At 64.7% G+C, this 55720-nt stretch carries 54 protein-coding genes and 2 tRNA genes (2 of these 56 running past the window's edge); 24 read left to right on the top strand and 32 right to left on the bottom strand.

Features of this window, described 5'->3' with window-relative positions:
- The 4 genes from fusA to BFD71_RS08315 form a co-directional block, all read right to left on the bottom strand.
- Positions 1-897: the start of an elongation factor G gene (fusA, locus tag BFD71_RS08330; RefSeq protein ID WP_069262957.1), read on the bottom strand. 1212 nt of this gene lie to the left of the window's left edge; only the first 897 of its 2109 coding nucleotides appear in the window; its start codon is at positions 895-897; its stop codon lies off the left edge, out of view.
- 312 nt (positions 898-1209) lie between these two features.
- Entirely contained in the window at positions 1210-1728 is a 519-nt protein-coding gene (locus BFD71_RS08325; RefSeq protein WP_069262768.1) for a DUF192 domain-containing protein, read from the bottom strand.
- Between the two features lie 233 nt (positions 1729-1961).
- Entirely contained in the window at positions 1962-2162 is a 201-nt protein-coding gene (locus tag BFD71_RS08320; RefSeq protein ID WP_028213393.1) for a hypothetical protein, read from the bottom strand.
- 344 nt (positions 2163-2506) lie between these two features.
- Positions 2507-3088 (bottom strand): pseudouridine synthase, encoded by a 582-nt coding sequence (locus tag BFD71_RS08315; protein WP_069262767.1) that lies wholly within the window; start codon positions 3086-3088, stop codon positions 2507-2509.
- A 343-nt stretch (positions 3089-3431) separates the two neighbouring features.
- On the opposite strand from BFD71_RS08315, the gene icd reads away from it, so the two are divergent.
- Complete coding sequence (gene icd, locus BFD71_RS08310; protein WP_069262766.1) at positions 3432-4688, top strand: NADP-dependent isocitrate dehydrogenase; 1257 nt, start codon at positions 3432-3434, stop codon at positions 4686-4688.
- A 102-nt stretch (positions 4689-4790) separates the two neighbouring features.
- On the opposite strand, the gene BFD71_RS08305 is transcribed toward icd, so the two are convergent.
- The gene (locus tag BFD71_RS08305) at positions 4791-5081 is read right to left on the bottom strand and encodes a hypothetical protein (protein ID WP_141710599.1); all 291 of its coding nucleotides are present in this window, start codon (positions 5079-5081) and stop codon (positions 4791-4793) included.
- A 259-nt stretch (positions 5082-5340) separates the two neighbouring features.
- On the opposite strand from BFD71_RS08305, the gene BFD71_RS08295 reads away from it, so the two are divergent.
- A complete protein-coding gene (locus BFD71_RS08295; RefSeq protein WP_069262763.1) occupies positions 5341-6945 on the top strand; it encodes a multicopper oxidase family protein in 1605 nt (534 codons plus the stop codon).
- 79 nt (positions 6946-7024) lie between these two features.
- Here BFD71_RS08295 and cspD read toward each other — a convergent pair whose 3' ends face one another.
- Entirely contained in the window at positions 7025-7231 is a 207-nt protein-coding gene (cspD, locus tag BFD71_RS08290) for a cold shock domain-containing protein CspD (RefSeq protein ID WP_017776809.1), read from the bottom strand.
- Between the two features lie 585 nt (positions 7232-7816).
- On the opposite strand from cspD, the gene clpS reads away from it, so the two are divergent.
- The 3 genes from clpS (at position 7817) to BFD71_RS08275 (ending at position 12056) form a co-directional block, all read left to right on the top strand.
- Complete coding sequence (gene clpS, locus BFD71_RS08285) at positions 7817-8131, top strand: ATP-dependent Clp protease adapter ClpS (RefSeq protein WP_028213389.1); 315 nt, start codon at positions 7817-7819, stop codon at positions 8129-8131.
- Entirely contained in the window at positions 8128-10419 is a 2292-nt protein-coding gene (gene clpA / locus BFD71_RS08280) for an ATP-dependent Clp protease ATP-binding subunit ClpA (protein ID WP_069262762.1), read from the top strand. The genes clpS and clpA overlap by 4 nt, the downstream gene beginning before the upstream one ends.
- Before the next feature lie 221 nt (positions 10420-10640).
- The gene (locus BFD71_RS08275; protein ID WP_069262761.1) at positions 10641-12056 is read left to right on the top strand and encodes an amino acid permease; all 1416 of its coding nucleotides are present in this window, start codon (positions 10641-10643) and stop codon (positions 12054-12056) included.
- Between the two features lie 58 nt (positions 12057-12114).
- Here the strand turns inward: BFD71_RS08275 and dut are convergent, their stop codons facing one another.
- The 6 genes from dut to BFD71_RS08245 all read right to left on the bottom strand — a co-directional run bounded on the left by dut (position 12115) and on the right by BFD71_RS08245 (position 19456).
- Positions 12115-12561, bottom strand: a complete 447-nt coding sequence (dut, locus tag BFD71_RS08270; RefSeq protein ID WP_028205273.1) for a dUTP diphosphatase — start codon at positions 12559-12561, stop codon at positions 12115-12117.
- Between the two features lie 32 nt (positions 12562-12593).
- Entirely contained in the window at positions 12594-13598 is a 1005-nt protein-coding gene (locus BFD71_RS08265; RefSeq protein ID WP_069262760.1) for an LLM class flavin-dependent oxidoreductase, read from the bottom strand.
- A gap of 67 nt (positions 13599-13665) precedes the next feature.
- Positions 13666-14895, bottom strand: a complete 1230-nt coding sequence (gene coaBC, locus BFD71_RS08260) for a bifunctional phosphopantothenoylcysteine decarboxylase/phosphopantothenate--cysteine ligase CoaBC (protein WP_256094545.1) — start codon at positions 14893-14895, stop codon at positions 13666-13668.
- A 59-nt stretch (positions 14896-14954) separates the two neighbouring features.
- Positions 14955-15470, bottom strand: a complete 516-nt coding sequence (gene lspA, locus BFD71_RS08255) for a signal peptidase II (protein ID WP_069262759.1) — start codon at positions 15468-15470, stop codon at positions 14955-14957.
- Positions 15470-18319 (bottom strand): isoleucine--tRNA ligase, encoded by a 2850-nt coding sequence (gene ileS, locus BFD71_RS08250; protein ID WP_069262758.1) that lies wholly within the window; start codon positions 18317-18319, stop codon positions 15470-15472. The genes lspA and ileS overlap by 1 nt, the downstream gene beginning before the upstream one ends.
- 141 nt (positions 18320-18460) lie before the next feature.
- Positions 18461-19456, bottom strand: coding sequence for a bifunctional riboflavin kinase/FAD synthetase (locus BFD71_RS08245; protein ID WP_069262757.1), 996 nt, complete (start codon positions 19454-19456; stop codon positions 18461-18463).
- Between the two features lie 188 nt (positions 19457-19644).
- Between BFD71_RS08245 and purN the strand changes: the two genes are divergently transcribed.
- The 5 genes from purN to nadC all read left to right on the top strand — a co-directional run bounded on the left by purN (position 19645) and on the right by nadC (position 25484).
- Positions 19645-20304 (top strand): phosphoribosylglycinamide formyltransferase, encoded by a 660-nt coding sequence (gene purN, locus BFD71_RS08240; protein ID WP_069262756.1) that lies wholly within the window; start codon positions 19645-19647, stop codon positions 20302-20304.
- A complete protein-coding gene (locus BFD71_RS08235) occupies positions 20301-21692 on the top strand; it encodes an RsmB/NOP family class I SAM-dependent RNA methyltransferase (RefSeq protein WP_069262755.1) in 1392 nt (463 codons plus the stop codon). The genes purN and BFD71_RS08235 overlap by 4 nt, the downstream gene beginning before the upstream one ends.
- A 387-nt stretch (positions 21693-22079) precedes the next feature.
- The gene (locus BFD71_RS08230; RefSeq protein ID WP_069262754.1) at positions 22080-23276 is read left to right on the top strand and encodes a DesA family fatty acid desaturase; all 1197 of its coding nucleotides are present in this window, start codon (positions 22080-22082) and stop codon (positions 23274-23276) included.
- A 177-nt stretch (positions 23277-23453) separates the two neighbouring features.
- Complete coding sequence (nadA, locus tag BFD71_RS08225; protein ID WP_069262955.1) at positions 23454-24584, top strand: quinolinate synthase NadA; 1131 nt, start codon at positions 23454-23456, stop codon at positions 24582-24584.
- Positions 24585-25484, top strand: a complete 900-nt coding sequence (nadC, locus tag BFD71_RS08220; protein WP_069262753.1) for a carboxylating nicotinate-nucleotide diphosphorylase — start codon at positions 24585-24587, stop codon at positions 25482-25484.
- Between the two features lie 93 nt (positions 25485-25577).
- On the opposite strand, the gene nadB is transcribed toward nadC, so the two are convergent.
- The 4 genes from nadB to radC form a co-directional block, all read right to left on the bottom strand.
- Complete coding sequence (gene nadB, locus BFD71_RS08215; RefSeq protein ID WP_069262752.1) at positions 25578-27179, bottom strand: L-aspartate oxidase; 1602 nt, start codon at positions 27177-27179, stop codon at positions 25578-25580.
- 294 nt (positions 27180-27473) lie between these two features.
- Positions 27474-27641, bottom strand: a complete 168-nt coding sequence (gene rpmG, locus BFD71_RS08210) for a 50S ribosomal protein L33 (RefSeq protein WP_027794136.1) — start codon at positions 27639-27641, stop codon at positions 27474-27476.
- Positions 27642-27651: 10 nt separating this feature from the next.
- A complete protein-coding gene (gene rpmB / locus BFD71_RS08205) occupies positions 27652-27885 on the bottom strand; it encodes a 50S ribosomal protein L28 (protein WP_027794135.1) in 234 nt (77 codons plus the stop codon).
- Between the two features lie 254 nt (positions 27886-28139).
- Entirely contained in the window at positions 28140-28907 is a 768-nt protein-coding gene (radC, locus tag BFD71_RS08200) for a RadC family protein (RefSeq protein WP_069262751.1), read from the bottom strand.
- 189 nt (positions 28908-29096) lie between these two features.
- Between radC and BFD71_RS08195 the strand changes: the two genes are divergently transcribed.
- The gene (locus BFD71_RS08195; protein WP_028205261.1) at positions 29097-29552 is read left to right on the top strand and encodes an FKBP-type peptidyl-prolyl cis-trans isomerase; all 456 of its coding nucleotides are present in this window, start codon (positions 29097-29099) and stop codon (positions 29550-29552) included.
- A 5-nt stretch (positions 29553-29557) separates the two neighbouring features.
- Positions 29558-30529: a 4-hydroxy-3-methylbut-2-enyl diphosphate reductase gene (gene ispH, locus BFD71_RS08190; protein WP_042271909.1), complete on the top strand. Its 972-nt coding sequence runs from the start codon at positions 29558-29560 to the stop codon at positions 30527-30529.
- Positions 30530-30831: 302 nt separating this feature from the next.
- Here the strand turns inward: ispH and BFD71_RS40360 are convergent, their stop codons facing one another.
- Positions 30832-31230 carry a hypothetical protein gene (locus tag BFD71_RS40360; RefSeq protein ID WP_141710598.1) on the bottom strand — a complete coding sequence of 133 codons (399 nt, stop codon included), beginning with the start codon at positions 31228-31230 and terminating at the stop codon, positions 30832-30834.
- 367 nt (positions 31231-31597) lie between these two features.
- Here BFD71_RS40360 and BFD71_RS08180 point away from each other — a divergent pair, with 367 nt between their 5' ends.
- The 4 genes from BFD71_RS08180 to BFD71_RS08165 are packed head-to-tail and all read left to right on the top strand — an operon-like array spanning position 31598 to position 35242.
- Entirely contained in the window at positions 31598-32548 is a 951-nt protein-coding gene (locus tag BFD71_RS08180) for a branched-chain amino acid ABC transporter permease (RefSeq protein WP_069262749.1), read from the top strand.
- A 16-nt stretch (positions 32549-32564) separates the two neighbouring features.
- Positions 32565-33734, top strand: a complete 1170-nt coding sequence (locus BFD71_RS08175) for an ABC transporter permease subunit (protein WP_069262748.1) — start codon at positions 32565-32567, stop codon at positions 33732-33734.
- Positions 33735-33749: 15 nt separating this feature from the next.
- Positions 33750-34526: an ABC transporter ATP-binding protein gene (locus BFD71_RS08170; protein ID WP_069262747.1), complete on the top strand. Its 777-nt coding sequence runs from the start codon at positions 33750-33752 to the stop codon at positions 34524-34526.
- Complete coding sequence (locus BFD71_RS08165; protein WP_069262746.1) at positions 34526-35242, top strand: ABC transporter ATP-binding protein; 717 nt, start codon at positions 34526-34528, stop codon at positions 35240-35242. Before BFD71_RS08170 ends, BFD71_RS08165 begins: the two co-directional genes overlap by 1 nt.
- Positions 35243-35337: 95 nt before the next feature.
- On the opposite strand, the gene BFD71_RS08160 is transcribed toward BFD71_RS08165, so the two are convergent.
- From BFD71_RS08160 to BFD71_RS08150, 3 genes are all read right to left on the bottom strand, one after another.
- Entirely contained in the window at positions 35338-35808 is a 471-nt protein-coding gene (locus tag BFD71_RS08160; protein WP_069262745.1) for a GNAT family acetyltransferase, read from the bottom strand.
- Positions 35809-35827: 19 nt separating this feature from the next.
- A complete protein-coding gene (locus BFD71_RS08155) occupies positions 35828-37012 on the bottom strand; it encodes an acetylornithine transaminase (RefSeq protein WP_069262744.1) in 1185 nt (394 codons plus the stop codon).
- Between the two features lie 332 nt (positions 37013-37344).
- A complete protein-coding gene (locus tag BFD71_RS08150) occupies positions 37345-38376 on the bottom strand; it encodes a CDP-6-deoxy-delta-3,4-glucoseen reductase (RefSeq protein ID WP_069262743.1) in 1032 nt (343 codons plus the stop codon).
- A 121-nt stretch (positions 38377-38497) separates the two neighbouring features.
- On the opposite strand from BFD71_RS08150, the gene BFD71_RS08145 reads away from it, so the two are divergent.
- Complete coding sequence (locus tag BFD71_RS08145; protein WP_069262742.1) at positions 38498-39580, top strand: NAD-dependent epimerase/dehydratase family protein; 1083 nt, start codon at positions 38498-38500, stop codon at positions 39578-39580.
- Between the two features lie 34 nt (positions 39581-39614).
- Here BFD71_RS08145 and BFD71_RS08140 read toward each other — a convergent pair whose 3' ends face one another.
- Both BFD71_RS08140 and BFD71_RS08135 read right to left on the bottom strand, forming a co-directional pair.
- Entirely contained in the window at positions 39615-39803 is a 189-nt protein-coding gene (locus tag BFD71_RS08140) for a hypothetical protein (RefSeq protein ID WP_042260822.1), read from the bottom strand.
- Between the two features lie 155 nt (positions 39804-39958).
- The gene (locus tag BFD71_RS08135; RefSeq protein WP_069262741.1) at positions 39959-40666 is read right to left on the bottom strand and encodes a pseudouridine synthase; all 708 of its coding nucleotides are present in this window, start codon (positions 40664-40666) and stop codon (positions 39959-39961) included.
- A 256-nt stretch (positions 40667-40922) separates the two neighbouring features.
- Between BFD71_RS08135 and poxB the strand changes: the two genes are divergently transcribed.
- Positions 40923-42641 carry a ubiquinone-dependent pyruvate dehydrogenase gene (gene poxB / locus BFD71_RS08130; protein WP_069262740.1) on the top strand — a complete coding sequence of 573 codons (1719 nt, stop codon included), beginning with the start codon at positions 40923-40925 and terminating at the stop codon, positions 42639-42641.
- Between the two features lie 21 nt (positions 42642-42662).
- On the opposite strand, the gene BFD71_RS08125 is transcribed toward poxB, so the two are convergent.
- From BFD71_RS08125 to hemN, 3 genes are all read right to left on the bottom strand, one after another.
- Positions 42663-42884, bottom strand: coding sequence for a hypothetical protein (locus tag BFD71_RS08125; RefSeq protein WP_069262739.1), 222 nt, complete (start codon positions 42882-42884; stop codon positions 42663-42665).
- Between the two features lie 196 nt (positions 42885-43080).
- Positions 43081-43165 (bottom strand) — tRNA-Leu (locus BFD71_RS08120).
- A gap of 110 nt (positions 43166-43275) precedes the next feature.
- A complete protein-coding gene (gene hemN / locus BFD71_RS08115; RefSeq protein ID WP_069262738.1) occupies positions 43276-44661 on the bottom strand; it encodes an oxygen-independent coproporphyrinogen III oxidase in 1386 nt (461 codons plus the stop codon).
- 222 nt (positions 44662-44883) lie between these two features.
- Between hemN and BFD71_RS08110 the strand changes: the two genes are divergently transcribed.
- The 3 genes from BFD71_RS08110 (at position 44884) to BFD71_RS08100 (ending at position 46817) form a co-directional block, all read left to right on the top strand.
- Positions 44884-45201 carry a YkgJ family cysteine cluster protein gene (locus BFD71_RS08110; protein WP_069262954.1) on the top strand — a complete coding sequence of 106 codons (318 nt, stop codon included), beginning with the start codon at positions 44884-44886 and terminating at the stop codon, positions 45199-45201.
- 80 nt (positions 45202-45281) lie between these two features.
- Positions 45282-45869 carry a DUF1439 domain-containing protein gene (locus BFD71_RS08105; protein WP_069262737.1) on the top strand — a complete coding sequence of 196 codons (588 nt, stop codon included), beginning with the start codon at positions 45282-45284 and terminating at the stop codon, positions 45867-45869.
- 93 nt (positions 45870-45962) lie between these two features.
- The gene (locus BFD71_RS08100; RefSeq protein ID WP_069262736.1) at positions 45963-46817 is read left to right on the top strand and encodes an undecaprenyl-diphosphate phosphatase; all 855 of its coding nucleotides are present in this window, start codon (positions 45963-45965) and stop codon (positions 46815-46817) included.
- Between the two features lie 57 nt (positions 46818-46874).
- On the opposite strand, the gene trmB is transcribed toward BFD71_RS08100, so the two are convergent.
- The 4 genes from trmB to BFD71_RS08080 form a co-directional block, all read right to left on the bottom strand.
- On the bottom strand, positions 46875-47642 hold the full coding sequence (gene trmB / locus BFD71_RS08095) for a tRNA (guanosine(46)-N7)-methyltransferase TrmB (protein ID WP_069262735.1): 768 nt from the start codon (positions 47640-47642) through the stop codon (positions 46875-46877).
- A gap of 534 nt (positions 47643-48176) precedes the next feature.
- Positions 48177-48251: transfer RNA gene (locus tag BFD71_RS08090), tRNA-Gly, on the bottom strand.
- Positions 48252-48360: 109 nt separating this feature from the next.
- The gene (locus BFD71_RS08085; protein ID WP_069262734.1) at positions 48361-48924 is read right to left on the bottom strand and encodes a YggT family protein; all 564 of its coding nucleotides are present in this window, start codon (positions 48922-48924) and stop codon (positions 48361-48363) included.
- A 104-nt stretch (positions 48925-49028) separates the two neighbouring features.
- Positions 49029-49349, bottom strand: coding sequence for an EthD family reductase (locus BFD71_RS08080; RefSeq protein ID WP_069262733.1), 321 nt, complete (start codon positions 49347-49349; stop codon positions 49029-49031).
- Between the two features lie 599 nt (positions 49350-49948).
- Here BFD71_RS08080 and BFD71_RS41365 point away from each other — a divergent pair.
- Both BFD71_RS41365 and BFD71_RS08075 read left to right on the top strand, forming a co-directional pair.
- Positions 49949-50110: a hypothetical protein gene (locus BFD71_RS41365; RefSeq protein ID WP_165822777.1), complete on the top strand. Its 162-nt coding sequence runs from the start codon at positions 49949-49951 to the stop codon at positions 50108-50110.
- Between the two features lie 428 nt (positions 50111-50538).
- Positions 50539-50847: a hypothetical protein gene (locus BFD71_RS08075; RefSeq protein ID WP_069262732.1), complete on the top strand. Its 309-nt coding sequence runs from the start codon at positions 50539-50541 to the stop codon at positions 50845-50847.
- Between the two features lie 166 nt (positions 50848-51013).
- On the opposite strand, the gene BFD71_RS08070 is transcribed toward BFD71_RS08075, so the two are convergent.
- The 3 genes from BFD71_RS08070 to BFD71_RS08060 all read right to left on the bottom strand — a co-directional run bounded on the left by BFD71_RS08070 (position 51014) and on the right by BFD71_RS08060 (position 54964).
- Entirely contained in the window at positions 51014-51688 is a 675-nt protein-coding gene (locus BFD71_RS08070) for a LysE family translocator (protein ID WP_069262731.1), read from the bottom strand.
- 92 nt (positions 51689-51780) lie between these two features.
- Entirely contained in the window at positions 51781-53247 is a 1467-nt protein-coding gene (locus BFD71_RS08065; protein ID WP_370684261.1) for an NAD-dependent succinate-semialdehyde dehydrogenase, read from the bottom strand.
- 139 nt (positions 53248-53386) lie between these two features.
- Complete coding sequence (locus tag BFD71_RS08060) at positions 53387-54964, bottom strand: UbiD family decarboxylase (protein ID WP_069262729.1); 1578 nt, start codon at positions 54962-54964, stop codon at positions 53387-53389.
- 643 nt (positions 54965-55607) lie between these two features.
- Here BFD71_RS08060 and BFD71_RS08055 point away from each other — a divergent pair.
- Positions 55608-55720 carry the start of a lytic transglycosylase domain-containing protein gene (locus BFD71_RS08055; protein ID WP_069262728.1) on the top strand. It continues 1117 nt past the right edge of the window, so 113 of the gene's 1230 nt are visible here — the first part of the coding sequence; its start codon is at positions 55608-55610; its stop codon lies off the right edge, out of view.

Raw genomic sequence — 55720 nt, 5'->3', positions numbered from 1 at the left:
GTGGCCGAGAATCGCGGGCACGTCCACCGGCGAGGGCAGATAGTCGATCACAGCGTCGAGCATGGCCTGCACGCCCTTGTTCTTGAACGCGCTGCCACAGAGCATCGGCACGATCTCGTTGGCGATCGTGCGCTTGCGCAGGCCGCCCTTGATTTCCTCTTCGGTCAGGCTTTCGTGATCGTGAAGGTACTTTTCGAGCAGCGTTTCGTCGGCTTCGGCGGCGGCTTCGACCATCTTCTCGCGCCACTCGTGCGCGAGCTCGACGAGATTCGCGGGAATGTCCTCGTACTCGAACTTCACACCCTGGCTCTCGTCGTCCCAGACGATCGCCTTCATCTTCACGAGATCGACCACGCCCTGGAAGTGATCTTCCGCGCCCACCGGAATCTGGATAGGCACGGCCACGCCCTTCAGGCGCTCGCCGATCTGCCGCTGCACGCGGAAGAAGTCCGCGCCCACGCGGTCCATCTTGTTGACGAACGCGATGCGCGGTACCTTGTACTTGTTCGCCTGACGCCACACGGTTTCCGACTGCGGCTGCACGCCGCCCACGGAGTCGTACACCATGCACGCGCCGTCGAGCACGCGCATGGAGCGCTCGACCTCGATCGTGAAGTCCACGTGCCCCGGGGTGTCGATGATGTTGATGCGGTGTTCGGGGTAATTGCCGGCCATGCCCTTCCAGAACGCAGTGGTCGCGGCCGAGGTGATCGTGATGCCGCGTTCCTGTTCCTGCTCCATCCAGTCCATGGTCGCCGCGCCGTCGTGAACCTCGCCGAGCTTGTGATTCACGCCGGTGTAGAAAAGGATGCGCTCGGTCGTCGTGGTTTTGCCGGCGTCGATGTGAGCGCTGATCCCGATGTTGCGATAGCGCTCGATGGGGGTCTTGCGAGGCACGGTGATCTCCTTGGAATGACGCGCCATGGAAGCTGCCGGGCGGCACGCGGCGCGGCCAGCGCGCGGCCCGATGCGCCGCATGAGCGCGCCCTGGTGGCACGCGTCATGCGGGGGATTTATAGGATAGCGCTTGCGCGCCGGTTTTGCAGGGCGTATGCCGCGGCGCGGGAAGCGGCGACAGCGCTGTACAGCGGCGCCAGTCGGTGCGCCGGCGGGCAGGCGGGCGCAAAAAAAGCCGGCGCCGCGTACGTGCGGGGCCGGCTTGCGCTTTTCGCGCAGCGCGCGAATGGCGCGCGCTGGGACAACGCGCGCTTACTGCAGCGGCGGCAGTCCCTGAATCTTCATGCCGGGCTTGATGCCCTTCGCCGTGAACCAGCCCTTCGGCATTTCGAGCGCGAAGACGCCGTTGTTGCGCGGGCAGTGGTTGTTGGTCGTTTCGGCCTGCATCTCGTCGATGTCGGTGATCGTACCGTCGGCGCGAATGAACGCGATCGACAGCGGGATCAGCGTGTTCTTCATCCAGAAGCAGTGCACGGCGTTTTCGCCGAACACGAACAGCATGCCTTCATTGGGCCCGAGCTGCGAACGGTACATGAGGCCTTGTTCACGGTCCGCGTCGTTGGCGGCGACCGCTGCGTCGATCACGAACATGCCTGCCGTGAGCTTCACGCGCGGAAATTCGCCCGGCTGCCTGGCGCCCGGCGGCATCTGCTGCGCCTGCGCGATGCTCGACGTGGCTGTCGCGGTGAACATGAGCGCCGCGACAGCGGCCAATGGCAATGCGACGACAAGCGCGCAGCGCACGAAGAACGAGCGCAGGGAAAATCGCACGAGAGACTCCTTGCTGTAGGTTAATCCGCGCATGTTACGCGACCAGGTCAGAGCGGGTCAAAATGCGCGGCGCGGTTCACGTCATCGACGTGATACGGCGAGCGTGCGTGACGAAAAAATGGCTAAAAAAACAGGCAGCCAAACAAAAAGGCAGAACGCCTTGCAGCGCTCTGCCTTTCGTCGCGCTGAAGAACGGCAACGCGTGCCGCTTCTTCATGCGTCTTACAACAAGCTTACTCCGAAGCTGCCGAAGCGGCTTCAGCCTTCGCTGCCTTCTTGTGCGACGACTTCTTGTGGGCCTTCTTGTGCGACGACTTGTGAGCAGCCGAAGCAGCAGCAGCCGGAGCAGCCGAAGCAGCTTCCGGAGCCGAAGCTTGTGCGAATGCAGCCGATGCGAAGAGACCAGCGACCAGAGCAGCGATCAGTTTGTTCATGTTGTGAATCCTCAAGCTTGAGTTAATTAACCAAGTGACCCGGTTTTTGGAGTCAGGTCGGTAAACGTGCCATCCACCTTTCGGTTGACAGTCGCTTTCGACAAATTCGCGTGAATTTGATTTTTGCGTCTGCCAGCGGTCGGGACCGCACATTGCTGCGAGGACCCTGAAGGCTAAATGCCGGATAGCTTCTGGCGGCATCTGCGTCGAATAACGCATGGTCTCGCGAGACGGTTGACGCAATCTTTTCATTTGCTTCGTAACGAGACGCAACAGAAAGGCGCGGGACGTGCCGCGTAATTCGAAAAAAAATGATCAGCACGCGAAAAGTGCTTGCACAACAATCACTTGTGTTTGTGAGGGGTGTTTTGCCAGGGTGCATTGGTGGGCACGTCGATGCTTTCGCCGGGAGCGAGGCCAAGCGAAAAAATATCGAGCGCGCCGATCGCGACGCGTACTAGCCGCAACGTTGGATAGCCCACTGCCGCGGTCATGCGTCGCACCTGCCGGTTCTTGCCTTCGCTGATCGCAATCTCGACCCACGTGCTGGGTATCGACGCGCGATAGCGAATCGGCGGACTACGCGGCCAGAGATTGTCGGGCTCAACAATGATTCTTGTTCGACACGGCTGTGTCACGAAGTCACCGAGATCGACGCCGCGTTCGAGTGCGGCAAGCGCACCCGCATCGGGTTCGCCTTCCACTTGTGCCCAATAGCGCTTCACGAGCTTGCGTTTCGGTTCGGCAATGCGCGCTTGCAAGGCGCCGTCGTCGGTGAGCAGCAGGAGACCTTCGCTATCGGAGTCGAGCCGGCCCGCGGGATAGACGCCCGGTACCTTCACCCAGTCTGCGAGAGACTGACGTGTTTCGTGCGGCGAAAACTGACAGATGGTGCCGAACGGTTTATTGAGGGCGATTAAACGCATGACAGGGCGACGTGGACGAATAGATGACGGGCTGGCGCCGAGATCTTAATGCATATTACGTTAAGCGGTTTGCTATGTCTTATATAAGATATAAGACACGAGCGGAACCGATCACCCATCGGGGCGCAAGCGGCTTGCCTTGCGCCGGCGTTCGTGTGAAGGGCGCGCCACGCATGCGCGAGGCGTGGGCTAGAATAGCCGCCAGATCCTCACGCCGACGGGCTGTTCGCGCCACCAAGGCAAGCCGCCCGCTCTCGCCGGGCGAACAGGCTTCGCCGCCGCCGCGAGCCGCCGAGCGCGCGTCACACCCGCTACAACAGCCTTGCCCTTACTGGAGTCGATCATGCCGTATCAGCACATCGTGGTTCCGACCGGCGGTGAAAAGATCACCGTCAATCCGGACTTCTCGCTCAACGTCTCGGACCAGCCGATCATCCCGTACATCGAAGGCGATGGCACGGGCGTGGACATTACGCCGGTCATGCTGAAGGTGGTCGATGCGGCAGTCGAAAAGGCCTATGGCGGCAAGCGCAAGATTCACTGGATGGAAATCTACGCGGGCGAGAAGGCGACCCGCGTCTACGGTCCCGACGTGTGGCTGCCCGAAGAAACGCTCGACGTCGTGAAGGAATACGTGGTGTCGATCAAGGGGCCGCTCACGACGCCGGTGGGGGGTGGCATCCGCTCGCTCAACGTCGCGCTGCGCCAGCAGCTCGATCTGTACGTGTGCCTGCGTCCCGTGCAGTACTTCAAGGGCGTGCCCTCGCCGGTGCGCGCGCCGGAGAAGGTCAACATGGTCATCTTCCGCGAGAACTCGGAGGACATCTATGCGGGCATCGAATGGCCCGCGGAGTCCGAAGGCGCGAAGAAGCTCATCAAGTTCCTGCGCGAAGAGATGGGCGTGGCGAAGATCCGCTTCCCGGACAGTTCCGGCGTCGGCGTCAAGCCGGTGTCGCGCGAGGGCACGGAGCGTCTCGTGCGCAAGGCGATCCAGTATGCGATCGACAACGAGCGCCGCTCGGTCACGCTCGTGCACAAGGGCAACATCATGAAGTACACCGAAGGCGCGTTCCGCGACTACGGCTATGCGCTCGCGCAGAAGGAGTTCGCAGCGGAACTGATAGACGGCGGCCCGTGGATGAAGATCAAGAATCCGAAGACGGGCGGCGACATCGTGGTCAAGGACGTGATCGCCGATGCTTTCCTGCAGCAGATCCTGCTGCGCCCGGCCGAATACGACGTGATCGCCACGCTGAACCTGAACGGCGACTACATTTCCGACGCACTGGCGGCCCAGGTGGGCGGCATCGGTATCGCCCCGGGTGCGAATCTTTCGGACTCCGTGGCGATGTTCGAGGCGACGCACGGCACGGCCCCCAAGTATGCGGGCAAGGACTATGTGAATCCGGGTTCCGAAATTCTCTCGGCGGAAATGATGCTGCGTCATCTCGGCTGGTTCGAAGCGGCCAACCTCATCATTGCTTCGATGGAGAAGTCGATTCTGCAAAAGCGCGTGACCTATGACTTCGCGCGTTTGATGGAAGGGGCGACGCAGGTGTCGTGCTCGGGCTTCGGGCAGGTGATGATCGAGAATATGTAGGCGCAAGACGGTTCATCGCTGTCCCAGCAGAAAAAACCGGCAGACCGAAAGTTCTGCCGGTTTTTTATCCGGCTCGCCGCAAAATCGTCACGGATGGACGGGCTAGCCGACTTCGATCAGTCCGTGCGCTATCATGGCATTGGTCAATCGAGTCACTCCGCGGTTTCGTTCATCGTGCCAGTCGTCTATCGCTTCCTTCTCGTCTGCCTGCTCGCGCTGCTTTCCGTGCGCGGCGCGATGGCGTGCGAGCACACGCAGCACGATGCAATGGCGGCGCACGTCGCACTCACGCCGCACGTCGTCGCGGATCGTTGCGCCGGGACGAGCAACCGTCGTCACGGCTCGCATTCCAGTTGTGGCGCGAGTTGCTGTGTCGCGGGCTGCTGCGCGCATTGCAGCGTGCCTTCTGCCGTGACTGCATTCGACGCGCAAACCGGCGCCCGTTCCACGCTTGTCGTGCTTCCCGCGGCCTTGCGTGCCGGCATTACGCACGCGCCTCCTTTGCCTCCTCCCATCGCCTGAGCCGGGCCGCTCGCTCCGGGCGGCGTACTGCGCTCGCGCTTTTTCGCGAGCGAAACGACTCCCGCGCGCCAGGCGTGCGTGTTATCGCGCGTCGCGTGCCAGGCATGAACGAGGTATGAGGATTTCATCGATGAAACGAAGAGCATTTCTATCCGGCGCATTGAGCGCCGCCACCGCGACCCTGTTCGCGCGCCGCGCATTCGCACAAGATGCGGGCGATGCGATGCACGCCATGCACGGCATGACGGACATGCCGTCGATGTCGGGCGGCATGATGCACGCGCAAGTCCCGCTTGCGCCTGCCGATGCGTTGCCCGCCGGCGCGCCGCTTGCCGCGCTGCGCACGCTCGCCAATCAGAGCCGGGAGCCGGGCCTGTTTCGCGCGACGCTCGTTGCGCAGCCCGCGGCGCGTGCGCTCCTGCCCGGACAGCCGCAAACGGTCTTCTGGCAATACGACGCGCTCGCAGCGGCCGAAAACGACGGCCCGGTCATCGGCCCGATGATCGACGTACGCGAAGGCGACACTGTCGAAATCACGTTCGTGAACCGGCTGCCGCAGCCTTCGACGATTCATTGGCATGGCTTGCCCGTGCCGCCCGATCAGGACGGCAATCCCTCGAAACCGGTCGCGCCGGGTGAGCAGCACGTTTATCGCTTCACGCTGCCGCAGGGGAGCGCGGGCACCTACTGGTATCACCCGCATCCGCACATGCTGAGTTCGGAGCAGGTGTTCCGGGGACTGGCGGGCCCCTTCGTCGTGCGCGCCGCCGATGATCCACTCGCGTCGTGGCCGGAGCGGCATCTGTTCGTGTCCGACCTGAAGCTCGCGGCAGACGGCGCGATTGCCGCGAACGGCATGATGGACTGGATGAACGGCCGCGAAGGTCAGTACGTGCTCGTCAACGGCGCTCGTCAGCCGCATATCGAGGTCGTGCGCGACGAGCGCTGGCGCGTCTGGAATGGCTGCAACGCGCGCTATCTGCAACTCGCCTTCGACGACGGTCGCGCCTTCACGCAGGTGGGCACCGACGGCGGGCTGCTGGGCGCGCCGCGCGAGGGCGTCACCTCGCTGTTGCTCGCGCCGGGCGAGCGCGCGGAGCTGATCGTGCGCGCGGGGCAGGGCGCCTCGCGTGCGTCGCTGATTGCCGCGCAGTACGACCGCCACAAGATGGCGATGACGCACGGCAGCTTGCCCGCGGGGCCATCGCTGATCCTCGCGAGCGTTGGCTTCGCACCGGCGAGCGCGACGCAATCGGCACTGCCGTTGCGCCTGCGCGAGATCGCGCCGCTCGTTTCGTCAGGTCTTCTAACGGTCCCGAAAAAGAGCGTGGTGTTCAGCGAAGCGATGGACATGAAAGCGATGCACGCACCGGGTGCCTCAGCGCAGCCCATGCCGCGCGGCATGCGATTCATGGTGAACGGGGCGGTATTCGATCCGGCGCGCGTGACGCTGGCGAGCCGGCGCGGGGAAGTCGAGCACTGGACGATAGCAAACGGCACGGACATGGATCATCCGTTTCATCTGCACGGTACGCAATTTCAGGTGCTGGCGCGCGAGCGTGGCGGTGTACGCAATGAGGAGGAACTGCTGGCATGGCGCGACACCGTGAACGTGCGGCGCGGCGAAACGGTGCACATCGCGACCGTCCAGCATGAGGCGGGCGATCGCATGTTTCACTGCCACATCCTCGAGCACGAGGATCTCGGCATGATGGGTACGTTGCGGGTGAGCTAGCACGCGAACGTTAAAAAACCATGACACCAAAAAGAAACCCGGCCGAAGCCGGGTTTCCAAGGTACGGGTACCGAACAGATCAGGCTGCTGCCTGAATGTTCGATGCCTGTTTACCCTTCGGGCCTTGCACGACCTCGAAGCTCACTTTCTGCCCTTCTTTGAGGGTCTTGAAGCCATTCATTTGAATAGCCGAAAAGTGAGCGAACAGGTCCTCACCGCCTTCATCCGGCGTAATGAACCCGAAACCCTTCGCGTCGTTGAACCACTTGACCGTACCGGTTGCCATACCAACTTCCCCTGTAACTCATGTCACTACCACGAGCAGTTCGAAAAGCTAAACGATCGCGGTGCGATCGCCCCCTCCTCACAAGCTCACCAACGGCATTTTTTCGAATTTAAGGCGGTTGAAAAAAGTGCCAGCTTGATTGTTGAGGGTCTTTAATCTGCTGTCAAGAATATTTTGAGACGGTCCTTGACACGTTGTAAAGAGCGCATTTCCAGGGTTTTTCCTGCTTTTCGCCGACGCTGAGCACCGGTGCATAAAGCAGGTGCAGGACAGCGTCTTGAAAAATCGCGCAGGTGACGCATATGCGATGCACCGCACCATGTAATCTGACACTGAGCGTGCGGGCGCCTACAGTCGCTTCCCACGGCAACGGCAAGGTTGTGCGATACTCGATTCAACGGTGGCGTGAAAGCTGCTGAGAGCAGGATTGTGTACCGGCCCCGCAGCCGGTCCAAGGGATCGGAGCCGGGCCAGGGCGCATGAATTGCTTGCAGCGGGTCGCAGGTCGGGAGCGCCGGGTTCACCGGCCGGCCGGTCAGGTTACGGCAGGATTGCGGGCCTGTCCGAGTTGTTTAGAATGGGTGTATGGCGATTATCCCGGACAAGCAGGATTCAACCGTACTGGAGCGGCAGGAGCAAAAGGTCAAACCGCCCTCCATGTACAAGGTCGTGCTAATGAATGACGACTACACGCCGATGGAATTCGTCGTGATGGTCGTGCAGGAATATTTCAATAAGGACCGCGAGACCGCAACGCAGATCATGTTGAAGGTCCATCGCGAGGGCAGGGGTGTTTGTGGGGTCTATACGCGGGACATCGCGTCGACCAAGGTTGAGCAAGTCGTTACCCACGCACGGCAGGCCGGGCATCCGCTGCAGTGTGTGATGGAGGAAGCATGATTGCCCAGGAACTGGAAGTCAGCCTGCACATGGCGTTCATGGAAGCACGTCAGGCACGGCACGAGTTCATAACGGTCGAGCATTTGCTGCTGGCGCTGTTGGACAACCCAACAGCGGCGGAAGTGCTGCGCGCGTGTGCCGCCAATATCGAAGACCTGCGACAGAACCTGCGCAACTTCATTCACGACAACACCCCTACGGTTCCCGGCACGGATGACGTCGATACGCAGCCGACGCTCGGGTTCCAGCGCGTGATCCAGCGCGCGATCATGCACGTTCAGTCCACTTCCAACGGCAAGAAGGAAGTGACGGGCGCGAACGTGCTGGTCGCCATCTTCGGCGAGAAGGACTCGCACGCGGTGTATTACCTGCAGCAGCAGGGCGTCACGCGTCTGGATGTCGTGAATTTCATTTCGCACGGTATCGCGAAGACGGGCAGCGGCGAAGCCGCCAAGGCCAGCGACGCGAATGCCGAAGCCGAAGACGCCGCCGGCCAGAAGGAAACCCCGCTCGCCCAGTTCACGCAGAACCTGAACCAGATGGCGAAGGACGGCCGGATCGATCCGCTCATCGGTCGCGAACTGGAAGTGGAGCGCGTGGTGCAGGTGCTGTGCCGCCGCCGCAAGAACAATCCGCTGCTCGTGGGCGAGGCCGGTGTCGGCAAGACCGCGATCGCGGAAGGGCTCGCCTGGCGCATTACGCGCGGCGAAGTGCCGGACATTCTCGCGGATGCCCAGGTCTACTCGCTCGACATGGGCGCGCTGCTGGCGGGCACGAAATATCGCGGCGACTTCGAGCAACGCCTCAAAACGGTGCTGAAAGAACTGAAAGAGCGTCCGCACGCCATTCTGTTCATCGACGAAATTCATACGCTGATCGGCGCGGGCGCCGCGTCGGGCGGCACGCTGGATGCGTCGAACCTGCTCAAGCCGGCGCTCTCGTCGGGCACGCTCAAGTGCATCGGCGCGACGACGTTCACGGAATACCGCGGCATCTTCGAGAAGGACGCGGCGCTGTCGCGGCGCTTCCAGAAGGTCGACGTGGTCGAGCCGACCGTCGAGCAAACCGTGGCGATCCTGCGCGGACTGAAGTCGCGTTTCGAAGAGCATCACGGCGTGAAGTATTCGTCGGGCGCGCTGAACGCGGCGGCTGAACTGTCGGCGCGCTTCATCACCGACCGTCATTTGCCCGACAAGGCAATCGACGTGATCGACGAAGCGGGCGCGGCCCAGCGCATCCTGCCGAAGTCGAAGCAGAAGAAGACCATCGGCAAGAGCGAGATCGAGGAAATCATCTCGAAGATCGCGCGCGTGCCGGCGCAAAGCGTGTCGCAGGACGATCGCAGCAAGCTGCAAACGCTCGACCGCGATCTCAAGGCCGTGGTGTTCGGCCAGGACCCGGCCATCGACGCGCTCTCGGCTTCGATCAAGATGGCGCGCGCGGGTCTCGGCAAGACGGACAAGCCGATCGGCTCGTTCCTGTTCTCGGGCCCGACCGGCGTCGGCAAGACCGAAGTGGCGCGTCAGCTCGCGTTCACGCTCGGCATCGAGCTGATCCGCTTCGACATGTCGGAGTACATGGAGCGCCATGCGGTGAGCCGTCTGATCGGCGCGCCGCCGGGCTATGTCGGGTTCGACCAGGGCGGTCTGCTCACCGAAGCCGTCACGAAGAAGCCGCACTGCGTGCTGCTGCTCGACGAAATCGAGAAGGCGCACCCGGACATCTTCAACGTGCTGCTGCAGGTGATGGACCACGGCACGCTGACCGACAACAACGGCCGCAAGGCGGACTTCCGCAACGTCATCATCATCATGACGACGAACGCGGGCGCCGAGGCGATGAACAAGTCGACGATCGGCTTCACGACCCGGCGCGAGCAGGGCGACGAACTGGCCGATATCAAGCGCCTGTTCACGCCCGAGTTCCGCAACCGGCTCGATCAGACGATCAGCTTCCGTGCGCTCGATGAGGAAATCATCATGCGCGTGGTCGACAAGTTCCTCATGCAACTGGAAGACCAGCTGCACGAGAAGAAGGTCGACGCGGTCTTCACCGACGCGCTGCGCAAGCATCTGGCCAAGCACGGCTTCGACCCGCTCATGGGCGCGCGGCCGATGCAGCGCCTGATCCAGGACACGATCCGCCGTGCGCTCGCCGACGAACTGCTGTTCGGCAAGCTCATGAACGGCGGCCGCGTGACCGTGGACGTCGATGCGGAAGACAAGGTCCAGCTCACGTTCGACGAGCAGCCGGCGCCGCGCAATCCGGAAGCGGTGGAAGTGGAGTAAGCGGCAGCGCTACGGCGCAAACAGCCTTCAGGCAAGACGGCGCAGTCCGAAAGGACTGCGCCGTTTTTCTTTGGCGCCGGCGGGTAGAGGCGTTGCGCCGTGACGCACAGGCGCGCCCGCCGTTTGCCGGCAATCAGCCGGTAAAATGCACGTTTGTCCGCCGTCGGCGTTTTTTGATGCGCGGCGCTGAGTAGCGTCTCGCGCGTAGCAGGGGTGTAACAGTGGTACCACGTAAATCGGGCGCGTTCGAAGCCATCGTCGAGCGCGAACAGGGGCTGCGTCAGGGCTTGTCCGCCGGGCAGATGACAATGATCGCCATCGGCGGCGCAGTCGGCACCGGACTCTTTCTCGGCAGTGGCTTCGCGATCTCTTTTGCCGGTCCGGGCGTGCTGATTTCCTACGCGATCGGCGCGCTGATCGCCTTGCTATTGATGGGCGCGCTCGCCGAGATGACCGTCGCGCATCCCGTATCGGGCTCGTTCGGCGCGTATGCCGAGCACTACATCGGGCCGCTCGCCGGCTTCGTCGTGCGCTATGCGTACTGGTCGGCGTACGTGCTGGCGGTGGGCACCGAGGTCGCCGCAATCGCCGTCTACATGAAATTCTGGTTTCCCCACGTGCCGGGGCTCTACTGGATCGTCGGATTTTCAGCAGCGCTGATCGTTGTGAACGCAATGAGTGTGCGCGCGTACGGAACGATCGAATATCTGTTTTCGAGCCTCAAGATCGCGGCCATCGTTGCGTTCATCGTGCTGGGCGCATGGTTCGTATGGCGCGCGCCAGCCGGCTCCGGCGTGGGCTTCGCGAACTACACGTCGCACGGCGGCTTGCTGCCGCGAGGCTGGTGGGGCGTGTGGGTGGGGACGATCGTCTCGCTCTTCAGCTACCTGGGCGTAGAGACGATCGCCGTGGCGGCTGCCGAGGCGCAGGACCCGCAGCGCGCCGTCACGCGCGCGTTTCGCGCAACCGTGCTGCGCCTCGTGCTGTTCTACCTGCTCACGCTCGCGCTCATGCTCGCCATCGTGCCGTGGACCCAGGCGGGCGGCAACGAGAGCCCGTTCGTGAAGGTCATGGCCGCAACAGGCGTGCCTTACGCGGCGGGTGCGATCAACTTCGTCGTGCTCGTGGCGGCGCTCTCGGCCATGAACAGCCAGCTCTACATCACCACGCGCATGATGTTCAGCCTCTCGCGCGCGGGCTATGCGTCCGCGGCGTTCGGGCGTCTCACGCGCCACGGCGTGCCGACGGCGGCGCTTTCGCTGTCCACCATCGGCATTGCGGTGGCGGCCGTGCTCAACGCGCTCTGGCCGCAGGCCGCGTTCACGCTGATGATGTCGATCGCCATGTTCGGCGCGATGTTCACGTGGTTCATGATCTTCGTCACGCAGATCTTTTTCCGCGTGCGACAGGCGCGCGAAGGCGGCGCGCCGCTTGCGTTCCGCATGTGGGGCTTCCCGTTCACGAGCGTACTGGGCGCGCTGCTGATGCTCGGCATTCTCGCCGGCACGGCCTTTACGCGCGAATTTCGCATGACGCTGGCCTACGGCCTCGCGTTTCTCGCGGTGCTCGTGGTGGTGTATGCGCTCTGGTATCGTCGGCGTCCCGGCGCGGCGCAGCGAACCGAAGCTTCCGTCTGAACGCAAAAAAAAAAGCACGCCGAGGCGTGCTTTTTTGTTGCCGGCGCACCCGCCTGGGTCAGTGCTTGCCCGTGCTGCCGAAACCGCCCGCGCCGCGCTCGCTCGCCTCGAAGTCGTCGACGATGTTGAACTGCGCCTGCACGACCGGCACGATCACGAGCTGCGCGAGGCGCTCGAGCGGGTTGAGCGTGAAGGTGGTGTGGCCGCGGTTCCAGGTCGAAATCATCAGTTCGCCCTGGTAGTCCGAGTCGATCAGGCCGACCAGATTGCCGAGCACGATGCCGTGCTTGTGGCCGAGGCCCGAGCGCGGCAGGATCAGCGCCGCGTAGCCGGGATCGGCCACGTGGATGGCGAGGCCCGTCGGCACGAGCTTCGTTTCGCCCGGTTCGAGCGTGATCGGCGCGTCGAGGCACGCGCGCAGGTCGAGGCCGGCGCTGCCCGGCGTGGCGTAGTGGGGCAGCTGGTCGCGCATGCGCTCGTTCAGGATCTTGATGTCGATTTTCATGAAGTCAGGATGAGGGGGCGGTGGTGGATCGCTCAGGCGCGAGGTAGCTGGAAGGCCTCGGCGAGCAGTTCATAAGAGCGCAGACGAGCCTTATAGCTGCCCGCAACGGTCAGCACGATCAGTTCGTCGGCGCGAAAGTTGTCCTTGATCGCAAGAAGGCGCTCCGTGACGCTCTCGGGCGTACCGATGACGCTGCGCGGCTTCTCCCGGTCGATCACGATCTGTTCGCGCTCGCCGTACTCCTGCGCGCGCCCCTGCTCGAGGCTCGGGATCGGCGCGTTCAGTCCGTAGGCCATCTGCACGCGCCGCAGATCGACGGCCTTTTCGAGGTCGGCGGCTTCCGCTTCGGTGTCGGCGCAGATCGCGAACACGGCGCACGCGAGATACGGCTTCGCTTCGTGGCCCGGCTTGAAGCGGTCGAGATAGGCCTCGGCCACGAGATGCCCGAAGTGCGCGTTGATGAAGTGCGCGAACGAGAAGCGCAGCCCGAGCTGCGCGGCGAGGTTGCCGCCGAAATCGCTCGAGCCGAGCACCCAGAGCTGCGGGCGCGTCTGGATCTGCGGCTGCAGCACGACGCCGCTCGCGAGATGATCGGCGGGGAGCGTGCCGTCCATCAGGCCGACGAGATCCTGCACTTGCTGCGCGAACTGGTCGCCGCGGTTGTACGTGCCCGCGGCCACGGCCTGCGCCGTGCGCATGTCGCCGCCCGGCGCGCGTCCGACACCGAGATCGACTCGTCCGCGAAAGAGCGCTTCGAGCATCATGAACTGCTCGGCGACCTTGAAGGGGCTGTAATAGGGCAGCATGATGCCGCCCGAGCCGATCCGGATGCGCTTCGTGACGCTGCCGAGGCGCGCGAGCATGACTTCTGGGCAGGGGTTGCACACGCCCAGCAGGCCATGATGCTCGGCGCACCAGTAGCGCGTGTAGCCGAGGTCGTCGGCGAGCTGTGCAAGCTCGATGGTGGCGGCGATGGCGTCCGCCGCACTGTGCCCGGCGATGACGGGCGACTGGTCGAGTACGGAAAGCAGTGTCATGGCAGTACTGCTCCTTGCCTGGGTTCGCGGCGCCGCACGCCGGCACGCGGGTGCGTCGGCGCGCGCGTCACGAGATGATGCTCGGGTCCGGCAGACGCCGCGCGATTTCGGCGACGAGCGTCTGCGCGAGCGCCTGCTTGGCCGCGCGCGGCAGCGGCTTGCGGCCACCCGCCTCGAACAGCACGACTTCATTGTCGTCCCGACCGAAGGTGAGCGGGCCGAGATTGCCGATCAACAGCGGCACCTTCTTGCGCGCGCGCTTTTCTTCGCCATGCACGTCGAGGTCGCCGCTTTCGGCGGCGAAGCCCACGCAGTACGGCGGATTCGGCAAGGCCGCGACCGAGGCGAGGATGTCCGGGTTCTCGACGAAGGTGAACGTCGGCATGCGGTGCTCGGCCGTCTTCTTGATCTTGTGTTCGGCGACGTGATCGACGCGCCAGTCGGCCACGGCCGCCACGCCGATGAAGACATCGGCGTCGGTCGCGGCGCGCATGACCGCGTCGTACATCTGCTGGGCGGTCTGCACGTCTTCGCGATACACGCCCCACGGCGTTTCCAGCGCGACCGGGCCGGCGACGAGATGCACCTCGGCGCCCGCCTGCTGTGCGGCGCGCGCGAGCGCGAAGCCCATCTTGCCGCTCGAGCGGTTGGTGATGCCGCGCACGGGATCGAGCGACTCGAAGGTCGGGCCGGCGGTGATCAGGAGCTTGCGGCCCGCGAGCACCTTCGGCGCGAAGAACGAGACGATCGCCTCGTACACGGCCTCGGGTTCGAGCATGCGCCCGTCGCCGATCTCGCCGCACGCCTGCGGACCGGAATCGGGGCCGAGCGTTTCGATGCCGTCCGCGCGCAGTTGCGCGACGTTGCGCTGCGTGGCCGGGTTTTGCCACATCTGCCGGTTCATCGCGGGCACGACCAGCAATGGACAGTCGCGCGCCACGCACAGCGTGGAGAGCAGGTCGTCGGCGAAACCGTGGGCGAGTTTGGCGAGGAAGTCGGTCGAGGCCGGCGCGATGACGATGGCGTCCGCTTCGCGCGAGAGGTCGATGTGCGCCATGTTGTTGGGCACGCGGCCGTCCCACTGGCTCGTGTAGACGGGGCGGCCCGAGAGCGCCTGCATGGTGACCGGCGTGATGAACTGCGTGGCGGCCTCGGTCATCACGATCTGCACGGTCGCGCCGGCCTTGGTCAGCAGGCGCGTGAGCTCGGCGATCTTGTAGCAGGCGATGCCGCCCGTCATGCCGAGCACGAGGTGGCGGCCGGCCAGTTCGCCTGGGTTTGCAGCGGACGTGTTCAAGTCACAGCTCCTATGTCGACCAGAGTTGGCGCTTTAGCGCCCGACTGCAGCCCGCACGCTCAGCGCGCGCCGCGCACGCGCCGCAATTCGTCGAACACCAGCAGCGCCGCGCCAATGCAGATCGCGCTATCGGCGAGGTTGAACGCCGGCCAGTGCCAGCCGCCCACGTGGAAATCGAGAAAGTCGATCACGTGGCCGTACAGCAGGCGGTCGATCACATTGCCGAGCGCGCCGCCCATGATGAGCGCGAGCGCCGTGCAAAAGAGCTTCTGCGTAGCGTGGCGCTTGAGCAGATAGCAGATCACGAGCGCCGCCACGACGCCGAGCAGCGTGAACGCCCAGCGCTGCCAGCCGCCCGCAGCCGACAGGAAGCTGAATGCCGCGCCCTTGTTGTAGACCAGCACGAGGTTGAAGAACGGCGTGATCACGCGGCCTTCCCCGTAGCTGAACACCTTGTTGATGGCGATTTTCGTGAGCTGGTCGGCGAGGATCACGATCACCGCGACTCCTAGCCACGGCGCGAGCGTGCCGCCCGCGCCATTCGACCTGGACTGCTTCGGCAGGGTTTTTGCCATTATGCCGCGCTCCGCTTTTCACCGTCGCCGAACAGATTCGCGACGCAGCGGCCGCACAGGCCCGGATGCTCCGCGTTCGCGCCCACGTCTTCGCGGTAGTGCCAGCAGCGCTCGCACTTGAGGTACTTCGAGGTGACCACTTCGACGCCTTCCTCGGCTTCGCTATCGACCTTCACGATTTCCGCCGCCGAGGTGATCAGCACGAATTTGAGGTCGTCGCCGAGCGAGGCGAGGGCATCGTAGCGCGCGCCGCTCGCGAGAATGCGCACTTCGGCCTGCAGCGACGAGCCGATCTGGTTCGCCACCCGCGCCTCTTCGAGCGCCTTCGTCACGTTGCCGCGCACTTCGCGCAGCAGCGTCCATTTGGCGATCAGCTCCGGCGCGCCTTCGACGTCCGGGAAGGCGTGGAAGGTTTCGGTGAAGATGGTTTCGCTTTGCGGCTGGAACACCTTCCACGCTTCTTCGGCCGTGAACGAGAGGAACGGCGCGAGGATGCGCAGCAGGCTGTGCGTGATGTGATGCAGCGCCGTTTGCGCACCGCGGCGGGCCTTCGAATCCGCCGCGCTCGTGTAGAGGCGGTCCTTCAGGACGTCGAGGTAGAAGCCGCCCAGGTCTTCCGAGCAGAACGTCTGGAGCTTGGCCACGACCGGGTGGAACTCGTAGCGGTCGTAGTGGGCGAGCACGTCGTTTTGCAACGTATGCGTGAGCGCGACGGCATAGCGGTCGATCTCGAGCCATTCGCTTGCGGGCAGCGCGTGCTTCTCGAAGTCGAAGTCCGAGAGGTTCGAGAGCAGGAAGCGCAGCGTGTTGCGAATGCGGCGATAGCCTTCCGTCACGCGCTTGAGAATCTCTTCGGAGATGGCCAGTTCGCCCGAGTAGTCGGTCGAGGCGATCCACAGACGAATGATTTCCGCGCCCAGACGATTCGCCACTTCATGCGGATCGACGCCGTTGCCGAGCGACTTCGACATCTTGCGGCCTTCGCCGTCGACGGTGAAGCCGTGCGTGAGCAGCGCGTTGTAGGGCGGGCGTCCGTCGAGCATCGATGCCGTGAGCAGCGACGAGTGGAACCAGCCGCGGTGCTGGTCCGAGCCTTCCAGGTACAGGTCGGCCGGGAACTGGAGTTCATCTTTGTGCGAGCCGCGCAGCACGTGCCAGTGCGTCGTGCCCGAGTCGAACCACACGTCGAGCGTGTCGCGGTTCTTTTCGTACAGGTTGGCGTCGTCGCCGAGCAGTTCGCGCGGGTCGAGCGTCTGCCACGCTTCGATGCCTTCTTTTTCCACGCGCTGCGCGACCTGTTCGAGCAGCTCCAGCGTGCGCGGATGCAGCTCGCCGGTTTCCTTGTGCACGAAGAACGCCATCGGCACGCCCCATTGGCGCTGGCGCGAGAGCGTCCAGTCCGGGCGGTTGGCGATCATCGAATACAGGCGCTGCTTGCCCCACGATGGGTAGAACGCCGTCGCCTCGATGCCTTCGAGCGCCGTTTCGCGCAGCGTCTTGCCGGCGTCCTTGGGCGTCACGTCCATGCCCGCGAACCACTGCGAAGTCGCGCGGTAGATGATCGGCGTCTTGTGGCGCCAGCAGTGCATGTAGCTGTGCAGGTACTTCTCGCTGCGCAGGAGCGTGCCGGCGGCGTCGAGTGCGTCGACGATCTTCGGGTTCGCGGCCCAGATCGAGAGGCCGCCGAACAGCGGCAGCGATTCGATGTAGCGGCCGTCGCCCATCACCGGGCTGATGATGTCGGAATCCGCCATGCCGTGCGCCTTGCACGACACGAAGTCTTCCACGCCGTAAGCGGGCGCAGAGTGCACGATGCCCGTGCCGGTGTCGGTCGTGACGTAGTCGCCGAGGTAGATCGGCGAGGTGCGCTTGTAGCCCGGATGCGCCGAGGCGAGCGGGTGATTGAAGCGCAGCAGCGAGAGCTTCTCGCCCTTCGTCGTGGCGACGATCTTGCCCTCGAGCCCGAACTCCTTCATGCACGCTTCCACGCGCTCGACGGCGAGGATCAGCAGGCCGCGCTGTGTGTCCACGAGCGCGTAGTCGATCTCAGGGTGCACGTTCAACGCCTGGTTCGACGGAATCGTCCAGGGCGTGGTGGTCCAGATCACGATGCCGCCTTCCTCGCGCGGCAGCGCAGGCAGGCCGAACGCGGCCGCCGTTTCGGCGGGTTGCGCGAACGTGAACAGCACGTCGATGGTGGGATCGGTCTTGTCCTTGTACTCGACTTCGGCCTCGGCGAGCGCCGAGCCGCAGTCGAAGCACCAGTTCACGGGCTTCAGGCCCCGGAACACATAGCCCTTCTCGATGATCTTCGCGAGTGCGCGGATCTCGCCGGCCTCGTTCGCGAAGTTCATCGTCTTGTACGGGTTGTTCCAGTCGCCGAGCACGCCCAGGCGCTTGAAGCCCTTCTTTTGCGTCTCGATCTGGCCGGCCGCGTACTCGCGCGCCTTCTGCATCACTTCCTGGGCGGGCAGCGACTTGCCGAACTGCTTTTCGATCTGGATTTCGATCGGCATGCCGTGGCAGTCCCAGCCCGGCACGTAGACCGCGTCGAAGCCCGCGAGATTGCGCGCCTTGACGATCATGTCCTTGAGGATCTTGTTCACCGCGTGGCCGAGGTGGATGTCGCCGTTCGCATACGGCGGGCCGTCGTGCAGGATGAACTTCTTGCGGCCCTTCGAAGCCGCGCGGATCTTCTCGTAGACCTGGTTCTCTTCCCATTCCTTGACCCATTGCGGTTCGCGCCTGGGCAGGTCGCCGCGCATCGGGAACGGGGTGTCGAGCAGGTTGACGGGGTACTTCGATTCGGACTTCTGCGGCTTGCCGGAGGATGCTTTCTTGTCGCTCATGGTGAGATCACGTGGAATTCGGGGGATGCATGGCGTCAGCGTTGCGGCCGATGCCGCGCAACCGTCGCCTCGGGCGCTGCATGCCGTGCTGTGGGCACGCGGCGCCTGGGGGCGGGGCAGCCCGCGCATGCGGGCCGCAGGTCACCTAATTCGGTCGGTGGCCGAGGTGGCGAAGCCGGTGGAGGCGCCGCCGGCCACGTCTGCGCCCACGGCGGCGAACCACGCGCGGGTGTTCGCCACGTCGCGAGCGATCGCGGCGGTGAGCGTTTCGAGGTCGGGAAACTTCTCCTCGTCACGCAGCTTCTTGAGAAACTCGACGCGCACGAGCTTGCCGTAGGCGTCGCCGTGCCAGTCGAGCAGATGCACTTCGAGCAGCACGCGGCCCGAGTCGTCCACGGTCGGGCGCAGGCCGAGGCTCGCGACGCCGGGCAGCGGATGATCGGCAATGCCATGCACCATCACGACGAAAATGCCCTTGAGCGCCGGCCGCTTGTGGCCGATCAGCAGGTTCATCGTGGGGAAGCCCAGGTCGCGCCCGAGCTTCAGGCCGTGCGTGACGTGTGCGCTGATGTGATAGCCGCGGCCAAGCGAAGCGCGCGCGGCGTCGAGGTCGCCCGCGTTCAGTTGCGCGCGCACCGCAGAGCTGGAAATGCGCACGCCCGAAGGGTCGGCCACGGTCGCCATCTGCTCGACTTCGAAGCCGTGATGCGCGCCCGCGGCCCGCAGCGAAGCGAAGTCGCCCGCGCGCTTCGCGCCGTAGCGGAAGTCGTCGCCGATCATCATCCAGCGCGCGTGCAGCCCGCCCACGATGATGCGCTCGACGAACGCCTCGGGCGACTGGCTCGCGAACGTGTGGTTGAAATGCTCGACCACGACGCGGTCCACGCCGTTCTCGCGCAGCGCTTCGAGCTTGTCGCGCAACATGGCGATGCGCGGCGGGGCGCTGGCCGGGTTGAAGAATTCGCGCGGATGCGGCTCGAAGGTCATCACGCAGACGGGCAGGCCGCGCGCGTCGGCTGCCGCGCGCACGCGCGCGAGCAATGCCTGATGCCCGCGGTGGACACCGTCGAAATTGCCGATGGTCAGCGCGCAGGGCGCGCGGCTTTCGGCATTGGGAAGACCGCGGAAGACTCTCACGATAGCGGAACCTGGTGGAACCTCGAAAAGCGCGCTGGCGCAGCACGCGTGCTAATGATCGACTGCTGACCGGGTGACTGGCCACTCGCGGCCCAAGGACCGCGACGAAACAGAAGATTATAAACGCACGAGGCGACGATCGCCGCCGCACGAGCGTTGAGCCGGCCCCCCGATGATAAAATCCGCGGATGAAAAATCTCGTCATCCTGATTTCGGGGCGGGGCAGCAACATGGAAGCCATCGTGCGCGCTTGCGCGCAGGAAGCTTGGGGCGCGCGCATCGCCGCCGTGATTGCCAACCGTCCTGACGCTGCGGGCCTCGCGTTCGCGGCTTCGAACGGCATTGCCACGGCGGTCGTCGATCACCGCCAGTTTCCCGATCGCGCCAGCTTCGACACGGCGCTCGCTCAAGTCATCGACGGCTACGCGCCGGACCTCGTCGTGCTGGCGGGCTTCATGCGCGTGCTTACCGAATCGTTCGTCGGCCATTATGCGGGTCGGATGCTCAATATCCATCCCTCGCTGCTGCCGATGTTTCCGGGCCTCAAGACGCACCAGCAGGCGCTCGACGCCGGCTGCCGCGTGCACGGCGCGACGGTGCATTTCGTCACGCCTACGCTCGATCATGGTCCGATCGTCGCACAGTCGGTAATTCCGGTGCGCGCGGGAGACGACGCCGCGGCACTCGCCGCGCGCGTGCTCAAGACCGAACATCTGATGTATCCGCGCGCGGTGCGCTGGTTCGTCGAAGGGCGCCTCGCGCTCGACGGCGAACGCGTGACGCTCACGCCGGCCGAGCCACAGTGGCTCTTCTTTGACGACTCGCAAGCCGCCGGGGAGGGCGCATGAGACTGCATGGATTTCTGATTGGACAGACCGAAACGTTGCTCGCCGACGTCCTCAAATTTACGGGCCCGGCCGACGCCGTGACGAGCCGCTTCTTCCGCGAGCATCCGAAGCTCGGCCACGCCGAGCGCGGTGTGATCGCCGAAGCCGTGTTCGCGGTGCTGCGCCGGCGCATGGAGTTCGCGCACCTGGCCGAAAGCGGCACGGGCAGCCCGACGCGCCGCCTCACGCTGCTCGGCCTCATGGCGACGGCGGGCCGCTCGGCGATCCGGCCCTTCGTATCGGACGCCGAGGCGACCTGGCTCGAGCACGTCGCGAAGATCGACCCGGCGAGCCTGCCGCTGCGCGTGCAGCTGAATCTGCCGGAGTGGATCATGAAGGCGCTGGAAACGCGCTTTGAGCCCACCGAACTCGCGCAACTGGCCGCCGCGCTCAACTATCCGGCGCCGCTCGATCTGCGGGCCAATCCCATCAAGGCGAGTCGCGAGGAGCTGATCCGCGCGCTGTCCGAGTCGGGCATCGAAGGCGGGGAAACGCCGTTCGCGCCGTTCGGCGTGCGCGTGACGGGCAAGCCCGCGCTCGCGAAACTCGACACGTTCAAGAACGGCTGGTTCGAGGTGCAGGACGAGGGCAGCCAGCTGCTGTGCACGCTGCTGGCGCCGCGCCGCGGCGAGATGGTCGTGGACTTCTGCGCGGGCGCGGGCGGCAAGACGCTGGCGCTCGGCGCGATGATGCGCTCGACCGGCCGTCTCTACGCCTTCGACGTGTCCGACCGGCGCCTCGCCAAGCTCAAGCCGCGCCTCGCGCGCAGCGGCCTGTCGAACGTCAATCCCGTGCTGATCGACAGCGAGCACGACGCCAAGATCAAGCGGCTGATCGGCAAGATCGACCGCGTGCTCGTGGATGCCCCGTGCTCGGGCCTCGGGACGCTGCGCCGCAACCCCGACCTCAAGTGGCGCCAGTCGCCGGAGTCGGTGGCCGAGCTCGCGCCCAAGCAGCTTTCGATTCTTACGAGCGCGGCGCGCCTGCTCAAGCGCGGCGGCCGTCTCGTCTACGCGACCTGCAGCATTCTCGAAGCCGAGAACGAAGCGGTCGTGAAGCAGTTCCTCGAGGCGCACCCCGAGTTCGTGCTGGTGAGTGCGCGCGACGTGTTGGCCGAGCAGCGTGTGGGCCTCGATACCGGCGACTACCTCTCGCTGTGGCCGCACCGCCACGCCACCGACGGCTTCTTTGCCGCCGTGCTGGAGCGTCGCGGCGAAGCGAAGCCGAAGACCAGGGCCGCCGGCGCGCAGACCACGCCTGAAGAAGCTGCCGCGGAACAAGAGGCGTCCGACGCGATCGCGAAGGCGCAGGAAAGCGAAGCGGCCGAGCCGGACGCCGCGCTGGAGTAAGCGGCGCAGGTACGACGTTTGCGGGACCGTCCGGCGGGAGAAGCCGGATGGTCCGCGACAGTCGCGCTGGCATGCTGCATCGAATAAGCAGGCGATGCCGTGCAGCTCGAACTAGCATTCTCAGTAGAGCGCGCGACACATGGGATCGCGGTGAAAGATTAGATGGGGTCAGATATCATGGAAAGTGCCAGTTGAGGTGCGGCAAAGCGCCTCGAAACGCACTTCAGACGTTGACGCCGTAACCAATAAAGAAAAAAATCTCCCTTTGTTACAAACACTTGGAACGGTTCTAGTAGAATGCCGTCCAATCGCATCTAGTCGCTTTCACTTTCTTGACACCGGCGCCTGGCCGAAAGGCCGACGCGCTTCGCTTCACAGGTAAATGCCTTGTTGAACTCCCTGCTTGATTTCCTCGCCCACGGGGTGCTCCATTTCTCGTGGTGGCAGATCGTGCTGTTCGCGGCGGTGGTCACCCACATCACGATCATCGGCGTGACGGTGTACCTGCACCGCTGCCAGGCGCACCGCGCGCTGGATCTGCACCCCATCGCGAGCCACTTCTTCCGCTTCTGGCTGTGGATGACCACGGGCATGCTCACGGGCCAGTGGGCCGCAATCCATCGCAAGCACCACGCCAAGTGCGAAACGGAAGAAGATCCGCACAGCCCGCAAACGCGCGGCATCTGGAAGGTACTGCTCGAAGGCGCCGAACTGTATCGCGCCGAAGCGAAAAACGAAGAAACGCTGCGCCGCTTCAGCCACGGTACGCCCAACGACTGGATGGAGCGCAACGTCTACACGCGCTACCCCATTCTCGGCGTGAGCATCATGATGGTGATCGACGTCGCGCTGTTCGGCGCGGTCGGCCTCACCGTGTGGGCCGTGCAGATGGCGTGGATTCCGTTCTGGGCCGCGGGTGTCGTGAATGGCCTCGGCCACTTCTGGGGCTACCGGAACTTCAATTCGTCCGACGCGAGCACGAACCTTCTGCCGTTCGGCATCATCATCGGCGGCGAGGAGCTGCACAACAACCACCACACGTTCGCGACTTCCGCGAAGCTGTCGAACAAGTGGTACGAGTTCGACATCGGCTGGATGTACATCCGCATGATGCAGGCCGTTGGTCTCGCCAAGGTGAAGAAGGTCGCGCCTACCCCGCGTCTCGCCAAGGGCAAGCTCGTGGCCGATCACGAAACGCTGCAGGCCGTGCTCTCGAACCGCTATGAAGTCATGGCGAGCTACGCGAAGGCCGTGAAGCAGGCCTATCGCCAGGAACTGGCGCACCTGAAGGAAGTGGGCGAACGCGAGAAGTACAAGGTCATGCGCGGCGCGCGCAAGTGGTTCGACAAGGAAGAAGCCAGCCTGAACGAACCGCAAAAGCGCCAGCTGCCGCAAATCTTCGCGAACAGCCAGAAGCTGCGCACGTTCATCGAACTGCGCAACGAACTCGCGGCAATCTGGGAGCGTTCGAGCGCCTCGCGCGAACAACTGCTCACGCAGCTTCAGGATTGGTGCCATCGCGCTGAACAAAGCGGTATCAAGGCGCTGCAGGAATTCGCTTCGCGCCTGCGCCGTTACGCCTGATCATCGGCTCGATCGTCCCGAGCGGATTTCGGCCCCTCAGTGGGGCGCAGGAAAATCCTTTAGAATGACGAGACGTCACAAAACCCCGCGCTGGCGGGGTTTTTCTTTTTGGGCCGCAAAAAAGCCGGAGTCCCCACAATGGCTTCATGGCGCGGCGATCGGTAGGGGCAGGAGATGATGAGTCAGGCGATCAGGAAGGTCGAATATGACCGGCCGCAGGGTGCCGTCTGCAGCGTTGGACAGGCTTGGGCGCGTGTGCCCGATGCGCCGTCCGCGGCAGAGCGCGTTGCGTTGAAGGAGCGGATTCGCGCGTTGCTCAAGCGCGAGAAGGCAGTGCTTGTCGCGCACTATTATGTGGATCCTGAGTTGCAGGAGCTCGCCGACGAAACCGGTGGCTGCGTGGCCGATTCGCTCGAGATGGCGCGTTTCGGCCGCGACCACGAGGCGCAGACGCTCGTCGTGGCCGGCGTGCGCTTCATGGGCGAGACCGCGAAGATTCTGAGTCCGAACAAGCGGATTCTCATGCCCGACCTCGACGCGACCTGCTCGCTCGACCTCGGCTGCCCCATCGACGAATTCTCGGCGTTCTGCGACGAGCATCCGGACCGCACCGTGGTCGTCTATGCGAATACGAGCGCGGCCGTGAAGGCGCGCGCGGACTGGATGGTCACGTCGTCCATCGGTCTCGAGATCGTCGCCGACCTGCACGCGAAGGGCGAAAAGATTCTGTGGGCGCCGGACCGGCACCTGGGCAGCTACATCCAGAAGAAGACCGGCGCCGACATGCTGCTGTGGCAAGGCTCCTGCCTCGTGCACGACGAGTTCAAGGGCATCGAGCTCGATCTGCTGCGCGCCGAATATCCGGACGCCAGGATTCTGGTCCACCCCGAATCGCCCGAGAGCGTGGTTGCGCTCGCGGATGTGGTCGGCTCGACCACGCAGCTGATCGACGCCGCTGTGAAGCTCGACGCGCAACGCTTCATCGTCGCGACCGATCTCGGCATTCTGCACAAGATGCGCCTCGCGGCGCCGGGCAAGACCTTCATCGAAGCGCCCACGGCCGGCAACAGCGCCACCTGCAAGAGCTGCGCGCATTGCCCGTGGATGGCCATGAACGGTCTGACGAATCTCGTCGACGTGCTGGAGCGCGGTCACAACGAGATCCACGTCGACAGCGCGATCGGTGAGCGCGCGCGTCTGCCGATCGATCGCATGCTGGCGTTCGCGGCCGAGCACAAGCGCCGCGTGCAGGCAAGCGGCGACCTCGCGCACGACACCGCGCTGTTCTCGCAAGTGGGGGCGGCGTAAATGGGCGCACTCGAATTGCTCGCAGTCGATGCCGTTTCGCCCGTGCTCGATGAAGTGCGCTCGCAGTACGGCGCGGCGTTCGACGCCGCGATCGCACGCAACGTGGCCGACGCGCTCGCAGAAGACGTGGGCCCCGGCGACCAGACCGGCCGCCTCGTGCCCGCCGACGAAATGCGCGACGCGCGCATCATCGTGCGCGAAGAAGCGGTGCTGTGCGGCGTGCTCTGGTTCGACGGCGTGGTGAAGCAGGTCGATCCGCGCATCGAAGTCCGTTGGCACTATCGCGAAGGCGAGCGCATGGCCGCCGATACGACCGTCTGCTCGCTGCGCGGCCCGGCGCGCTCGCTGCTCACGGCCGAGCGCAACGCAATGAACTTCCTGCAGCTGCTTTCGGGCGTGGCTAGCGTGACGCGCCGCTACGTCGAGATGATCGCGCACACCCGCACGCGCATTCTGGACACGCGCAAGACGATGCCCGGCCTGCGCCTCGCGCAGAAGTACGCAGTGCGCGTGGGCGGTGGCGTCAACCAGCGTCTCGCGCTTTACGACGGCATCCTGATCAAGGAAAACCACATTGCTGCGGCAGGTGGCGTGGGCGCGGCGATGGACGCCGCGCTCGCGCTCGATGCGGGCGTGCCGATCCAGATCGAAGTGGAGACGCTCGAACAGCTCGACACGGCGCTCGCGCACGGCGCGAAGTCGGTGCTGCTCGACAACTTCTCGTCCGACATGATGCGCGACGCGGTGAAGCTCACGGCGGGGCGTGCGGTGCTCGAAGTCTCGGGCGGCGTGAGTTTCGACACGGTGCGCGCGATCGCGGAAACGGGCGTGGACCGCGTATCGATTGGCGCGCTCACAAAGGACGTGCGCGCGACGGACTTTTCGATGCGTATTGTCTGAAGCCGCGAGTTCGCTGAGCGGGACCAGAAGGAAAAAGGCCGCCTCGCGATTGAGGCGGCCTTTGTTTTTTGCGGCGCTTTCAGTTCGCTCGACTCATGAAACCGTGCGATTGCGTACGCGCTCCGGCGCGAGCACGGTCGGCAGCGCCTTGGGCAGCGAGTTCGGCCAGTCGCGGCTGTAGTGCAGGCCACGGCTCTCGCGGCGCGAGCGCGCACTTTCCACGATCAGCGAAGCGACTTCGACGAGGTTGCGCAATTCCAGCAGGTCGCGCGTGACGCGGAAATTCGCGTAGTACTCGAGAATTTCGTCGCGCAGCAGGGCGAGGCGATGTTGCGCGCGCTCGAGCCGTTTGTCGGTGCGCACGATGCCGACGTAATTCCACATCAGCCGGCGCAGCTCGTCCCAGTTGTGGGCGACGACGACTTCCTCGTCGGAATCGGAGACGCGGCTTTCGTCCCAGTCGGGCAGCGGCGCATGCGCTCCCGCGCTGAAGCCTTCCGCCTCGATCGCCTCGGCTGCCGAGCGGCCGATCACGAGGCACTCGAGCAGCGAGTTGCTTGCGAGGCGGTTCGCGCCGTGCAGGCCCGTGTACGAGGTCTCGCCCACGGCGTAGAGGCCCGCGAGGTCGGTGCGCCCAGCCAGGTCGGTGACGACGCCGCCGCAGGTGTAGTGCGCGGCGGGTACCACGGGAATCGGCGCCTTCGTGATGTCGATGCCGAACTCGCGGCAGCGCGCGAGGATGGTCGGGAAATGTTCTTCGAGAAATGCCGGCGGCTGATGGCTGATGTCGAGATGCACGCAGTCGATGCCGTGTTTCTTGATCTCGAAGTCGATCGCGCGGGCGACGATGTCACGCGGGGCCAGTTCGGCGCGCGCGTCGTGCGAGGGCATGAAGCGGGTGCCGTCGGGCAGGCGCAGCACGCCGCCTTCGCCGCGCACGGCTTCCGAAATCAGGAACGACTTGGCGTGCGGGTGGAACAGGCAGGTGGGGTGGAACTGGATGAACTCCATGTTCGCCACCCGGCAGCCGGCGCGCCACGCCATGGCGATGCCGTCGCCGGTGGCCGTGTCGGGGTTCGTCGTGTACAGGTAGACCTTGCCGGCGCCGCCCGTGGCGAGCACCGTGTGCGGCGCCTGGATCGTCACCGTGCGGTCATTCTTCAGATCGAGCGCATAGAGGCCGTGACAACGACGGCCAGGCAGGCCCAGCCGGTCGGACGTGATGACGTCGATCGCCTGATGGTCTTCGAGGATCGTGATGTTCGGGTGCGAGCGCGCACGCTCGAGCAGCGTTTGCACGACTGCGTGGCCGGTGGCGTCGGCGGCGTGGATGATGCGGCGATGGCTGTGGCCGCCTTCGCGCGTGAGGTGAAAGCCGAGTTCGGCGGCGGCGTCCTTCGTGAACGGGACGTCCTGGGCGATCAGCCATTCGATGGCCTCGCGGCCATGCTCGACGATGTAGCGCGTGGCTGCCTCGTCGCACAGGCCGCCGCCGGCGACGAGCGTATCGTCCACGTGGTTCTCCACGCTGTCGGCCGAATCGAGCACGGCGGCAATGCCGCCTTGCGCGCGGTCGCTCGCGCCTTCGGTCATCGCGCGCTTGGCGATGATCACGACGCGGCGCGAACCGGCGAGATTCAGCGCGACGCTCAGTCCTGCGAGGCCGCTGCCGACGATCGCTACATCGAAATTCATGATCCTGCTTCTCCGTCTCTCTTGTTCTGCGCTTTCCGGCCGCCGCATTTGCCGCGGGGCTGCGCTGTCATGCCCGCTGTGATGCCCGCTGTGATGCCATATGACACGCGTGTGGCAGCCGGTATAAAGCGGGAAGCATACTCCGAGAGAGGAGCGAACGGATAGCGCCAGTTTGGGCGCTGCCGTTAAAACACCGTTGCCGGGCGCGAACCGAGGCGGGGCGGGCGAGCCAAAAGAAAAACCCCGCTAAAAAGCGGGGTTTTTCCGTCTTCGTCAGGCTCGAAACCCGATCAATTACTTGATCTTGGTTTCCTTGTACTCGACGTGCTTGCGAACAACCGGGTCGAACTTCTTGATCGACATTTTTTCCGGCATGTTGCGCTTGTTCTTCGTGGTCGTGTAGAAGTGACCCGTACCTGCGGTCGATTCCAGCTTGATCTTGTCGCGGACGCCCTTGGCCATGATTTACTCCTTACAGTTCGCCGCGTGCACGCAGGTCTGCGAGCACGGAATCGATGCCGTTCTTGTCGATCAGGCGCAGGCCTGCGTTCGAGATGCGCAGACGCACCCAACGGTTTTCGCTTTCAACCCAGAAACGGCGGTTTTGCAGATTCGGGAGGAAACGGCGCTTGGTTTTGTTGTTAGCGTGGGAAACGTTGTTGCCGCTCATCGGCGCTTTCCCAGTGACTTGGCATACACGTGCCATGAGACACTCCTACGGAAATTCTGAGTTCGAGAGCCGCTTAGGTTTCCCAGGCGAGAAATGGCCGGAATAAGAGCGCGCTCACGTATGGATGAGAGACAACCTCGAACCCAGGCCATATTTCCCCTGGAACGCCTCGATGGGCTTCGGAACAGGGTTGGAAATAGGCAAACTATGATTCTAGCAGAAAAAAGCCTGGGAGATCAAACCCGATTTGCACAATTGTTCTGTGCCGCCGCGTCTGGCGCTGTGTCGCCTCAGCTCCAGCCATGGCGCGCGAAGGAAAACGTGTCCCGGGTGCCGATGACCAGGTGATCGATGAGTTGAACCTCCACGAGTGCCAGCGTCTCCCGCAACACCCGTGTGAGGCGCCGGTCGCTCGCGCTCGGCTGTACCGCGCCCGAAGGGTGATTATGGGCGACGATCAGGCTCGCGGCATTGAGCGTCAGCGCGCGCCGCACGATTTCACGCGGGTACACCGCCATGCGAGTGAGTGATCCGCGCGAACTTTCCTCCAGGCGGATCAGCCGATGGCGCGCATCCAGGAAGAGGCAAACGAACACCTCGTGCGGCCGCCCGCCGATCAGGAGGCGCAAGTAGTCTTCGACCGCACCGGGTGAATCGACGAGCGGTTTGTCGTCGAGCGCTTGCGCAAGCGCCCGGCGAGCGAGTTCCGTCACCGCTTGCAGCATCGCGGCTTTTGCGGGCCCGATACCGCGCAGGGCCTCGAATTCTTCTGGCGGCGCATCGAGCATGGCGCGCAGCGAGCCGAATTGGGCCAGCAGCGTGCGGGCGACTTCGAAGACATCGTGGCCCGGCAAGCCGAAGCCGAGCAGAATCGCGAGCAGCTCTACGTCCGAAAGCGCGCTGGCGCCGGCCGTGCGCAGTCGCTCGCGAGGCATGTCGCGGCGTGGCGCCGCAGGCGCCGCGCTCTCGGGGCTCGAAACCGCAGGCGCTGCCGGCGCGGGGAGGGCGCCGCCGACGGCATCGGGCGCCGTGTCCAGGATGCAGGCGCGTTCCGTCATGGCATTCTCCACAGACAAATAAGGCATGCCCGGCGCGCGCGAGCGCGAGCGTTGGCAGTGCACAATCGTGCCGCGACCGCCTCGGCCAAGTGGCTTACAATAGATGCTTTCCTGCCGCCCGAGGCAGGCCGGACCGGCGCCCTGCGGCGCGCACGCGCGAAGCGCGCGTTACGACGAAATGAGTTACGCATGAGCATCATCGACATCTCCGAAGTGAAATCCGGTTCCCACGTGACGCTGAATTACCGGCTTTCACTCGCCGATGGCACCGAAATCGTCAATACCTTTGTCGACCGTCCCGCCACTCTGCTGATGGGCGCCGGCCAGCTTGCGCCGCCGCTGGAAGAGATTTTGCAGGGCCTGAAGGTGGGTCACCATTCGACCTTTCAGCTAGAACCCGGCGTCGCATTCGGCCAGCGCAACCCCGACCTGATCCAGCGCGTTTCGCTCAAGACCCTGCGCGAGAACGGCATGATCGGCGAGGAATTCAGCCCGGGCGACCTGATCGAATTCAATGCCCCGAACGGCGGGCGCTACGCGGGTGTGCTCAAGGAAGTGAACGAGACCTCCGCCCTGTTCGATTTCAACCACCCGCTCGCAGGCCAGGCGGTTGCGTTCGAAGTGCAAATCATCGGAATCCTTTAAAGCCCATGACCAACACGGACACGTCCCTCATCGCAGAACTGGCCGACGCGGAAATCCTGCTCGCCCAGCCGCGCGGCTTCTGCGCCGGCGTCGATCGGGCCATCGAGATCGTCGAGCGCGCCATCCAGCTCCACGGCGCACCGATCTACGTGCGTCACGAGATCGTTCACAACGCCTATGTCGTCGAAGACCTGCGCAAGAAGGGGGCGATCTTCATCGAGCAGCTCGAAGAGGTCCCGTCCGGCAACACGGTGATCTTTAGCGCGCACGGCGTCTCCAAGTCGGTGCGCGCCGACGCCGAGGCGCGCGGCCTGCGTGTCTACGACGCGACCTGCCCGCTCGTCACGAAGGTGCACGTGGAAGTCGCGAAGATGCGCGACGAAGGGCTCGACATCGTCATGATCGGGCACAAGGGCCATCCGGAAGTGGAAGGCACCATGGGGCAGGTGGCCGAGGGCATGTATCTCGTCGAAGACATTGCCGATGTCGAGGCGCTCAAGCTGCGCGACCCGCAGCGTGTGGCATTCGTCACGCAAACCACGCTCTCGGTGGACGACGCCGCGGAAATCATCGCGGCGCTCAAGGCGCGCTTTCCCGCCATTCGCGAGCCGAAGAAGCAGGACATCTGCTACGCCACGCAGAATCGCCAGGACGCCGTCAAGTTCATGGCGCCGCAGTGCGACGTCGTGATCGTGGTGGGCAGCCCGAACAGCTCCAATTCGAACCGGTTGCGCGAAGTGGCCGAGAAACGCGGCATTCCTGCCTATATGGTGGATGCGCCCGAGCAGATCGACCCCCAGTGGCTCGCCGGCAAGCGCCGGATCGGCCTGACGGCTGGAGCGTCGGCTCCCGAGGCGCTCGCGCAGGAAATCATTCGCCGCCTGCACGAACTTGGTGCGCGCAACGTGCGTGCGCTCGAAGGCATCGAGGAGAACATTGCATTCCCGTTGCCGCGCGGACTCGGTCAACCCGTCTGACGCCTGCCGCACTCCGCACGAACGCGCCCATGTGGCGCGTTTTTTTATGCCCGCAACACATACTGCGCGCGAGTAATAAGGGTCGTATGATGGGGAAAGGCAGGTTAACCTCACATTCGGCGGGTGTTCTTATCAGTGTTTTCTCTAGAGTGCGGGACCGAATTACGTGGTGTGACCCCATAATATAGGGGACAATTGACATCCTTTCGATACGAATGCACCGCGCCGGGGCGGCATTATTATGCTCTCCCTTAAATACCCTTCATTTGATCCAATGCCCGCGCGACAAGGCATTGCGGCCATTATCTGCAACACATGATGCGAAGCGCGTCGATTTTTGGTGCAACTGGTGCACGAAAATGCGGCGCAACCGGTGGTGCAACCCACCCCATGCGGTTATCTAAAAATATGGTTGCAATGCAGGAAAACCCTGCCGGTTCAACAATATTGCCCGTCGCATAATTGGCGTTACAATGCGCGCGTTCTGAAGGCTGGACATTCCATGCGAAGGCCATCAGACAAGCATTTCGGAAGGCGCAGGAGACCTGATTAATGCAATTCAAGTCGGCTTTTGCCGCGTCATCGGCAAATGCGGTTGCGCCGCGCAATGCGTGGCTTAGCCGCAATGTCGAGACGGGCACGAGCACAACATCGATCATTTCTGGCATGCAGATTGCTTTTGCATGCATCGGCGTTGTCATGCCGGTTCGCCGCCTGGGTGCGACGGGTCTCGCAGCCGAGATCCCGCAGTGCGCGGGCGGCCGGGGAGTGGGAGTCATGGCGTTTGACGCATTCGCGTTTGCCGGCCGCAAGGCTCGCCGCGAATACGCCAACGTGAATATGACGCGTAGTTGATTGAACCCGACGGCACCGAACCATCCGACGGTGCCGTTTTTGCATCCGCTTTTGGCGAGCCTGCCGCTGCAACACAGCGGCAACGCGAACCGGGGCGGCCAACCGTTACCGGTTTTTACTTCAATACCCGAAAGTGTCGTTGCGGTTCCGTAAAACATCGCCCACCGGCCGATGACGAGCGCGAATCCGGTTGCACGGGCTAAGGAGCATTAAATGGATATTTTCATCCAGCAGATCCTGAATGGGCTGGTGCTTGGCAGCATCTATGCCATCATCGCACTGGGCTACACCATGGTGTACGGGATTCTGGGCATCATCAATTTCGCGCATGGCGACGTGCTCATGGTGGGCGCCATGGTCGCGCTCTCCGCGATCAACGTGCTCCACAATCATTTCCCGGGCCTCGGGAACATCCCCACGCTGTGCATTGCGCTCGCGGTTGCCGCGCTCGTGTGTGCGGTCGTCGGGTACACGATCGAAAAGGTCGCGTACCGACCGCTGCGCCGCGCGCCGCGCCTCGCGCCGCTGATCACCGCGATCGGTGTGTCGATCCTGCTGCAGACGCTCGCCATGATCATCTGGGGCCGCAATCCGCTCGCGTTTCCCCAGCTCATCTCGACCGACCCGATCAACGTCATCAAGCCGACTGAAACCGGTGTCGGCGCCGTGATCTCGATGACGGAAATCGTCATCATCGTCGTCGCGTTCGTCGTGATGGCGGGCCTCCTGCTCCTCGTGCACAAGACCAAGCTCGGCCGCGCCATGCGCGCCATCGCCGAGAACCCGAACAATGCTTCGCTGATGGGCGTGAACCCGAACTTCGTGATCTCGGCCACGTTCATGATCGGCTCGGCGCTCGCCGCGCTGGCCGGCGTGATGATCGCCTCGGAATACGGCAACGCTCACTTCTACATGGGCTTTATCCCCGGCATGAAGGCCTTCACGGCCGCGGTGCTGGGCGGTATCGGCAACCTCGGCGGCGCGATGGTCGGCGGCGTGGTGCTCGGTCTGATCGAGCAGCTCGGCGCAGGCTACATCGGCAACCTGACCGGCGGGGTGTTCGGCAGTAACTATCAGGACGTCTTCGCATTCATCGTGCTGATCGTCGTGCTCGTGTTCCGTCCGTCGGGGCTGCTGGGCGAACGTGTCGCGGACCGCGCATAAGAGGGAGTAACACAACATGACTTCAATTCAACCGATCGAGCCGTCGACGACGCTCATCCCCGAAAAGAACATGACGAAGACCCTCACGGTCGGCATCGTGACGGCCATCGTCGTGGCAGCGCTTCCCTTCGTGGTGGGCGCCGCGGGCGGCAACTACTGGGTGCGCGTGCTCGACTTCGCGATGCTGTACGTGATGCTCGCGCTGGGCCTGAACGTGGTGGTGGGCTTCGCCGGCCTGCTGGACCTGGGCTACATCGCGTTCTACGCGGTGGGCGCCTACGTCGCCGCGCTGCTGACTTCGCCGCACCTGACCACGCAGTTCACGTGGATCGCCAACATGTTCCCGGGCGGCATGCATACGCCGTACTGGATCGTGATTCCGTGCGCCATGGCGCTCGCCGCGCTGTTCGGCGTGCTGCTCGGTGCGCCGACGCTGCGCCTGCGCGGCGACTACCTCGCGATCGTGACGCTGGGCTTCGGGGAAATCGTTCGTATCTTCATGAACAACCTCGACCGTCCGGTGAACATCACCAACGGGCCGCAGGGCATTACCGGCGTCGCGCCGCTGCAGGTGTTCGGCTTCAATCTCGCGCAGCCGCACGAGATCCTCGGCTTCACGTTCACGTCGGTCTACATGTACTACTACGTGTTCGTGATCTGCGCGCTGCTCGTGATCTGGGTGTGTACGCGTCTGCAGCACTCGCGTATCGGCCGCGCATGGGCCGCGATCCGCGAAGACGAAATCGCCGCCAAGGCCATGGGCATCAATACCCGTAACGTCAAGCTGCTCGCGTTCGCGATGGGCGCGTCGTTCGGCGGCCTGTCGGGCGCGATGTTCGGTGCGTTCCAGGGCTTCGTGTCGCCGGAATCGTTCACCTTCTGGGAGTCGGTCGTCGTGCTCGCCTGCGTGGTGCTCGGCGGCATGGGCCACATCCCCGGCGTGATTCTCGGCGCCGTGCTGCTCGCCATTTTCCCCGAGTTCCTGCGCTCGACGATGGGCCCGCTCCAGCACATGCTGTTCGGTCACGAAGTCGTCGATACGGAAGTCATTCGTCAGCTGCTCTACGGCCTCGCCATGGTCGTCATCATGCTGTATCGCTCGGAAGGCCTGTGGCCGGCGGCGAAGCACGAAGACAAGATCGCGAAGATCGCCAAGCGTGCCAGCAAGAAGCCGGTTCGCGCATAACGGGGAGAACAGAATATGAGCAACAAAGCTATCCGCCTGTCCGTGAAGGGCGTGAACAAACGCTTCGGCGGCCTGCAGGCGCTGTCCGACGTCGGCCTGCAGATCGAGGAAGGCACGATCTACGGCCTGATCGGCCCGAACGGCGCCGGCAAGACGACGTTCTTCAACGTGATTACCGGCCTCTACACGCCCGATTCGGGCGAATTCAAGCTCGACGGCACGGCTTATACGCCGACCGCCGTTTATCAGGTGGCGCAGGCCGGCATTGCGCGTACGTTCCAGAACATCCGTCTGTTCGGCGGTATGACCGCGCTCGAGAACGTGATGGTCGGCCGCCACGTGCGCACGAAGCACGGCCTGCTCGGCGCCGTGTTCCAGACTCCCTCGGAGCGTCAGGAAGAGCGCGAGATCAAGGAGCGTGCGATCGAGCTGCTCGAATACGTGGGCATCGCGCAATACGCGGACTACACCTCGCGCAACCTCTCGTACGGCCACCAGCGCCGTCTGGAAATCGCGCGTGCGCTCGCGACCGATCCGAAGCTGCTCGCGCTCGACGAGCCGGCAGCCGGCATGAACGCGACCGAGAAGGTCGAACTCACGCGCCTGCTCGACAAGATCCGCGCCGATGGCAAGACCATCCTGCTGATCGAGCACGACGTGAAACTGGTGATGGGCCTGTGCAACCGGATGACAGTGCTCGACTATGGCAAGGTGATCTCCGAAGGGCTGCCGCAAGACGTGCAGAAGGACCCGAAGGTGATCGAGGCATATCTGGGTGCGGGGGTTCACTGATGTCGACATCGGTTCTGAAAATCAAGGGTCTGCAGGTCAACTACGGCGGGATCCAGGCAGTCAAGGGCGTGGACATGGAAGTTCGCCAGGGCGAACTCGTCACGCTGATCGGCGCGAACGGCGCGGGCAAGACCACGACGATGAAGGCCATCACGGGTCTGAAGCCGTACTCGGCTGGCGACATCGAGTACATGGGCCAGTCGATCAAGGGCGTGCCCGCGTATGAACTGCTCAAGCGTGGCCTCGCGATGGTGCCGGAAGGCCGCGGCATCTTCGCGCGCATGTCGATTCTCGAAAACATGCAGATGGGCGCGTACCTGCGCAGCGACAACGAAGGCATCCAGAAGGACGTCGAGCGTATGTTCGGCTTCTTCCCGCGCCTGAAGGAACGTGCCACGCAGCTCGCAGGCACGCTCTCGGGCGGCGAGCAGCAGATGCTCGCCATGGCGCGCGCGATCATCAGCAAGCCGAAGCTTCTGCTGCTCGATGAGCCGTCGATGGGTCTCTCGCCGATCATGGTGGAGAAGATCTTCGAAGTGGTGCGCACGATCTCGTCGGAAGGCATCACGGTGCTGCTCGTGGAGCAGAACGCGCGCCTCGCGCTGCAGGCGGCCAATCGCGGCTACGTGATGGACTCGGGCCTCGTGACGATGGAAGGCGAGGCCAAGCAGATGCTCGACGATCCGAAGGTGCGCGCAGCGTACCTGGGCGAGTAAGCTGCATGGCATTGCGGTCCGCGCGGCCGCATCAAAACAAAAGCCGCATGGGTGCGACCCCATGCGGCTTTTTTCATGGCGTCGACCAATGATGCTCAGACGAGCGCTTCGGACTCCTGCACGGCGAGGCGCTTGCCGAGACTCACCACAGCATCGGTGCGATAGCCAAGCTGCTCGTAGAACGCGAGCACCTCGGCTTTGTCGGTGAGCACCTGAAGGTTGAGCTTGAGGCAACCCAGCGCGGCGAGCGCGTTTTCCGCATGGCGCACGAGCCGCGTGCCGAGGCCGTGGCGCCGCGCATCGGGCGCGACGGCGACCGAATAGAGCCAGCCGCGATGCCCGTCGTAACCGGCCATGGCCGTGCCGATGAGCGCGCCGTCGACGTCGCCACCGTCGCGAACCGCAACGAAGAACAGCTCCGGCTGGGTGCCGAGCTTGTTCGCGATCGACAGACGCGGATTGCGATGCGGCCGGCTCGCATCGTTGTACTCGGGAAACGCCTGCAGCCAGAGCGCGATCACCGCTTCGGTGTCGGCTTCGCTGAACACGCGGATCGTGACGGACATCGCTCGTGCTCCCCTCGAATTACAGCGAGTCGAGGATCGTGCGCAGCATCGCCATCATCTGGTCGATTTCCTGCGTCGTCACGTTCAGCGCCGGCATGAAGCGCAGCAGGTTCGGGCGCGCGGCGTTGAGCAGCAGGCCGTCCGGCTGCATGAGACGCGCCTTCTCGACGATCTCCGGCCCGATGTCCTTGCCGAGCAGCAGCGCGCGCAGCAAGCCTTCGCCACGCTCGCCCTGGAAGCCGCGTTCGGCCGAAAGCTCGAGCAGCTTTTCGCGCAGATACTCGCTGCGCTCACGCACGCCTTCGAGGAAGCCGGGCGCAACCAGTTGCGAGATCACCGAATAGCCCACGGCGGTCATCAGCGGGTTGCCGTTGTACGTGCCGCCCTGGTCGCCCGCCTCGAACACGGAGATTTCCTTCTTCGCGAGCAGTGCAGCGAGCGGCACGCCGCCGCCGATGCCCTTGCCGAGCGTCATGATGTCCGGCTCGATGCCCGAGAGTTCGTAGGCGAAGAGGGTGCCCGCACGGCCGCAGCCGCTCTGCACTTCGTCGACGATCAGCAGGATGCCGTGCTTCTTCGTGAGCGCGCGCAGTTGCTGCATGAATTCGCGCGTGGCGGGAATCACGCCGCCTTCGCCCTGGATCGGCTCGAGCATCACGGCGACGGTCTTCGCGGTGATGAGCTTCTCGACCGAGGCGATGTCGTTCAGATCGGCCTTCGGGAAGCCCGGCACTTGCGGTGCGTAGATCGTGTCCCAGCCCGGCTTGCCGCTCGCCGACATCGTCGCGATCGTGCGGCCGTGGAAGCTGTGGTCGAACGTGATGATCTCGTAGGCGCCGTCACGATGCTTCTTGCCCCACTTGCGCGCGAGCTTGATCGCGCCTTCGTTGGCTTCGGCGCCGCTGTTGGCGAAGAACACCTTGTCGAAGCAGCTGTGCTCGGTGAGCAGGCCCGCGAGCTTCGCCATCGGCTCGTTGTAGAAGGCCGGCGACGGGTTGATGAGCAGGCGCGACTGCTGCTCCAGCGCCTCGATCATGCCGTCGTTGCAATGCCCGAGGCTGTTGACGGCCCAACCCTGGATGAAGTCCAGGTATCGCTTGCCCTCGTTGTCGTAGAGCCACGACCCCTTGCCATGCGTGAAAACGATTTCGGGCCGGTTGGTGATGTACATCAGCGACTCGATCGGGTATTCGGAATAATTCATGGCAACGGGCTCCGCGTTGGGGCTGCACAAGGGTTGAAGAAGATACGGCGGAAAAACAAAAAGCCACGGACTGGCCGTGGCTTTCGTGATTCGAACTTGCTGTGCGTTGAGATGTACAACGCGCGTCCGCGAGTAGCCAGGCCCTAAAGATGGGGCGAGCGGCGACGTCGGAGGGCGGACAGGATGCAGTTCATGGGCGCAAGAATACGACAAGCCGAATGGCGATGTAAACCATCAATGTGCCGAATTTTTCCAGGCGGCCGAAGAATTTTTCGTGACGACTGCCCGGCGGGTCGATGCATTGCACACGCAACGACCCGCTCGGGCGAGCTTCAGACGGCGTTCGCGAGGTCGGCGGCGCTCGTGAACGAGTCCGCGTAGAACTCCTCTTCGGGCAGACCGTGGTGCTGCGTGAAGTCGCGCTGCGCGGACTCCACCATCACCGGCGCGCCGCACGCATAGACCTGGTGGCCCGAAAGATTGGGCAGATCCTCGATCACGGCGCGGTGCACGAAGCCCGTGCGGCCGGTCCAGTCGTCGCCGGCTGCGGGCTCGGAGAGCACCGGCACGAAGCGGAAGTTCGGAATCTCCTTCGCCCATTGTTCGGCGAGTTCCATCAGGTACAGGTCCTTCTTCTGGCGCGCGCCCCAGTAGAGCGTCATCGGGCGGTTCAGGTTCTTGTGGACCGCGTGCTCGACGATCGCCTTGAGCGGCGCGAAGCCGGTGCCGGAGGCCAGCAGCACGATGGGCTTATCGGATTCCTCGCGCAGGAAGAAGGTGCCGAGCGGCGCTTCGAAGCGCAGGATGTCGCGCTCCTTCATCTGCGAGAAGACGTGGTCGGTGAACTTGCCGCCCGGCATGTGGCGGATGTGCAGCTCGATCGGGCCTTGCTCGTGCGGCGCGCTCGCCATGGAGTAGCTGCGGCGCGTGCCGTCCTTGAGGATGAATTCGAGGTACTGGCCGGCGAGATACTGCAGGCGCTCGTTGGCGGGCAGTTGCAGCTTGAGGACGACGACGTCGTCGGCGCGGCGCTCGATGGCGGCGATGCGGGTAGGCAGCTTGCGCACCTGCACGTCGCCCACGCCCGCCACTTCGCGGATGTCGATTTCGAGGTCGGTTTGCGCCGTCGCACAGCAGAAGAGGGCCATGCCGCGCGTTCTTTCGTCATTGGAAAGCGCCGAAGCCGCGTGGGCGCGCTGCTCGACTTCGCCGTGGCAGACCGTGCCCTTGCACGAGCCGCACGCGCCGTTCTTGCAGCCATACGGCAGGCCGATGCCCTGACGCAGGGCCGCGTTGAGAATGGGTTCGTCGGGCTCGACCTGGAATTGCCGGCCGCTTTGCTTGAGCGTTACGTTGAAAGCCATATTCAGGGAAGCGTAAGTCTGTATCCGAGGGTTGATTCCGGGCGCGGGTCGCTTTGGGTAAGTTGCCGCGCTTTCTTGCCGGCCTTCGCCGCGAGGCCCGGGCCGCTAAAATGGTTCCACCATGATCGCCACACGAACCTTGCGCCGTGCGCGCATCCTGATTGTCGGTTGCGGCGACGTCGGCCTGCGCGGCGTCACCCAGTTGCGCGAGCGGCCAGACCGCGCGCGCGTATTCGCGCTCGCGCGCCGTGCCGAGCGCGCAGACGTCGTACGGGCCGCGGGAGCCACGCCGGTGCGCGGCGACCTCGATTCCCGCAGGAGTCTCGCGCGGATCGCGGGCCTGGCTCGCACCGTCCTGCACCTCGCGCCACCGCAAAAATCCGGCGACGACGACCTGCGCACGCGCCGCCTGATCGCGGCGCTGGCGGTGCGGCGTCGCGCGGTGTCGCGGCCTGCGCTGGCGGGCGCCGCGCCGCGCGCCTTGCGGCCCCCATTGCATTGCCTCGTGGACCGCATGCGCCGCAGCGCTGTCGGCCAAGCCGCAGCCTTTGGAGCATCCGTCATTGTACCCGAGCGCATCCGGCGGTTTTCCGGCGCCCGGCGCAAGCGGCTCGAACGCCCGAGGCTCGTCTACGCGAGCACGACGGGGGTGTACGGGGATTGCGGCGGCGCGCGCATCGACGAAACACGCACGGTGCAGCCCGCCAACGCCCGCGCCATTCGCCGGGTGTCGGCCGAACGGCAACTGCGCCGCGCGACGGCGCGCGGCGCGCTCAGCGCCACGATCGCGCGCATTCCCGGCATTTATGCCGCAAACCGTCTCCCGCTCGCCCGGCTGGAAAAGCGCACGCCAGCGCTCGTAGCGAGCGACGACGTCTACACGAGCCACATCCACGCAGACGACCTCGCGGCGATTCTCCTGCGCCTCGCGACGCACGGCCGCCCGGGGCGCACGATCCACGCGACGGACGACAGCGAACTGAAGATGGGCGAGTACTTCGACCGCGTGGCCGATGCCTTCGGCCTCGCGCGCGCCCCGCGCGTGAGCCGCGCCGAGGCCGAGCGCGAACTCGAGCCGGTCTTGCTGTCGTTCATGCGGGAGTCGAGACGGCTCGCCAATACGCGCCTCAAGCGCGAACTGCGCGTGCGTTTGCGTTATCCCGACGTAGATGCGTTCTTGCGCACGCTGCCGCCGCACCCGTGACTCCGGGCGGGCGGCGCGGCGCAAAGCGTGCCGTTCACGTGATGGCCGGCAGCGCTTCGAGCAGGAGGAAGCACAATAGCGCTCCGATGAGCGCCCCGATGAGGTTCGGATGATACTGATGTCGCATATGCATCGACGCGAGCAGGCCACCAATCAGAACCGCCCCTAGCGCCATGAAGGCCATCAACACGAATGAGATTTCGAATGAGCCGTTGATGATCATGATGCCCCTCCTTGCAACTTGTAATCGTTCTTGAGACGAGTATAGGGCGGAAGCCCGGCAAGGACATGCTGCGGCGCGGCGAAAACGATGCCTGTTTGCAAGCATCGGTGCGTCAACCCACTGAGCGGCGGCCGCCCGCGCCGCCCAGTGGTGGTTTACCCGTTGTTGCGCAACGCGTCGAGCGCCGCGGCGTCGAGCCATTGCCAGGCGCCCGGCGCCAGACCGGCGGGCAGGGAAAAGCCGCCAATGCGCTCGCGGTGGAGCGCCTCGACGCGGTTGCCGGCCGCGGCCACCATCCGTTTGACCTGATGATATTTGCCTTCGAGCACGGTCAACTCCAGCTCGTGATCTGAACGTGCGCAGGCGGCGACGGCGGCAATCGGCTCGCGCTCGCCGTGCAGCAGCACGCCTGCACGCAGGGCATTGAGCTGGACCTCGTCGAGCGGATGGCGCGTGCTCGCCACGTAGACCTTCGGCACCTTGCGCTTGGGCGACGTGAAGGCGTGGACGAACTGGCCATCGTCGGAAAGCAGCAGGAGGCCGGTCGTATCCTGATCGAGGCGGCCCACGCACTGCACGTTGCGCTCTCCGAACTGCGGCGGCAGCAAATGAAACACGCTCAGGTGATGCTGCGGATCGCGCGAGCACTCATAGCCCGCGGGCTTGTTGAGCGCAAGGTAGGCGCGCTCGTGAAACGGCCACGGCGTGCCGTCCACGCTGAAGACGAGGCCTGCCGTGTCGAACGTTGCGAGGGGGTCGTTGCAGGGCTCGCCCGCGACGGCGACCCGCGCGTCGGCGATGAGCGCGCGGCATTGGCGGCGTGAGCCGAAACCCTGAGTGAAGAGGATGCTTTCGAGATTCATGACGGACGGCTGACAGCGTAGAGCCGGCTATTTTATCCGCGGCGACGTGGTCAACGCCGCCGTGCCCGCCGCCTGTCCGCTTCGCACGGCTTGACCGCGCTTTTCGGGCGGATGGCGTAACGTAGCGCAAGGTATCGGCAGGTCCGGCCGGCTCGCACCGCCTGGACACGTACGAAATTGCCCCCCCAATTTTCTTCTCGCGCAGCGCCCGGTCTCGGAGCGCGCGCTGCGCCATTCGGCTCACGTGGAGAACACCATGGCGAAGACAATAGCGGATCATCTGGCGAAAACGCTCGAGGCAGTCGGCATCGAGCGTATCTGGGGCGTGACCGGCGACAGCCTGAACGGGCTGTCGGCGAGCCTGCGCAAGCTCGGCACGATCCGCTGGATGCACACGCGGCACGAGGAAGTCGCCGCCTTCGCGGCGGGTGCCGAAGCGGCGGCAACCGGCCGGCTCGCGGTGTGCGCGGGCAGTTGCGGGCCTGGCAATCTGCATCTCATCAACGGTCTCTACGACTGCCATCGCAACCGCTCGCCGGTGCTCGCGATCGCGGCGCACATCCCCTCGACGGAAATCGGCCTCGGCTATTTTCAGGAGACGCACCCGACCGAACTGTTCCGCGAGTGCAGCCACTACGTGGAGCTGGTGACGAACGCCTCGCAGTTTCCGCGCGTGCTCGACACCGCGCTGCGCACCGCGATCGACCAGAAGGGCGTCGCCGTGATCGTGCTGCCCGGCGACGTGGCGCTTCTGGACGCGTCCGACGAAGAGCCCGCATGGGCTCAGGCGGCGCGCCCGGCGACCTTGCCTTCGTCGGCGGATATCGACCGGCTCGCCGAACTGCTCAATCGCTCCGAAGCGGTGACGCTGCTGTGCGGCAGCGGCTGCAAGGGCTCGCACGACGAAGTGGTGGCTTTCGCGGACGCGCTCGGCGCGCCGACGGTGCATGCGCTGCGCGGCAAGCAGTACGTCGAATGGGACAACCCATTCGACGTGGGCATGACCGGGCTAATCGGCTTCAGCTCGGGCTACCACGCGATGATGTCGTGCGACACGCTCGTCATGCTCGGCACCGACTTCCCGTATCGCAACTTCTATCCGCAGCATGCGAATATCGTGCAGATCGACCGCGACGCGGCCGCGCTCGGCAAACGCGCGCCGCTCACGCTCGGACTCATCGGCGACGTACGCGAAACATTGCGCGCGCTCACGCCGAAGCTCACGCGCAAGACCGACCGGCGCTTTATCGAGCATGCGCGCGAGCACTACGCGAACGCGCGCAAGGGACTCGACGAACTTGCGCGCCCGGCGGCCGCGGGCAAGCCGCTGCATCCGCAGTATGTGGTGGCGCGTCTCGACGCGCTCGCCGAGGACGATGCAATCTTCGCGGTCGACGTTGGCACGCCCACGCTCTGGGCCGCGCGCTATCTGACGATGAATGGCCGGCGCCGCCTGCACGGCTCGTTCAACCATGGCTCGATGGCGAACGCCATGCCGCAGGCGCTCGGCGCGCAGGCAGCCCACGCCGGGCGCCAGGTCGTCTCGCTCTCCGGCGACGGCGGTCTTTCGATGCTGCTCGGCGACATTCTCACGGCGCGTCAGCTCGATCTGCCGATCAAGATCGTTGTCCTGAATAATAGCTCGCTCGGTTTCGTCGCCATGGAGATGAAGGCCGGCGGCTACGTGGAGACTGGCACCGATCTGGCGGCCACCAACTTCGCGGATATCGCGCAAGGCGCGGGACTTTTCAGCGTGCGCGTGGAGACGTCCGAAGCGCTCGATGAGGCGTTGCGCGCGGCGTTCTCTCACGCAGGGCCGGCGCTCGTCGACGTGGTGACGACGAAGCACGAACTGGCCATGCCGCCGAAGCTGCAGTGGGCGCAGGCGAAAGGGTTCAGCCTCTACATGTTGCGTGCGGTGCTGAGCGGGCGCGGAGACGAAGTGGTGGAGCTGGCGCAGACGAATTTGCGCTGAGGTTCGTGCGACAGACCTGCGTCAGTCAGTGATCGAGACGCAGGTGCTGTCCTCTGGCCAGGTGCGAAATTCATCGACGCGGCCCGCGCGCACGTCGAGCAGCAGCCGGTCCAGCGCTTCGAGCCTTGCGGATCTGTCTGCGCTCGAGCGGATCAACGTGGCGGCGGCGCGTCCCGAGACGGACTCGTGGGCCTCGATGAGGATGCGAATGGCTTCCTCTCGCGTCATGAAAATGCGGTCCATTGTGCGCTCCCGGTTTGCTATCTCAATAACATCGACAACGATAGCAGCGGGGCGCGGCACGCCGCGCGGCATCCGCAGGACGCTTGATCTTCGTCCAAAGAAGGGTGTGCTGGATTCGGACCGGCAACAAAAAACCCGCGAAGCGTCGAGCTTTCGCGGGTTTCAGGACTCCGGCGGCCATTGCCGGAAAGCATTCTGGTGCCTCGGGCCGGAATCGAACCGGCACTCCTTTCGGAACCGGATTTTGAGTCCGGCGCGTCTACCAATTTCACCACCGAGGCGTGTGTTTTTGCGAGTTTCTCGCACTCGAGCAAACATGCAAGCGCTCGAAGTAGCCGGTGATTATGACGCAAATCGCCCGCCCAGGCAACTGTGCGGCGCCGGAAAGCCGTCAAATCGTCCGCGAGAACCGCTCGGGCTGCTGTGCGCCAAGGTAGCGGTCAAACACCATCGCAATATTGCGCACCAGCATGCGTCCAGCGGACAGCACCTCGAGGCGGTCGGCGCTGCGCACAACGAGCCCGTCGCGTTCGAACTCGCGCAGGCGTTCGAGTTCGGTCGCAAAAGTCGCCGGAAAACGAATGCCGTAGGCAGCCTCGAACTCGTCGTAGCGCAGTTCGAGATTGCACATGAGTTCCGTGATGATGTCGCGGCGCAGACGGTCGTCGGCGGTGAGGCGCACGCCTTTCGCAGTCGCGAGCTTGCCCGCGCCGATGGCCGCACCGTAGCCGATCAGATCCTTCGCGTTCTGCGCGTAGACGTCGCCGACCTTGCCGATGGCCGAGGCGCCGAAGCCGATCAGATCGCAGTCGGCGCGCGTGCTGTAGCCCTGGAAATTGCGGTGCAGCGTGCGCTGCGCCTGGGCGCGCGCGAGTTCGTCGGTGGGCAGTGCGAAATGGTCCATGCCGATGTAGACGTAGCCCGCCTCGGTGAGCTGCTCGATCACGAGCCTGAGCAGCGCCATGCGCTCCGCAGGCGTGGGCAAGGTGGCTTCGTCCATCTGGCGCTGCATCTTGAAGAGATGCGGCATGTGCGCGTAGCCGAACACCGAGATGCGATCGGGCGCGAGCAGCAGCATCGTCTCGAGCGTGCGGCCGAATGCTTTGACGTTCTGGTACGGCAAGCCGTAGATCAGATCGACGCTGATCGACTCGAAGCCGTTCGCGCGCGCGGCGTTCATGACGTCGACGGTCAGTTCGAGCGGCTGCATGCGGTTGACCGCCTTCTGCACGACCGGATCGAAGTCCTGAACGCCCAGGCTCAGCCGGTTGAAGCCGAGCGAACGCAGATGCGCAATGGTCTGCGCCGTGGCTTCGCGCGGGTCGATCTCGATCGAGTATTCGCCGGCGTCGTCGGGCTGCAGCGCGAAGTGTTCGCGCGTGGCGGCCATGAGCGTGCTCATTTCGTCCAGCGAGAGAAAAGTGGGCGTGCCGCCGCCCCAATGCAGCTGCGAAACGGGGCGCTTCGTGTCGAAGAGCGCGGCCTGCAACTGCACTTCGCGGATCATCTGCGCGAGATACGGTTTCGCGCGGCCGCGGTTCTTCGTGATGACCTTGTTGCAGCCGCAATAGAAACAGACGGTGTCGCAGAACGGGATGTGGAAGTACAGCGAGAGATCGGTTTCGCTCGCGCCCGGATCGGCCGCCGCGCGCCGGTAGTCGGCGGGATCGAAGTCGTCGCGGAACTGCAGGGCGGTGGGGTAGGACGTGTAGCGCGGGCCGTTGGCGCCGTATTTGGCAAGCAGGTCGGGGCGAAAGAGCAGGTCGGCGTCGCTCATGCAAAGCTCACTGGGAAGGGCGGCGCACGGGTGGGCAGCGTTCGGTGCCGCGGAACGCCGCGCACAGGTGGCCTGTCCCTTGTCCTACAGCGCCAGATGGACGAAGTGTACGAGCGCGTAGGAAGAAGCGATTGTGTAAAAAGGTCGCACGCGAGCGATGGCACAATGCCGTCTGGTCCGCTGCCGCGCGGACACGATTTGTCAGCGTTCCAGGAAACCGAAGTGAGTACCGATTTTCCCGCCGATGCCTCAGTGCACGCCTGCCGTCCCGGTTGCGGCGCGTGCTGCATCGCGCCGTCCATTACGAGCCCGATTCCGGGCATGCCTGAAGGCAAGCCGGCCGGCGTGCGCTGTGTTCAACTCGGCGAGGACCTGCGCTGCATGATCTTCGGCTCGCCGTTGCGGCCGGCGTGCTGCTCGGGGCTGCAGCCGCAGCTCGAGATGTGCGGCGAGTCGCGCGAGGAAGCCATGTTCTGGCTCACGCGTCTCGAGGCGCAAACCCAGCCGCAAACCGAGCCACAAGCGCCAGCCGCGCGCTGAACCCGGCGCAAACTGCGTCGGTCGGCAGCCATGCGCCAGAATGACGGCGCGCCAGTCCCGGCCCAACAAGGAGATTTCGCATGGCCCACACCGCAACGCGCGTTTCCCGGCGCGCCTTCCTGTTCTCAGCCTGCGCTGCGGCGGGTACGGCGATGTCGCTCGGCGCGTGTGCGACGGGGATCTTCCCGTTCATTCCCGATCACTACACGTTCTCACAGCAGCAGGTGCAGGATGCGGTGCAGCGCAAGTTTCCCTATCACCGCTCGATGCAGCAGATCTTCGACGTCTCGCTCACGAACCCGGTGGTCACGCTGCAGCCCGATCGCAATCGCGTGGCCGTGCGCCTCGACGCACACCTCGAAAGCCCGTTGATGCAGCAACCGGTGAGCGGTGCGTTCACGGTGTCGAGCGAACTCGCGTACGACAGCACGAGCCGCGCCGTGGTGCTGCGCTCGCCTTCGGTGGATGGCGTCGACATGGCGGGCAACGCCGCCGCCTACGCGCCGCAGGTGAGTGCGGTCGCCGCGCTCGTCGCCACCCAGCTGCTCAACAATTACCCCGTCTATACGTTCAAGCCCGACCAGCTCCAATTTGCCGGCGTCAACTACGAACCCGGTACAATCACCATCCTTACAAACGGCATACGCGTGCAGATCGTCGAGAAGTAAGCCGACGAGACGCCGTCCGGCGCACGCGGCCGTTGTCGGTCGCGTGGCGCGGCGTGCGCCGTCCCCCACGCTCAAGGAAGAGGGATAAAAGGGATGGACTGGATGTTGACCTGCAAGGCCTTGATTCTCGGCATCGTCGAAGGGCTGACGGAGTTTGTGCCCGTGTCGAGCACGGGGCATCTGATCGTCGCCGGCAGCTTGCTCAATTTCGACGGCGCCTATGCCAAGACCTTCTACGTGGTGATCCAGTTTGGCGCGATTCTCGCCGTGTGCTGGGAGTTCCGCCGCAAGATCGGCGAAGTGGTCACAGGGTTGCCCTCGCGGCCCGACGCGCGGCGCTTCACGCTCAACGTGATCGTCGCCACGATTCCGGCAGTCGTGCTCGGTCTGATGTTCGAAAAGACGATCAAGTCGGTGCTCTTCGCGCCGGTGCCGGTGGCGTTCGCCCTTGTTGGCGGCGGCCTCGTCATCCTGGGGGTCGAGAATCGCCTGCGTGGCCCGAAGGGGCTGCCGGTCGCCGAACAGCGCGGCGCGCGCGTGAACTCGATTGACGCGATCACGCCGCTCGACGCCTTCAAGGTGGGCTGCGCGCAGTGCTTCGCGCTGATTCCGGGCATGTCGCGTTCGGGCTCGACCATCATCGGGGCGATGCTGTTCGGCCTCGAGCGGCGCGTCGCGACCGAGTTCTCGTTTTTCCTTGCGATTCCCGTGATCTTCGGCGCAACCGTTTATGAGCTGTACAAGAGCTGGCACGAGCTTTCCATGGACTGGCTCGGGCTCTTCGGCATCGGCTTCGTCGCAGCGTTCGTCAGCGCGTTCGCGTGTGTGCGCTGGCTCCTGCGCTTCGTGGCTTCGCACGATTTCACCGCCTTCGCCTGGTACCGGATCGCTTTCGGTCTCGTGGTCCTGCTGTTCGGTTATGGCGGCGGGCTAGGCTGGGACGACTGAAAACGCAACGGGCGCCGCGTGACATCACGGCGCCCGTTCTTCTTCGCGGTTGCGGTTTTAGTCCGCGCGGCGGCGGAACACGAGATCCCACACGCCGTGACCGAGCCGCAGGCCGCGGCGCTCGAACTTCGTCACCGGGCGGTAGTCGGGGCGCGGCGCGTAGTCGGCGGCCGTGTTCTCGAGCGCGGGCTCCGCGCTGAGCACTTCGAGCATCTGCTCGGCGTAGTTCTGCCAGTCCGTCGCGCAGTGCAGGTACGCGCCCGGCTTCATGCGCGAGACGAGATGCGCGACGAACTTCGGCTGAATCAGGCGGCGCTTGTGATGGCGCGCCTTGTGCCACGGATCGGGGAAGAAGATGTGCACGCCGTCGAGGCTCGCCGGCGCGATCATGTGCTCGAGCACTTCCACGGCGTCGTGCTGGATGATGCGGATGTTCTCAAGATTCTGCTCGCCGATCAGTTTGAGCAGCGCGCCAACGCCAGGCTCGTGGACCTCGACGCCGAGGAAGTCGTCCTCTCGGCGCAAGGCGGCGATTTCCGCTGTGCTTGCGCCCATCCCGAAACCGATCTCCAGAATGCGCGGTGCGTGCCGTTCAAACACGGCGTCCCAGTCGGCGGCTTCGGGCGCGTAGGGCACGACGAAGCGCGGGCCCAGTTCGTCGAGCGCGCGGCGCTGGCCCGTCGAGACGCGGCCGGCGCGCGTCACGAAGCTGCGGATGCGGCGGTGGTGCAGCGCGTCGCCGTGCGCGTTCGTGTCGGAGGCGGCGTCTTGTGCGTCGGACTGCGTGGAGTCGGGACGGGCGTCGTCGTTGGGATCGTGATTCATCTTCGCAGGTGGTATGAGAGCGGCGGATGTCGCGGCTGTCGATAATGGGGGCGGGCTGCGCCTTCGGCTCGGTGCGAGGCATGTCGGGCCATACGCGGCGACGCGGTGCCGGAGGCTACGCGGGCCGGCGTGGCCGGACGCCTCGTTGGCCGCTTTCGCGTTCGCCGGAATCGGCAACGGCCTTGGGCCCGGCAGGCGGGCGCGGCGCGCTCGAAGCCCAGCGGCTCCGAAGCCGTCGCGCATTATATCAGCGCGCTTGCACGGCTCTGGCGGCTGAGGAGGGCGGCAGTACCTCGCGAGGCTACGGTCCGTGCCTCAATCGGCTGAAACGACGAAGTCGTGCGAACTACGTGTCGGCGGACCAGCTCGCGGCGCGTGCGGGGAGGCCCGAGGAGCGCCGGAGTGCATTGTGCAACGGAGGAATTCAGATCGTGCCCGGCGTGTGCCGGTCGGGCGGGCTTGGCGTCCCGAGGGTGTCCCGGCAGGAGCGCTGTCTGGAAGCCCAGGCCTCGAAGAGAGGTCGGTAAGCCGACGTGGAGCGGGCGATGGGAATCGAACCCACGTCATCAGCTTGGGAAGCTGAGGTAATGGCCATTATACGACGCCCGCAGAGCGCGCTATTTTACGCGTTTTTGGCCTTCTTGCGCAATGACGCGCTCAAGCGACGCGGCGCGCCAGGCGCGCCGCCGGATGCATCAGACCGTTTGCCGATGCATCCTCAAATCCCGAACAGCGTGAGCGAAACCGCCGCGCGGGTGACGATCATCAGCAGCACCTGCACGATCACGAAGAGCAGAATCGGCGAGAGATCGAGGCCGCCCAGGTTCGGCAGGATTCGGCGCAGCGGGTTGAGGAACGGCGCCGTCAGCTGGAACAGCACGGGCATTGCCGCCGAGCGCGGATTGAGCCAGGAGAGCAGCGCCATCAGGATCGTCAGCCAGATCAGCAGGTTGAGCGCCCATTTCACGAGCGTGAGCAACGCGACGATCAGCAGTGTCGGCAAAAGACCCAATGGGTCCACGCCTGCGATCCATACCATCAGCAGCACGTAGGCAATGGCCGCGATCAGCGCGCCGACCACGCTCGCCCAGTCGATGCCTCGCACGCCGGGAATCACGTGCCGCAGCGGCAGCACCAGCCAGTTGGTGACCTGCTGAATCGCATGGGTCACGGGGTTGTACGGCGGCACACGCACGTACTGGAGCCAGGCGCGCAGCAGCAGGGCGGCGCCGAACAGCGTGAAGACCGTATTGAGCAGAAAGCGGGCGATATCGCCGAACATCGGTGTTGTTTCCTTCTTGTGTGGGTGGCGGCGCGCTTGGCGTGTGGCTGCCGATAAAAGGTCAGTCGGGGTTCCGTTCGCCCCGTTCAACCACGCGGAGCACGTCAGACGGACACCTTGACCTCGCTGATCAGAATGGTGCCATTTCCGCCGTCGGTGTAGTTGGGAATGTCGTCGAGGAGGGTGTCGGCATGCGGCTGAAACACCGCGTAGAACGCATCGACCGTCTCGAACAGGAAGTGTCCGGCCGCGACGTACGGCGGCGGCGTGCCCGGCGGCCCGGCGTTGATGCCGATGTCGACCGACCAGCCCTTGAGCGATTCGCCGAAGAGCTTCGCCGCGAGCGGCATGTGGTGCGTGCAGTAGTACCCGCTGTCGAAACGCCCGTTCTCGCGATAGGGATAGAGGATGCTGACCTTGATCATTGTGCGTGCTCGTCGGTGAGTCCCATGGGCGCGCGTTGCCTGCCGCTGCGATGCGCGCCGTCGCCACATTAACACGGCTTACGCCTCGCCAGTATCCGCGAGCGATGCCGCCGCGAGGGCCTTGCGCGATGCGGCGGCCGGTGCTCGCGGCGCGCGCGCCGCGCAAAATGGCTGCGCTCACGGCAGGCTTTTCGGCGAACGGCTACAGTGATTCTGACAGGCACCGCAGGGAAGGCGCCGGACGGCGCGAGTGTTGCGCCACAGCCGCGCGGCGCACGAAGTGTTCGCCTTCGTACCGATCACGCGCCGATGGTGCGACTACAAATGAGGGGGTTGGCCGCGGCGCCGCGCCAATAGCCTGACGCGGCACGATTTCTGCTGTTGGCTCGCGGCGCATTTATGCGCCGCAACTCAAACCCAGCACGCGGAAGCCGTAACGAACAGTGCGCAATGCATATACGGCGCCTGTGAGGCTATCTCGCAACACTGCCATTTTTGTCTAGAAATCTGAGCACAATACTTTTCATCGTTTCGGTTTCGTCGTTGCAGTCGTGCAATTGGGTTTGTTCCTGTCGGTAGTCCGATTCGGGGAGTTCACCATGAGCATCTTCGCTTACCGAAAGCATCTGCGGTTTCTCACGCCCTTTCAGCGTCGCCGCTGGTGGGATCAGAAGAAGCGCCTGACGCCACGTGTGCGCATCAGTGGCGCTTATGTCCCACCGAACGTCACGCGCGAGTTCACCTACGTGAAGGTCGGATAGCGGAGAGTTTGCCTTGTCTGGCCGGCGATTCGTGTGCCGCCGGCTGGGTCGGATGAGATGCCCGGTTCCATGACCGGGCATCGTCGTTTACAGCCTCGTCGCGCGTGGCGACCGCAGGCCGAACGTAGTCCGGTGAACCAATTTGTAATCAAACATTACCGGGAGATTGGCCCCCCGATGCCCTCGCGCAGGTAACAATGACAGCGCCCTGGTTTTTGTAACCAATGTCGGCGTATTCGGGCGCGCGTGCGGCGATTTTTCGCGGCTGCCGCGCCCACCGGGCTTGACGCGCTATTAAGCGCCCCCAAAACAGGATTGCAATTCGAAACAAATGGCTACCAATGGCGGCCGCCGTTTTCGATACATTGAATGCGTGGGCACTGCCCGTCATATGCGCGTCGCCGCTGGCGGCCGCCAGGAGAAGAGAAGTGAAAAAGACCGTATCGTTCATCGTTGCCGCGGCGCTGGGTGTGGGGTTCGTCAGCGCGGCCCAGGCGCACGTCTCGGTGGGTATCGGCATTGGCATTCCGGTGGCCCCGGCTTATCCCGTCTATGCTGCGCCGGTCTACGCACCGCCGCCCCCGCCCGTGGTCTATGCGCCGCCGCCGGTGGTGTACGCGCCGCCGCCCGCCGTCGTCGTAGGCGGCTACGGTGGCTACGGCTACTACGGCCGTCCGTACTGGCATCACGGCTACTACGGCCACGGCTACTACGGCCGCGGCTACTACCGTCATTGAGTGTGCCGGGCGGCGCACGCCGCCCGGCTGCGTTTTCACGAACGGCGCAACGCCGGCTCACGCCGCGTTGCGCTGTTTGTTTTTGGCGCTCGCTTTCGCCGCGTGCATGGCATGCTAGATCGATGCGCGCGGAGCGGTCCATAGGCGCACCTGCGCCCGACATGGATTACGACGCGCCCGCGCCCTGCAGGATCAGTTCGCGATAGCCGTGCACGACCACGCTGTACGAGAAATACGCGAATAGCAGCGCCGAAAGCACGTGGCAGGCGCGCAGCAGACCGGTGCCGGCGCGTTTGCGGCCATGGCTGGCCAGTCCGCAGAGGAAAAAGGTCCAGCCGAGACCGCCCGCAAAAAAGCCCAGCAGGAAGAGCGAGGCCGCGCCGGCGCTCGTCGCCCCCGACTTGGCGATGAGCGCGCCACCGACAGCCGCGAACCAGAGAATCGCACTCGGCGAAGAGAGGGCAAGCAGCACGCCGCGCATGAAGCTGCGCCACGGGTTGGGCAGCGGCGCGGCGTTATCGGCTTCGCCTTCCACGGGCGGCGCCAATGCTGGATTGAGCGCTTCGCGCGCCATCTTCCATGTGAGCATGAGCAGCAGGGCCGAGCCGCCGATCCACACGACCCAGCGTACGGCCGAGAACTGCAGCAGCGCGGCCATGCCCGCAAGCGCGAGCGCGGCGTAGATGAGGTCGCCGAAACACGAGCCGAGCCCCAGCCAGAAGCCCGGGCGGAAGCCGTGCGTGAGCGTGAGCGAGATGATGGCGACGTTGACGAGACCGATGTCGAGGCAAAGCGAAAGCGACAGAAAAAAGCCGTCGGAAAGCAGGGAAACGTGAGACATGAAAACGATTTCTTGTTGGTATGGACTGCGCACCGCACACGCCCGCCTGTGAGCAAGCGGGCGTCGCGGCTCAAATCAGCTTCAGGCGTGCTTCAAACGCCGATGCACAGGTACTTCAGTTCGACATATTCGTCGATGCCGTACTTCGAACCTTCGCGCCCGAGACCCGACTGCTTCACGCCGCCAAACGGCGCGACTTCGTTCGAGATGAGTCCGGTGTTGACCCCGACCATGCCGTACTCGAGCGCTTCGGCCACACGCCAGACGCGGCCGATGTCGCGGCTATAGAAGTACGAGGCGAGGCCGAATTCGGTGTCGTTGGCGAGGCCGACGACTTCGGCTTCGTCGTTGAAGTGGAACACCGCCGCGACCGGGCCGAAGGTCTCCTCGCGCGCGATCAGCATGTCGCGCGTGACGTCTGCGAGCACGGTGGGCTCGACATAGCGTCCCGAGCTGACCTTGCCGCCCGCGACGACTCTGGCGCCCTGGGCGGTCGCATCGCTGATGTGCTGCGCGACCTTGGCGACGGCCGCGTCGTCGATCAACGGCCCCTGGTTCACGCCATCCTCGAAGCCGTTGCCCACCTTGATCTTGCGCGAGGCGGCGGCGAGCTTCTCGACGAAAACGTCGTACACCTTGTCGTGCACGTAGAAGCGGTTCGTGCAGACGCAGGTTTGGCCTGCGTTGCGGTACTTCGAGATCATCGCGCCTTCCACGGCGGCGTCGATGTCGGCGTCGTCGAACACGATGAAGGGGGCGTGCCCACCCAGTTCGAGGGCGATTTTCTTGACCGTCGGCGCGCACTGCTGCATGAGGATGCGGCCCACCGGCGTCGATCCCGTAAACGAGAGATGGCGCACGATGTCGCTCTCGCACAGCGCCTTGCCGATTGCGATGGAGTTCGCGGAGTCGGCGGTGAGCACGTTGAACACGCCCTTGGGTACGCCTGCGCGCTGCGCCAGTTCGGCGAGCGCGAGCGCGCAAAGCGGCGTTTGCTCGGCGGGCTTCACGACGATCGTGCAGCCCGCGGCGATGGCCGGCGCGACCTTGCGTGTGATCATCGCGATCGGGAAATTCCAGGGGGTGATCGAGGCGCACACGCCGATCGGCTGCTTGAGCACGACGAGCTTGCGGTCGCTGGCGGGGCTCGCGAGGACGTCGCCGTTCACTCGCTTGGCCTCTTCGGCAAACCATTCCAGGAAGGACGCGCCATAGATCACTTCGCCGCGCGCCTCGGCGAGCGGCTTGCCTTGCTCTGCGGTCATGATCGCGGCGAGGTCGTCGGCGTGCTCGATCACGAGATCGAACCATCGCCGCAGGATGGCTGCGCGCTCCTTGCCCGTCTTCGCGCGCCACGCCGGCAACGCGGCGTTCGCGGCGGCAATCGCGCGATGCGCCTCGTCGGCGCCAAAGTCGGGCACGCTCGCGATCTCGGCGTTGTCGGCGGGGTCGAGCACGGCGAACGTGGCCGCACCGCCGCTCCATTCGCCGTCGATGTACGCGCGGGTCTTGAAGAGGGCGGGGTCGTTCAGTTGCGTCAGGCGCTCCGATGCGGGCATCATCCTCGAGTCTCCTTCAGGTTCACTGGCGCCGCGGCTCATGCCATGCACGAGGCGTGACGCGGTAAGCGCGGCGTCGCGAAAAGGCGTCGCGGATGGATCGGCCGGCGTGGCGCCGAGGGCGCTGCGCCGGGTTGCGCTAGCTGCGGCTAAAGCCTAGCTCGTCGTAGAGACGGTCGACGCGCGTCTTCACGGCCGCGTCCATCTCGATTGCGCGGCCCCATTCGCGGTCCGTCTCGCCGGGCCACTTGTTGGTGGCGTCGAGCCCCATTTTCGAGCCGAGGCCGGCCACCGGCGAAGCGAAGTCAAGATAGTCGATCGGCGTGTTCTCGACGAGCACGGTGTCGCGCGCCGGATCGATACGCGTGGTGATCGCCCAGATCACCTCCTTCCAGTCGCGGATGTCCACGTCATCGTCGACCACGACAATGAACTTTGTATACATGAACTGGCGCAGGAAGCTCCATACCCCGAACATCACGCGTTTTGCGTGCCCGGGGTAGCTCTTCTTCATCTGCACGATCGCCATGCGATAGCTGCACCCCTCTGGCGGCAGATAGAAGTCGGTGATCTCGGCAAACTGCTTCTGCAAGAGCGGCACGAACACTTCGTTGAGCGCCACGCCGAGCACCGCGGGCTCGTCGGGCGGCTTGCCCGTGTATGTCGAATGGTAGATCGCATCGCGGCGCATGGTGATGCGCTCGACCGTGAAGACGGGGAACCACTCCTGTTCGTTGTAGTAGCCCGTGTGGTCGCCGTAGGGGCCTTCGAGCGCGTGTTCGTACGCGGCGCTCGCGCCCTTGGCGGGGCGGGGCGGCGCGCCAGCGGGGGCCGGGCCGGGCTCGCCCGCCTGCGGGTAGATGAAGCCCTCGAGCACGATCTCGGCGCGCGCGGGCACCTGCAGCGTGTCGACGCCGGGTGTCAGGCACTTCGCGAGCTCGGTGCGGGCGCCGCGCAACAGGCCCGCAAACTGGTATTCGGAGAGCGTGTCGGGCACCGGCGTGACAGCGCCGAGAATCGTCGCCGGGTCGGCGCCGAGCACGACCGCCACCGGGTAAGGCTTGCCGGGGTTCTTCAGCGCGAACTCGCGGAAGTCGAGCGCGCCGCCGCGATGCGCGAGCCAGCGCATGATGAGCTGGTTGCGGCCAATCAGCTGCTGGCGGTAGATGCCGAGATTCTGGCGCGTCTTGTTGGGACCGCGCGTGACGGTGAGGCCCCATGTGACGAGCGGGCCGGCGTCGCCGGGCCAGCAGGTCTGAATCGGCAGCTTCGCGAGATCGACATCGTTGCCTTCCCAGACGATCTCCTGGCAGGGCGGCGCGTTCACGGTCTTCGGTGCCATGTCCCAGACGGCCTTGGCGAGCGTGAGGAGCTTGCCCGCATCCTTCAGGCCGCGCGGCGGCTCGGGCTCTTTCAGCGCCGAGAGCAGCCGACCCACGTCGCGCAGCGACTCGAGCGCGGCGCCGTCGCCGCCGCTTTCCGGCGCGTCGATGCCCATGCCGAGCGCGACGCGCCGGGGCGTGCCGAACAGATTGCCGAGCACCGGGAACGCGTGCGTCGAACGGTTCTCAAAGAGTAGGGCCGGGCCGCCGGCGCGCAGGACGCGGTCGCACAGCTCGGTCATTTCCAGCACCGGAGAGACAGCTTGTGGGACGCGGCGCAATTCGCCGAGCGTCTCCAGGCGACCAACGAAGTCGCGCAGGTCTTTGTATTTCATTGGGAACCAATCGTGGCCAACGGGGATGGCCGGCTTGGGGGCCGCATGGGGCGGCGGCACGGGTTCCGCGGGCGCCGTATCAGATGTATCAGACGTATCAAGACGTATCAGACATCTGGCCGGGCAGACGCGGCGTAACGATTGTCGATTTTACCTGCGTTGGCTAACGCACGCTGGGTGCCAATCTGCATAAGCGCCCGCAGACGCGCGTGCGACGCGGATTCCGCCCGATTGAACAGTGTTTATTATTACTATTGGTTATGTTTTCGGGATTCTATAGTATTGACGATCTATAAAACGCTGCTAGAATCCGTCCACATTGGTTGCAGGTTTTGAAATTTTTAGCCACCTTCCCGGTCCTTCAGACGCAACGCGTCGCCGTTTAGCCGCATCCCTGCACGGCTGTCCACGGTTTAGATTGGCTGTTCTCGTCAGCGCCTCTTCGCGCTGGCTTTTCGCGTGAGAACTCCGCGCGCGCACACTGCGTGCCTGGTCGTACAAAAGGAGTTCCACCCACGGCGACTTGCCGTTTTCCCGACGCCGCTGCCGCACCAGCCAGGGCGCGCGGTGTCTTGATCCTGCGATTGGTCGTCTGCTTCGCGCCGACCCTCCCGCTGGATCATGCAACATGGGAGATCTGTAGATGAATACCTGGTTATCGTGGTGGCGCGCCGACGAGCGTGTAGCGCTTGGCCTGCGTGCGCTGCTGCGTCGTGGCACGCGTCTTAGCCATCACCTGTTCAGCATTGTTGGCGG

Origin of the sequence: Paraburkholderia nodosa, from assembly GCF_001718195.1 — a bacterium.
GTDB classification, from domain to species: domain Bacteria; phylum Pseudomonadota; class Gammaproteobacteria; order Burkholderiales; family Burkholderiaceae; genus Paraburkholderia; species Paraburkholderia nodosa_A.
Note: the sequence above shows the minus strand (reverse complement) of the source record. Positions and strands in the feature narration are given on the sequence as shown.

Bases quoted from the DNA above. Each gene is read 5' to 3' on its own strand.
- icd (WP_069262766.1), top strand. From the start codon at position 3,432: ATGCCGTATCAGCACATCGTGGTTCCGACCGGCGGTGAAAAGATCACC.
- BFD71_RS08235 (WP_069262755.1), top strand. From the start codon at position 20,301: ATGAGACTGCATGGATTTCTGATTGGACAGACCGAAACGTTGCTCGCC.
- BFD71_RS08295 (WP_069262763.1), top strand. From the start codon at position 5,341: ATGAAACGAAGAGCATTTCTATCCGGCGCATTGAGCGCCGCCACCGCG.
- BFD71_RS08180 (WP_069262749.1), top strand. From the start codon at position 31,598: ATGGATATTTTCATCCAGCAGATCCTGAATGGGCTGGTGCTTGGCAGC.
- nadA (WP_069262955.1), top strand. From the start codon at position 23,454: ATGAGTCAGGCGATCAGGAAGGTCGAATATGACCGGCCGCAGGGTGCC.
- nadC (WP_069262753.1), top strand. From the start codon at position 24,585: ATGGGCGCACTCGAATTGCTCGCAGTCGATGCCGTTTCGCCCGTGCTC.
- BFD71_RS08165 (WP_069262746.1), top strand. From the start codon at position 34,526: ATGTCGACATCGGTTCTGAAAATCAAGGGTCTGCAGGTCAACTACGGC.
- BFD71_RS08100 (WP_069262736.1), top strand. From the start codon at position 45,963: ATGGACTGGATGTTGACCTGCAAGGCCTTGATTCTCGGCATCGTCGAA.
- BFD71_RS08140 (WP_042260822.1), bottom strand. From the start codon at position 39,803: ATGATCATCAACGGCTCATTCGAAATCTCATTCGTGTTGATGGCCTTC.
- clpA (WP_069262762.1), top strand. From the start codon at position 8,128: ATGATTGCCCAGGAACTGGAAGTCAGCCTGCACATGGCGTTCATGGAA.
- BFD71_RS08080 (WP_069262733.1), bottom strand. From the start codon at position 49,349: ATGATCAAGGTCAGCATCCTCTATCCCTATCGCGAGAACGGGCGTTTC.
- dut (WP_028205273.1), bottom strand. From the start codon at position 12,561: ATGAAAATCGACATCAAGATCCTGAACGAGCGCATGCGCGACCAGCTG.
- hemN (WP_069262738.1), bottom strand. From the start codon at position 44,661: ATGAGCGACGCCGACCTGCTCTTTCGCCCCGACCTGCTTGCCAAATAC.
- BFD71_RS08060 (WP_069262729.1), bottom strand. From the start codon at position 54,964: ATGAAATACAAAGACCTGCGCGACTTCGTTGGTCGCCTGGAGACGCTC.
- purN (WP_069262756.1), top strand. From the start codon at position 19,645: ATGAAAAATCTCGTCATCCTGATTTCGGGGCGGGGCAGCAACATGGAA.
- BFD71_RS08085 (WP_069262734.1), bottom strand. From the start codon at position 48,924: ATGTTCGGCGATATCGCCCGCTTTCTGCTCAATACGGTCTTCACGCTG.
- BFD71_RS40360 (WP_141710598.1), bottom strand. From the start codon at position 31,230: ATGACAACGCCGATGCATGCAAAAGCAATCTGCATGCCAGAAATGATC.
- BFD71_RS08175 (WP_069262748.1), top strand. From the start codon at position 32,565: ATGACTTCAATTCAACCGATCGAGCCGTCGACGACGCTCATCCCCGAA.
- BFD71_RS08155 (WP_069262744.1), bottom strand. From the start codon at position 37,012: ATGAATTATTCCGAATACCCGATCGAGTCGCTGATGTACATCACCAAC.
- rpmB (WP_027794135.1), bottom strand. From the start codon at position 27,885: ATGGCACGTGTATGCCAAGTCACTGGGAAAGCGCCGATGAGCGGCAAC.
- radC (WP_069262751.1), bottom strand. From the start codon at position 28,907: ATGACGGAACGCGCCTGCATCCTGGACACGGCGCCCGATGCCGTCGGC.
- clpS (WP_028213389.1), top strand. From the start codon at position 7,817: ATGGCGATTATCCCGGACAAGCAGGATTCAACCGTACTGGAGCGGCAG.
- BFD71_RS08320 (WP_028213393.1), bottom strand. From the start codon at position 2,162: ATGAACAAACTGATCGCTGCTCTGGTCGCTGGTCTCTTCGCATCGGCT.
- BFD71_RS08070 (WP_069262731.1), bottom strand. From the start codon at position 51,688: ATGTCTCACGTTTCCCTGCTTTCCGACGGCTTTTTTCTGTCGCTTTCG.
- BFD71_RS08105 (WP_069262737.1), top strand. From the start codon at position 45,282: ATGGCCCACACCGCAACGCGCGTTTCCCGGCGCGCCTTCCTGTTCTCA.
- rpmG (WP_027794136.1), bottom strand. From the start codon at position 27,641: ATGGCCAAGGGCGTCCGCGACAAGATCAAGCTGGAATCGACCGCAGGT.
- BFD71_RS08160 (WP_069262745.1), bottom strand. From the start codon at position 35,808: ATGTCCGTCACGATCCGCGTGTTCAGCGAAGCCGACACCGAAGCGGTG.
- BFD71_RS08195 (WP_028205261.1), top strand. From the start codon at position 29,097: ATGAGCATCATCGACATCTCCGAAGTGAAATCCGGTTCCCACGTGACG.
- BFD71_RS08135 (WP_069262741.1), bottom strand. From the start codon at position 40,666: ATGAATCTCGAAAGCATCCTCTTCACTCAGGGTTTCGGCTCACGCCGC.
- BFD71_RS08125 (WP_069262739.1), bottom strand. From the start codon at position 42,884: ATGGACCGCATTTTCATGACGCGAGAGGAAGCCATTCGCATCCTCATC.
- BFD71_RS08170 (WP_069262747.1), top strand. From the start codon at position 33,750: ATGAGCAACAAAGCTATCCGCCTGTCCGTGAAGGGCGTGAACAAACGC.
- BFD71_RS08265 (WP_069262760.1), bottom strand. From the start codon at position 13,598: ATGACACTGCTTTCCGTACTCGACCAGTCGCCCGTCATCGCCGGGCAC.
- ileS (WP_069262758.1), bottom strand. From the start codon at position 18,319: ATGAGCGACAAGAAAGCATCCTCCGGCAAGCCGCAGAAGTCCGAATCG.
- BFD71_RS08145 (WP_069262742.1), top strand. From the start codon at position 38,498: ATGATCGCCACACGAACCTTGCGCCGTGCGCGCATCCTGATTGTCGGT.
- BFD71_RS08305 (WP_141710599.1), bottom strand. From the start codon at position 5,081: ATGCGCGCAGCAGCCCGCGACACAGCAACTCGCGCCACAACTGGAATG.
- BFD71_RS08065 (WP_370684261.1), bottom strand. From the start codon at position 53,247: ATGCCCGCATCGGAGCGCCTGACGCAACTGAACGACCCCGCCCTCTTC.
- poxB (WP_069262740.1), top strand. From the start codon at position 40,923: ATGGCGAAGACAATAGCGGATCATCTGGCGAAAACGCTCGAGGCAGTC.
- BFD71_RS08315 (WP_069262767.1), bottom strand. From the start codon at position 3,088: ATGCGTTTAATCGCCCTCAATAAACCGTTCGGCACCATCTGTCAGTTT.
- nadB (WP_069262752.1), bottom strand. From the start codon at position 27,179: ATGAATTTCGATGTAGCGATCGTCGGCAGCGGCCTCGCAGGACTGAGC.
- lspA (WP_069262759.1), bottom strand. From the start codon at position 15,470: ATGGCAAAAACCCTGCCGAAGCAGTCCAGGTCGAATGGCGCGGGCGGC.
- cspD (WP_017776809.1), bottom strand. From the start codon at position 7,231: ATGGCAACCGGTACGGTCAAGTGGTTCAACGACGCGAAGGGTTTCGGG.
- BFD71_RS08150 (WP_069262743.1), bottom strand. From the start codon at position 38,376: ATGGCTTTCAACGTAACGCTCAAGCAAAGCGGCCGGCAATTCCAGGTC.
- trmB (WP_069262735.1), bottom strand. From the start codon at position 47,642: ATGAATCACGATCCCAACGACGACGCCCGTCCCGACTCCACGCAGTCC.
- BFD71_RS41365 (WP_165822777.1), top strand. From the start codon at position 49,949: ATGAGCATCTTCGCTTACCGAAAGCATCTGCGGTTTCTCACGCCCTTT.
- ispH (WP_042271909.1), top strand. From the start codon at position 29,558: ATGACCAACACGGACACGTCCCTCATCGCAGAACTGGCCGACGCGGAA.